This is a genomic window from Vibrio sp. 99K-1, from assembly GCF_013114585.1.
GTDB classification, from domain to species: Bacteria; Pseudomonadota; Gammaproteobacteria; order Enterobacterales; family Vibrionaceae; genus Vibrio; species Vibrio chagasii_B.
In genome coordinates this window covers 1-57,671 of record NZ_VTXF01000024.1, presented here as the reverse complement: position 1 = coordinate 57,671, position 57,671 = coordinate 1, and the positions used below count along the sequence as shown (strand labels likewise).

Annotated in this window: 45 protein-coding genes (1 of these 45 running past the window's edge); 28 read left to right on the top strand and 17 right to left on the bottom strand. The window is 44.3% G+C overall.

What is annotated here, in order from left to right; translation table 11 throughout:
• Window positions 1-7: the 3' end of a hypothetical protein gene (locus F0228_RS18410; protein WP_081090389.1), read on the top strand. Its footprint begins 179 nt before the window's first position; the window shows 7 of its 186 coding nt (coding positions 180-186); the start codon falls outside the window, past its left edge; it ends in the stop codon at window positions 5-7.
• An 88-nt stretch (window positions 8-95) separates the two neighbouring features.
• Here the strand turns inward: F0228_RS18410 and F0228_RS18405 are convergent, their stop codons facing one another.
• From F0228_RS18405 to F0228_RS18380, 6 genes are all read right to left on the bottom strand, one after another.
• Window positions 96-1,637: an alanine/glycine:cation symporter family protein gene (locus F0228_RS18405; protein WP_171762611.1), complete on the bottom strand. Its 1,542-nt coding sequence runs from the start codon at window positions 1,635-1,637 to the stop codon at window positions 96-98.
• A gap of 486 nt (window positions 1,638-2,123) precedes the next feature.
• Entirely contained in the window at window positions 2,124-3,293 is a 1,170-nt protein-coding gene (locus F0228_RS18400) for an ABC transporter permease (protein ID WP_171762610.1), read from the bottom strand.
• The gene (locus tag F0228_RS18395; protein ID WP_061033498.1) at window positions 3,290-4,498 is read right to left on the bottom strand and encodes an ABC transporter permease; all 1,209 of its coding nucleotides are present in this window, start codon (window positions 4,496-4,498) and stop codon (window positions 3,290-3,292) included. Before F0228_RS18395 ends, F0228_RS18400 begins: the two co-directional genes overlap by 4 nt.
• Before the next feature lie 7 nt (window positions 4,499-4,505).
• Window positions 4,506-5,480, bottom strand: a complete 975-nt coding sequence (locus F0228_RS18390; protein WP_061033497.1) for an efflux RND transporter periplasmic adaptor subunit — start codon at window positions 5,478-5,480, stop codon at window positions 4,506-4,508.
• 3 nt (window positions 5,481-5,483) lie between these two features.
• Window positions 5,484-6,932: a TolC family protein gene (locus F0228_RS18385; protein WP_171762609.1), complete on the bottom strand. Its 1,449-nt coding sequence runs from the start codon at window positions 6,930-6,932 to the stop codon at window positions 5,484-5,486.
• Between the two features lie 215 nt (window positions 6,933-7,147).
• The gene (locus tag F0228_RS18380; RefSeq protein WP_061033495.1) at window positions 7,148-7,375 is read right to left on the bottom strand and encodes a hypothetical protein; all 228 of its coding nucleotides are present in this window, start codon (window positions 7,373-7,375) and stop codon (window positions 7,148-7,150) included.
• A gap of 661 nt (window positions 7,376-8,036) precedes the next feature.
• On the opposite strand from F0228_RS18380, the gene F0228_RS18375 reads away from it, so the two are divergent.
• From F0228_RS18375 to gnd, 5 genes are all read left to right on the top strand, one after another.
• Window positions 8,037-9,644 (top strand): sensor histidine kinase, encoded by a 1,608-nt coding sequence (locus F0228_RS18375; RefSeq protein ID WP_171762619.1) that lies wholly within the window; start codon window positions 8,037-8,039, stop codon window positions 9,642-9,644.
• A 62-nt stretch (window positions 9,645-9,706) separates the two neighbouring features.
• A complete protein-coding gene (locus F0228_RS18370) occupies window positions 9,707-10,402 on the top strand; it encodes a response regulator (RefSeq protein WP_171762608.1) in 696 nt (231 codons plus the stop codon).
• A 425-nt stretch (window positions 10,403-10,827) separates the two neighbouring features.
• A complete protein-coding gene (gene zwf, locus F0228_RS18365; RefSeq protein WP_061033492.1) occupies window positions 10,828-12,330 on the top strand; it encodes a glucose-6-phosphate dehydrogenase in 1,503 nt (500 codons plus the stop codon).
• The gene (gene pgl, locus F0228_RS18360; RefSeq protein ID WP_171731759.1) at window positions 12,327-13,043 is read left to right on the top strand and encodes a 6-phosphogluconolactonase; all 717 of its coding nucleotides are present in this window, start codon (window positions 12,327-12,329) and stop codon (window positions 13,041-13,043) included. The genes zwf and pgl overlap by 4 nt, the downstream gene beginning before the upstream one ends.
• 29 nt (window positions 13,044-13,072) lie before the next feature.
• A complete protein-coding gene (gnd, locus tag F0228_RS18355) occupies window positions 13,073-14,521 on the top strand; it encodes a decarboxylating NADP(+)-dependent phosphogluconate dehydrogenase (protein ID WP_017069357.1) in 1,449 nt (482 codons plus the stop codon).
• Between the two features lie 423 nt (window positions 14,522-14,944).
• Here gnd and F0228_RS18350 read toward each other — a convergent pair whose 3' ends face one another.
• Window positions 14,945-16,093 carry an HD domain-containing phosphohydrolase gene (locus F0228_RS18350; RefSeq protein ID WP_239961626.1) on the bottom strand — a complete coding sequence of 383 codons (1,149 nt, stop codon included), beginning with the start codon at window positions 16,091-16,093 and terminating at the stop codon, window positions 14,945-14,947.
• Window positions 16,094-16,493: 400 nt separating this feature from the next.
• Here F0228_RS18350 and F0228_RS18345 point away from each other — a divergent pair, with 400 nt between their 5' ends.
• On the top strand, window positions 16,494-16,907 hold the full coding sequence (locus tag F0228_RS18345) for a VF530 family DNA-binding protein (protein ID WP_061033489.1): 414 nt from the start codon (window positions 16,494-16,496) through the stop codon (window positions 16,905-16,907).
• Window positions 16,908-17,059: 152 nt separating this feature from the next.
• On the opposite strand, the gene F0228_RS18340 is transcribed toward F0228_RS18345, so the two are convergent.
• The 5 genes from F0228_RS18340 to F0228_RS18320 form a co-directional block, all read right to left on the bottom strand.
• Entirely contained in the window at window positions 17,060-17,251 is a 192-nt protein-coding gene (locus F0228_RS18340; RefSeq protein WP_061033488.1) for a hypothetical protein, read from the bottom strand.
• A 223-nt stretch (window positions 17,252-17,474) separates the two neighbouring features.
• Window positions 17,475-18,233 carry a sulfite exporter TauE/SafE family protein gene (locus tag F0228_RS18335; RefSeq protein WP_171762606.1) on the bottom strand — a complete coding sequence of 253 codons (759 nt, stop codon included), beginning with the start codon at window positions 18,231-18,233 and terminating at the stop codon, window positions 17,475-17,477.
• A 191-nt stretch (window positions 18,234-18,424) separates the two neighbouring features.
• Entirely contained in the window at window positions 18,425-19,945 is a 1,521-nt protein-coding gene (locus tag F0228_RS18330; protein ID WP_061033486.1) for a tripartite tricarboxylate transporter permease, read from the bottom strand.
• A gap of 10 nt (window positions 19,946-19,955) precedes the next feature.
• Complete coding sequence (locus F0228_RS18325) at window positions 19,956-20,456, bottom strand: tripartite tricarboxylate transporter TctB family protein (RefSeq protein WP_065677028.1); 501 nt, start codon at window positions 20,454-20,456, stop codon at window positions 19,956-19,958.
• Window positions 20,457-20,697: 241 nt separating this feature from the next.
• Entirely contained in the window at window positions 20,698-21,669 is a 972-nt protein-coding gene (locus F0228_RS18320; RefSeq protein WP_171731752.1) for a tripartite tricarboxylate transporter substrate binding protein, read from the bottom strand.
• Window positions 21,670-22,168: 499 nt separating this feature from the next.
• Between F0228_RS18320 and F0228_RS18315 the strand changes: the two genes are divergently transcribed.
• The 18 genes from F0228_RS18315 (at window position 22,169) to F0228_RS18230 (ending at window position 49,041) form a co-directional block, all read left to right on the top strand.
• Window positions 22,169-25,339 (top strand): HD domain-containing phosphohydrolase, encoded by a 3,171-nt coding sequence (locus F0228_RS18315; protein WP_171762605.1) that lies wholly within the window; start codon window positions 22,169-22,171, stop codon window positions 25,337-25,339.
• Between the two features lie 395 nt (window positions 25,340-25,734).
• Window positions 25,735-27,981 carry an inverse autotransporter beta domain-containing protein gene (locus tag F0228_RS18310; RefSeq protein WP_171762604.1) on the top strand — a complete coding sequence of 749 codons (2,247 nt, stop codon included), beginning with the start codon at window positions 25,735-25,737 and terminating at the stop codon, window positions 27,979-27,981.
• Window positions 27,982-28,031: 50 nt separating this feature from the next.
• Complete coding sequence (locus F0228_RS18305) at window positions 28,032-28,763, top strand: hypothetical protein (protein ID WP_171762603.1); 732 nt, start codon at window positions 28,032-28,034, stop codon at window positions 28,761-28,763.
• 73 nt (window positions 28,764-28,836) lie between these two features.
• Window positions 28,837-29,763, top strand: a complete 927-nt coding sequence (locus tag F0228_RS18300) for a hypothetical protein (RefSeq protein WP_105057206.1) — start codon at window positions 28,837-28,839, stop codon at window positions 29,761-29,763.
• 294 nt (window positions 29,764-30,057) lie between these two features.
• On the top strand, window positions 30,058-30,723 hold the full coding sequence (locus F0228_RS18295; protein WP_253820312.1) for a hypothetical protein: 666 nt from the start codon (window positions 30,058-30,060) through the stop codon (window positions 30,721-30,723).
• 342 nt (window positions 30,724-31,065) lie between these two features.
• On the top strand, window positions 31,066-33,663 hold the full coding sequence (locus tag F0228_RS18290) for a hypothetical protein (protein ID WP_105057205.1): 2,598 nt from the start codon (window positions 31,066-31,068) through the stop codon (window positions 33,661-33,663).
• A gap of 90 nt (window positions 33,664-33,753) precedes the next feature.
• Complete coding sequence (locus F0228_RS18285) at window positions 33,754-35,388, top strand: carboxylesterase family protein (protein WP_171731748.1); 1,635 nt, start codon at window positions 33,754-33,756, stop codon at window positions 35,386-35,388.
• A gap of 334 nt (window positions 35,389-35,722) precedes the next feature.
• Window positions 35,723-36,502 carry a winged helix-turn-helix domain-containing protein gene (locus F0228_RS18280; protein ID WP_171731747.1) on the top strand — a complete coding sequence of 260 codons (780 nt, stop codon included), beginning with the start codon at window positions 35,723-35,725 and terminating at the stop codon, window positions 36,500-36,502.
• Between the two features lie 187 nt (window positions 36,503-36,689).
• The gene (locus F0228_RS18275) at window positions 36,690-37,010 is read left to right on the top strand and encodes a hypothetical protein (RefSeq protein ID WP_239936268.1); all 321 of its coding nucleotides are present in this window, start codon (window positions 36,690-36,692) and stop codon (window positions 37,008-37,010) included.
• A 290-nt stretch (window positions 37,011-37,300) separates the two neighbouring features.
• A complete protein-coding gene (locus F0228_RS18270) occupies window positions 37,301-38,020 on the top strand; it encodes a GntR family transcriptional regulator (protein ID WP_105057204.1) in 720 nt (239 codons plus the stop codon).
• A 37-nt stretch (window positions 38,021-38,057) separates the two neighbouring features.
• Entirely contained in the window at window positions 38,058-38,954 is an 897-nt protein-coding gene (gene prpB / locus F0228_RS18265) for a methylisocitrate lyase (RefSeq protein ID WP_116872006.1), read from the top strand.
• A gap of 159 nt (window positions 38,955-39,113) precedes the next feature.
• On the top strand, window positions 39,114-40,304 hold the full coding sequence (gene prpC, locus F0228_RS18260) for a 2-methylcitrate synthase (protein WP_116872007.1): 1,191 nt from the start codon (window positions 39,114-39,116) through the stop codon (window positions 40,302-40,304).
• A 78-nt stretch (window positions 40,305-40,382) separates the two neighbouring features.
• A complete protein-coding gene (gene acnD, locus F0228_RS18255; protein WP_171762602.1) occupies window positions 40,383-43,037 on the top strand; it encodes a Fe/S-dependent 2-methylisocitrate dehydratase AcnD in 2,655 nt (884 codons plus the stop codon).
• Window positions 43,038-43,046: 9 nt separating this feature from the next.
• Window positions 43,047-44,219: a 2-methylaconitate cis-trans isomerase PrpF gene (gene prpF, locus F0228_RS18250; RefSeq protein WP_116872009.1), complete on the top strand. Its 1,173-nt coding sequence runs from the start codon at window positions 43,047-43,049 to the stop codon at window positions 44,217-44,219.
• A gap of 116 nt (window positions 44,220-44,335) precedes the next feature.
• Complete coding sequence (locus F0228_RS18245) at window positions 44,336-46,240, top strand: propionyl-CoA synthetase (RefSeq protein WP_171762601.1); 1,905 nt, start codon at window positions 44,336-44,338, stop codon at window positions 46,238-46,240.
• Between the two features lie 224 nt (window positions 46,241-46,464).
• Window positions 46,465-46,875: a glycine zipper domain-containing protein gene (locus tag F0228_RS18240; RefSeq protein ID WP_061033471.1), complete on the top strand. Its 411-nt coding sequence runs from the start codon at window positions 46,465-46,467 to the stop codon at window positions 46,873-46,875.
• A 190-nt stretch (window positions 46,876-47,065) separates the two neighbouring features.
• Window positions 47,066-47,545, top strand: coding sequence for a GNAT family N-acetyltransferase (locus tag F0228_RS18235; protein WP_171762600.1), 480 nt, complete (start codon window positions 47,066-47,068; stop codon window positions 47,543-47,545).
• An 83-nt stretch (window positions 47,546-47,628) separates the two neighbouring features.
• A complete protein-coding gene (locus F0228_RS18230) occupies window positions 47,629-49,041 on the top strand; it encodes a phosphatase PAP2 family protein (RefSeq protein WP_171762599.1) in 1,413 nt (470 codons plus the stop codon).
• 76 nt (window positions 49,042-49,117) lie between these two features.
• Here the strand turns inward: F0228_RS18230 and F0228_RS18225 are convergent, their stop codons facing one another.
• Complete coding sequence (locus tag F0228_RS18225; protein WP_171762598.1) at window positions 49,118-49,927, bottom strand: Cof-type HAD-IIB family hydrolase; 810 nt, start codon at window positions 49,925-49,927, stop codon at window positions 49,118-49,120.
• Window positions 49,928-50,111: 184 nt separating this feature from the next.
• Here F0228_RS18225 and queE point away from each other — a divergent pair, with 184 nt between their 5' ends.
• Window positions 50,112-50,780, top strand: coding sequence for a 7-carboxy-7-deazaguanine synthase QueE (queE, locus tag F0228_RS18220; RefSeq protein WP_308507424.1), 669 nt, complete (start codon window positions 50,112-50,114; stop codon window positions 50,778-50,780).
• Between the two features lie 63 nt (window positions 50,781-50,843).
• Window positions 50,844-51,539 carry a 7-cyano-7-deazaguanine synthase QueC gene (gene queC, locus F0228_RS18215; RefSeq protein ID WP_171762597.1) on the top strand — a complete coding sequence of 232 codons (696 nt, stop codon included), beginning with the start codon at window positions 50,844-50,846 and terminating at the stop codon, window positions 51,537-51,539.
• Here queC and F0228_RS18210 read toward each other — a convergent pair.
• From F0228_RS18210 to F0228_RS18195, 4 genes are all read right to left on the bottom strand, one after another.
• The gene (locus F0228_RS18210) at window positions 51,499-53,532 is read right to left on the bottom strand and encodes a diguanylate cyclase (RefSeq protein ID WP_171762596.1); all 2,034 of its coding nucleotides are present in this window, start codon (window positions 53,530-53,532) and stop codon (window positions 51,499-51,501) included. The genes queC and F0228_RS18210 overlap by 41 nt on opposite strands.
• 162 nt (window positions 53,533-53,694) lie before the next feature.
• Window positions 53,695-54,045, bottom strand: coding sequence for a DUF2750 domain-containing protein (locus F0228_RS18205; RefSeq protein ID WP_004738289.1), 351 nt, complete (start codon window positions 54,043-54,045; stop codon window positions 53,695-53,697).
• A gap of 134 nt (window positions 54,046-54,179) precedes the next feature.
• Complete coding sequence (locus tag F0228_RS18200; RefSeq protein ID WP_061033465.1) at window positions 54,180-54,797, bottom strand: OmpA family protein; 618 nt, start codon at window positions 54,795-54,797, stop codon at window positions 54,180-54,182.
• Window positions 54,797-56,062, bottom strand: a complete 1,266-nt coding sequence (locus F0228_RS18195; RefSeq protein ID WP_061033501.1) for a TolC family outer membrane protein — start codon at window positions 56,060-56,062, stop codon at window positions 54,797-54,799. The genes F0228_RS18200 and F0228_RS18195 overlap by 1 nt, the downstream gene beginning before the upstream one ends.
• Before the next feature lie 443 nt (window positions 56,063-56,505).
• On the opposite strand from F0228_RS18195, the gene F0228_RS18190 reads away from it, so the two are divergent.
• Window positions 56,506-57,671, top strand: a 1,166-nt coding sequence (locus F0228_RS18190; protein WP_171762595.1) for a tandem-95 repeat protein, incomplete at its 3' end; no start/stop codon positions are given.

Sequence of the window (57,671 nt, the reverse complement as noted above, 5' to 3'; positions counted from 1 at the left end):
CTGGTAGGGATTTTGACTAAGCCATTGTTCTGTTCTCGCTTTCTCAAGCAAAGGGTATCGCCAAGACTTTTAGAACAGTGTTAATTAGCGAGTGATTACTTTTCGTAGGTTTTGATTTCACCTGATTTCACACGAGCAACGAATGATTGCAGCTCTTTCTTAACAACAGGCATCAAGAAGTATAGACCTAGGATGTTAAAGATAGACATCGCAAAGATAGCGGCATCAGAGAAGTCGATTACCGCACCAAATTGGATTGTTGCACCAATCACAACGAACACACAGAACATCACTTTGAAAACCAGTTCCGTAGCCTTTCCTTCACCGAATAGGTAAGTCCATGCTTTAAGACCGTAGTACGACCAAGAAATCATAGTAGAAAATGCAAACATGATAACGGCTAGTGCTAAGGTGTATTTGAAGAAACCTGCAGTTTCAGTAAACGACGCCGCAGTTAGAGTTACACCTGTTAAACCTGAACCATCGAATGGACCTGTGTTTAGGCCAGCGATAGTGATAACCAATGCTGTCATCGTACAAATGATTACGGTATCAACGAACGGTTCTAGTAGTGACACTAGGCCTTCAGTAATTGGCTCTTTTGTTTTTACTGCTGAGTGAGCAATTGCCGCAGAACCAACACCTGCCTCGTTCGAGAAGGTTGCACGCTTCAAGCCTTGAATTAACGCACCAATGAATCCACCAACAACACCTTCGCCAGTAAATGCACCTGTAAAGATTGCGCTGAAAGCAGGGCCAACTTGATCAAGGTTAGAACCGATAACAACTACAGCCATACCGATATATAGCGCAGCCATCCAAGGAACCACTTTTTCTGTTACCGATGCAATAGAAGGCATACCACCAACAATCACAGAGAAAACTAAAGCAGCTAGTACAAGGCCAGTGATAACACCGTACTCACTTGGGATATCAAAGGCATACGTTAGCATTGCATGAGCTTGGTTAGCTTGGAACATGTTACCGCCACCAAGTGAACCCAAGATACACATCAGTGCAAAGCCGATCGCAAGTGCTTTACCCAGTCCACCCAATCCGCGCTCACCTAGGCCTTGGCTCAGGTAGTACATTGGACCACCCGAAACCACACCTGACGGTAAGATAGTTCGGTATTTCACACCCAACGTACACTCACAGAATTTTGAAGCCATACCAAGAAGGCCACACAAAATCATCCAGAATGTTGCACCAGGGCCACCAATGGCGAGTGCAGCACCTACACCTGCGATGTTACCAAGACCGACGGTTCCAGAAAGGGCAGTAGCTAAAGCTTGAAAATGGGAAACTTCGCCGTCTTCTTTTGAGTTAGGGTCTGTGTACTTGCCTCTAATGATATCTACAGCCATACCGACTCGCTTAAATTGAACGAAGCCAAAGTAAACAGTAAAGATCAACGCAGCGAGTAATAACCAGCCAACAATAATAGGGAAGTTGGCTTCGCCAACCGGTACACTTTTAAATATGAGTCCAACGAACCATCCTGTGTAGTCGTTGAAAAATCCATCAACACTTTTGCTTAAGTTACTGATAGCTTGATTAAATGATCCTTCTTCTGCAAATGCACTGGAACTAAACAATAATATAAACCCAAAAAATAATTCTCTTATGTTTTTCATGGTTTTCCCTGTCTTTTTATTAATTTATGTTTGCTTATGTTGTGTTTGTCTTATATTTCAATAGCTTATTTATTTCTTCGATAGCGACAAAATGCTCTGTAGCCAAGTCGAAATGCGAGATAAATATCACTACTAATCACGTTTTATATGGAGATCCTTTTGGCACGTGAACCAATAAGACTATGATATTCGGCTTACCACGTCTTATTGATAACCCTATACATAAAATTAATGTCGTCAAAGAAATTTTTACAATAAATTTACAATAATTCGTGTTTTGTCGTCTTTTGGGTATAAGTCGATGATTTTTGAGTTTGAAAAGGCATATAGATTGGCGGTTAAATTGATAGCTAAAATAGATGAGCTTTGATGTAACGCTTGTTTTTTGGGAGGCTTTGAAAAGTCTCTTACAAGGGAAGGAGCAAGTCGGAGGTATTAAAAAAGCCCTTTATCAGAGCTTTTTATGTTTGCGATGAGCTAAACCACTCAAAGGCTATTATCGGTAGTGCGGTTAACGATGCTTTTGCTCGACTTGTGGTAGAGCTTCAGTGCAAGCAACGAACCCCAAAGTACAACTTGTCCCCATAACAGTGTCCATTGAGATGCGACCTCTTGCCACGAAGCGCCCATCTGATTCAGCGCTAAGAAACCTTGGATAGCAGGTGTGCTTGGAAACAGTTGTGATAACAGTACCAACCATTCAGGCATCATTTCAATCGGCCAGATAAAACCTGAAGAGAAGATCAGTGGCATTGAACTGATTAACACCACAACCGTGACTAACTCTCTTCGTGGCACTAACTCACCGATAAAAATGCCAACCAAACAGCTGGCCAATAAGAAGGGCAGTAACAAGGTTAAAATCTGTGAGATTGAGGCGAGTAGGTTAATCCCGTACATCGAAAAGCTGGCGCCGAAGTAGTACATCGATAATAAGTAGTAGATGCCTACTAAGGTGCAACAGCGAGCAAGGATTAGTTTGGTTGGATGAACTCTGCTCCAATAGCCGAATGTGGATTGAGCATTTTGCGTTGCACCAACCAACCCTGATGCCATGGCTAGGGTTTGCTGAAGGATCAATACAAAGACAGCGGGAACCACGTAATCGATGTATCCCATTCGACTATTGAAAGTAGGTTTTAAATTTAAGCTAAATGCGCTGTAGCCTTTGGCTGCGGATTCTAAAGGTACACCTTCAACTAACAAGTGACTCACCTTAACTTGTGCGGCTAACGTGCCGCCTGCCTTTGCAAGTCCCTCAACTATGGTGCCATACACTAGGAAGTAAGATGCATCACCCGCATAAGAGAGTCTTGGGCTTTTCCCAAGAAGTAGATCTTTATAGAAGTTTTCAGGAATGACGATGAACCCACCAATTTCTTGATTGAGTACAGCCTGTTTAGCGTCTGCGATAGTGGAGTCACGGCGAACCAAATCAATTTGAGAGGTCGCATCGACCATTCGCTCTAAATGGTAGCTGCTTTGGCTCTTGTCTAGGTTTACAACGGATGCTTTCAATTGTTGGGGTACTTGATTGGCGTAAGGCAAAGGGTACAAGAATGAGTAAAAGACCACACCACCAAACACGGTCAGTAATACTACTGGGTTACGCAGAACCGCTAGGAGTTCTTGCTTCAGCAATTGAGTAAAGCTCATTGATTTACTCCTTTATGCTCTGCTTGTGTTGACTGTGCTGCTTGCGCTAAGTGCTTTTTAATCAATAAGATCACTACAAAAGCAGGAATAACATACCAAAACATTGAAGTGAGGTTCATCAGCGATTGCGCAGCGCTCACGCCGTAACTGGACTGAGCCGTTTGTATTTCGATGTAATGACTAACAGGCAATAGACTTCTCCAAACTTGGGCTGCCGTGTTCATGTCTGTGACAGGGAAGGTGATCCCCATAAACGCAAAACTTGGCGCTGTGAAAGCACCTGCAAAGCTCATTGCTCTTGCAGGATCAAGCGTCAAAAAGAAGAACAAGCAACCCATAATGATACAACTAATAACCGTTAGTAACTGTGCAATGGTTAATGCCATAAAGCTGCCGTTAAATGGCCACTCTAAAAGTCGATAGAACCAAAAGCTAAACGCAATACCGAACGCTAAAAACAGAACAACATAAGGGGTGAGTGTTAATGCTAGGGACTTAACCGGAGAATGCGATAACCACGCTTTTAGCCCACGAGCTCGCACATTTGCAGTGAGTACTAAAATCGTTCCTACCACTATCATGATTTGCCACAAAGCAGGAATAACGGCAGATACCAAGAATTGAGCATAGCTAGTGTTCTTGTTGAACAGCGGAGTGATCTGGCTTTGAACGGTGACAGCTTGCCCCAAGGCGGATTTTACCGTGGTATCTCCGTGGGAAAGCTGTTTAATCACTTCAAGTTGGGCGTTGAACGTGCCTTGAGCTTGCAACAGAGCCGAGTTCACCAGTTTACCAATCAATATAAATTGGCTGTTGTAGAACACGGAAACCTGCGGGTTTAGCCCAAGATAAAGGTCTCGGTCAAAGTGTCTAGGTATAACAACGTAGCCGTAGATATCACGCTCTATCATGGCTTTTGCTGCTTCACTTGCGGAGCTGTATTTCTGAGTGACCTGCAGGGTAGGTGAGGCATCGACTAAGCGAGTAAACTGCTGCGAAATTTGGCTGTGTTCTAGGTCAACCACTGCAACAGGCAAATCACGAGCGATACCTTGTGAAAAGATCAGCCAGATACTTGCAGCAAGTAGCAAAGGTATCCAAGTTAAGCACGACAACAACCACTTGTCTTTACGGACTATCGCCCACTGTCGAAGTAAGCTGTTTATCGTTTTGTGATGTTCTGGTAAGTGAGAATTAGCAGACATATGTCACCTAAAGCTCAACCACAAGGCTCATACCCATACGCAGTGTTTCGTTTGTATCAACTGGGCGTGCTTCTACTTCAAATGTACGTAAGTCAAAGCCTTGTGCTGCATCTGTTGAACGCCAAGTTGCGAAATCACCCATCACCGCAATGTGCGTCACTTGGAAAGTCAGCGACTTATCTAAAGCGGGCAGGTAAGCTTCAAACTGTGAGCCTTTCTCAAAGTGCTTGAGCATGTCTTCACGTACATTGAGTATCGCCCATGCATCTTTCGTATCGATCACGGTCACGACTGGGAAACCTTGTGGTGCCAGTTCTCCGCTACTAAGCAGCACTTGAGAAACCTCACCGCTGAACCAGCTGTGGATTTGTGTGTCTTTGGCGTAGGCTTCGACTTCAGCTACCGCGCCAGCGGCCATTAATGCTTTTTGAGCAGCAGCCACTTTGGTTTCATCGCGAGCCCCTTCCTGTGCTAGCTGGTACATTTGGAAGGCCGCGCTTTCAGTGTATTTAGCAGCTTGCCACTGTGTTTTGGCTTCATCACGTTTTTGTTCTGCAACGACGCCATCATTATAAAGGTTGTTTACTCGCTGGTAGGTTTTTTCCATTAAATCAGCGGCTGCTTTGGCTTTCAGCCATTGGTCTTTGGCCGCTTGGATTTGCTGAGTACGTGCGCCATTTTCTGCTTCTTGAGCCAGAGCTCCTGCCGCTTTTTCACCAGCTTTAGCTTGTTCTAACTTTGCATCAATTTCCGGGCTCAGAAGAGAAAAGATCAACTCACCTTTCTCAACAGAGTCGCCTTTGCGCACAAATACCTCGTCAATACGGCCGGGTACTTTCGAAGAGATGCTGTATTGCTGTGCATCAATTTGACCTTGAAGCTTAACTGGTTGAGGTTGGTACGCTTGGTAAAAACTGTATCCGACCCAGCCAACAATGCCGATACCAACTATAGATAGAAGAAGAGGCTTAATAGGTTTCATGAATTATCCTTTTGACTGGCTAGCGGTGTCTGTTTTTGAGTCGAAATCAGACGTAACAGAAGAAGTTAAGTAACTCGAGTAAGCGTTCATTTCGCTGGTTAGCGCTAATAGCTTGTTGAGAGAGATAAGGTATTTGAATCGCGCAGCAGATTGCTGTGTTTTGATGCTCGCAAGGTATAACTCTGCATCAACCACTTCTAACGAGTTAGAAAGCCCTTGAGTGAACGCTTTTTTACGAAGTAGTAGATTTTCTTGAGCTAATGACAAGCTAGAATTAAGGCCTTGAACCTCTTCAATCGCTTGGTTTGCTTCGAGGTAGGTCTTTTGTACTAATACGGTTAAGTCTTGTTTGGCTTGTGACTTTAGGAATTTAACTTGAGATACCGCGCTGTGCGCAGCAGCCACTTTGTCTGAACGACCAGAGGTGTCGAGTAGCGGTACGTTGACACCAATGCCGACTAACCAGTCTGGCTTCATTTCACTGGCGAGTGAGTCGTCTTCATAGAGACTGTAATCTCCGTAAAGATAAACCTCTGGGTAATATTTGCCTTTTTCAGCTTTGATTAAACTGCTTGCTTGTTTCTCTTTCGCATCCAGAATCTTAAGACCAGGGTAGGTCATGAGTGTTTGATCAATGAACACATCCATATGGGGCAGGTTCTTGTTGATAAACAGTTGCTCTGAAGGTTCAACGCTTTGGCTTTGACCTAGAATTTGGGTAAGAGCTAATTGAGCAATTTTAAGATCATTCTCAGCTTTAGTGCGTTCAACTACTGCCTTATCCAGAGAGGCGTCCGCTTGCAGGCGTTCTACTCGTGCAATTTGCCCTTGCTGCTCAAGCTTAATGGCAAAATCACGATGTTGAGTTAGGCCTGCTTCTACGGCTTGGCGAGTTTTCACCACGTCTTCCGCTAAGATCACTGAGAAGTAATATTTGCTTAAGTCTTCGTAACGAGCCTGTTTTTCCATTAGCAGTTGGCTTTGCGCTTCTTCGCTTTTACCTTCAGCTGCGGTTTGTGCTGCGGTAATTCGACCACCTGTAAAAATTGGCCACACTGCACGAATGGAAGAGCTGAAGATATCTTGCTCAGTAATCGTTGAGGTAATGCCACCAAGCGCACTGATAATTTGAGGAGGAACAGGAAGACCAATGGATGGTACACCACTTAAGCTATCGGCAAACTGCTCACCATTGATAGTGACATCGTTGTCAAGGTGAGTGTAGTTAGCACCTAGCGTCACTGAAGGCAGGTTGAGGCTTCCTGTTGCATTTTGGAGATGTTGATAACGCTCAACGTTAGCTTGTTGAGCCGCAAGAGAGTTGTTGTTCTCTTGGAGTATTTGCCACGCTTCAGAAAAAGTGAGTGGAGCTGCATAGCCTGGCGAAGCCATAGTGCTGAGAAGCATACTGGCGAGTGCAAGGTATCTGAATTTTGGTTTGGTCATCTGCATTAATTACCAAATTAGAGTATTAGCTCTAATGTTAACAGGGGGATCATCATTTGTCTTGAACAGATTACCTCATATGAGCAAATAGCATAATCATTCGTTAACATTATGTGAATGCTATTAAGGATTTAGCGGTTATAGACAAAGAAACGAAAAGAGCACGACAAATCGTGCTCTTTAAGTTCAGTATAGAAGAAGTTACTACAAATGGACTGGTACTATTTAAAGCTTGGGCAATGGTGATCGGCACGCCACACCAATTGTTTTGAACCTTGCATGGTTTGTAATAAATCTCTACCTGACATTTGCGGGAAAGCTAACAACACTTTTAGGTCGAGCGGGGATGTCTCGTTCTTCTCATATGCTCTGACATGAGTAAAAGTAGATTGTAAGTTTTTGAACAGCATAGCCTTTGTGAGGCAGATTCCAAAAGTATCGCGTTTCATTGCCTGGTTTCCTTTTCAACAATGTTAATACGTTATGTTTTTTATCCTGTTTCTGTCGGACGTTGCCACTGATCGAAACTTCCTGCTCATCAATGCTTTATTCTTGGGTGCTGCTTTTGTCAGTCACCTCTTTGTTGTCTGGCCTGCCGAGTGTGAAATAGCGAGATGAATAGGGGAGAATACTTAATCCGTTTGTTCATCATTTGTAACGGCGAGCACGCAACTTTTATTTATCGATACGTCCAGTGGGTGAAGAGTTGTTGCCTTTCTGTTAACCAAAATTCCGGTTTAAAGCGTTGTCTTAAAATTGCAACGTATAGCTAGGCAACGATAAACTTCTTCATATGCAACCATTATAATTGTATTTATTTTAAACAACCTAAAAAACACCTAAAAGCTTAGTGATCTAGCTCAATATTCATTCGATTTTTTTGGGTTTATTAACTAATCCGTTCTAAAAGTGAACGATTTATCGAGGCGAGCAACGTAAAGGAATATCAATTAATAATCTGGTTAATTATTTAGTTGAGCAATAGTCACAAATTCGTATAGGCGGAAAGGTGCTCTGGTTAACTTAGTGTTAACATTGTCTGCTGAGCACTAGGGACGGGTTTATATGAGATGGAGTAGTATCAGCTTCCGAAAACGGTTGCTGATTATCATGACGGTAACTGGCCTTGTTGAACTGTTGATCCTTTCAGCGGCGGGGTTTGCTTATATCAAACAATCTCAAGAGCAAGAAATGGGGTTGAAAGCGCTGGGTGTGGCTGAGTTTCTTTCGGAATCTCCCCTTGTAGTGCGCATTATTGAAGAAAAAGGAACCCTGAATCCCGAAGGCGTCCCACATACACTTCCTGAAGAAACCCAAGCCAAATTCCGAAACCTCACTCAATTGATTGGCGCGGCGTTTATTGTTGTTGGTGACGAAAAAGGTGTTCGTTTGATTCACCCATACGACGACAGGCTCGGTAAACCAATGCGCGGCGGAGACAATCAAAAAGCATTGGTGTTCGGGGAATCTTATGTTTCAACCGCGAAAGGCTCATTAGGTTTTTCGGTTCGTGGTAAATCGGCCGTTAAGGACGCTGATGGGACGATAATTGGCGTCGTGTCAGTTGGTTACCTATTGGATTCTTTGCAAGATCGAATCGAACCTTACTTAGCCTTTTTGATTGTGATGGCGTTGCTGGTGGTTGCGGTAAATGCTTTGATTTCGAGTTATGTATCTCGTCGTTTTCAGCGCGCTATTTTAGGCTTTGAGCCTGAAGAGATAGGCCGACTGTATGTTGAGTTAGATGTCACCATGAGCACTGTTAAAGAGGGCATTTTAAGTATTGATAAGAACGGTATCTTACGCTCAATAAACAAAAGTGCTTGCGATATTTTATCTATCGATAGAGATAAAGTACTCAATCAACAGCGCCTTTCTGATGTGTTAGCAGGAAGTGATTTAGAACTGCTGTTATCAACAGGCGACATCGACCACGATGTTGAGTTGTATTTAAACAATAAGCGGATCATTGCCAACCGCAGTCCGATTATTGTTGCTGGTGAAGTGGTTGGGGCGGTGTCGAGTTTCCGACTCCGCGATGAGATTAACGACTTAACGGATCAGCTTTCGCAAACCAAAGAGTATGCGGATTTGTTGCGCTCGCAAACACATGAACACCAGAACAAGTTGAATACTATCAGTGGCTTGATTCAAATGGGTGAGTTGGATTCAGTACAGCAACTGATCGGTCAAGAAACCGCACATTATCAGAGCCTTATCGAGTTCTTGAGAGAAACGGTTAAAGACCCATTGATCGCTGGCATGTTGTTAGGCAAAACCGAACGCGCACGTGAAATAGGCTTAGAGCTAAGAGTTGAGGAGGGGTCTAGGCTAGAAACACTACCAAGTTGGTTGAATGCCGATGACGTTGTCACCATTCTTGGCAACCTGATTGATAATGCGTTTGATGCGACGATGTCGGCGATTAAGCAAGAGGGCCAAATAGCCTCAGCGCGCCGTGTGATTGAAGTGTCTATCAGTGATTTTGGCAATGAGATTATCGTTGAAGTGGAAGATAAAGGATGTGGTTTACCTAAGCACTTGGCAACCGATGCGCTGACTGAAAAAGGCATATCGAGTAAAGCGAAACAAAACCGCGGTGTTGGCTTATATCTGATTAAGCAACTTACCGACCGTTATCAAGGGCAGCTAGAAATGGTCGATAACAACGATTTTGGTTCACGTATGACAGTGTACTTACCAAAAGAAGAACAATAGAGCACGAGTGATCATATGAAGATCGCCTTGATGGAAAAACAATGGTTAAAGGAAGAACATAAATGAACGCAATCACGAGAGTCATGGTTATTGAAGATGATATTGCGATTGCAGAGCTTCACCATCGCTATTTAGAACAGATGGGAGGCTTTGACGTGGTTGGCATTGCCACCACACAGTCTGAAGCCCTTATGCAATTGGATATCTTAAAACCAGATTTGGTGCTTTTAGATGTGTATCTCCCAGATGGTAGTGGGATCGATATTCTTAATCACGTTCGAGGTAACAACCAAGGGTGTGATGTGATTTTGATTACTGCAGCGCGTGATGTAGACACCTTACAGACAGCGATGCGTGGCGGCGTGGTGGATTACCTATTAAAACCAGTCATGTTTCCTCGCTTGGAAGCCGCGCTGAAGAAGTATCAGTCACAGTTACAAGAATTCGAAAGCGTGTCTGATTTGAACCAAGGTTTGGTTGATAAGATGCTGCAAGCCAATGCCAAAGCGGATTCAGGAAAACTATCAACCTTGCCCAAAGGAATCGATGGCGTAACGTTGGATAAGATCAGAGCTATTTTTCAACAAGCTGATGCCGTTAATATTACCGCCGATGAAGCTGGCGAACGTATTGGTGCAAGCCGTACAACTGCTAGACGTTATTTAGAGTTCCTGATCACTACCGGTGAACTAACAGCAGATTTGAACTACGGTACGGTTGGGCGCCCTGAACGCTGTTATAACAAAGCCAAAAGATAAGGCAGTGCTAACAACGTCCTTTCTATTAAAGTAAAATGTAAAACCAGTTGAATAATCTGGTTTTACGCAGCTCACGCTTTATTACACTACACTCCGCAGACCAGATGCCATTCTTTCTAGACTACAATGTTCGAGAATGCCGATTTGCTTCTTTTTCAGTCTTCGTGAAACCAATGGTCGATTATATTTTGTTCGAAATGAGTCAATATTTAATCGATTGCCTTCACAGTGGTTGATGTAAATCAAATACTCATAGACAATACTGTCCCGAATAGAGGTGATAGTATTCACCCTCGTTTACCAAACGCATTCTCAAGTGTAATAGGCACTCGCTATTGATGTAATAGCCAAGGCCTATTATCTATTTTCGTATGTCGCTGATACCTTTAGCGAATACTAAAAACCTTGTTTTTATAGGAAAGATGATGGTAATACCTGAAAACAGCAGCATCGTTATTTTTGGTGCGTCGGGAGATCTAACTTACCGTAAGTTAATTCCTGCTTTGTACCACCTGTATGCTAGCAATCAACTACCAGAATCCTTTGCGATTCTTGGAGTGAGCCGTACTGAGTACAGCGATGAGTCTTACCGTGAGAAGCTGAAGAAGTCTCTTCAGGAAATGGAACAAACTGAACCAGAGACGCTGAATGCATTTATTGAACATTTGCATTACCAAGCGATCAACACTTCAGATGTAGACGATTACGCTCGTTTAGCACAACGTCTAGACAAACTTGAGCAAGACTACCAATTCGAAAACCACAATACTCTGTTCTACTTGGCAACGCCGCCAAGCTTGTACGGTGTTATCCCAGCAAACCTTGCTGCGCATGGCCTAAACGATGAAACAAACGGCTGGCGTCGTCTGATCATCGAAAAGCCATTTGGTTACGACTTAGCTTCTGCTCAAGCGTTAGATGAAGAGATCCATCATCACTTCCAAGAACACCAGATCTACCGTATCGACCATTACCTTGGTAAAGAAACGGTTCAAAACCTTCTAGTACTTCGTTTCTCAAACGCTATGTTTGAACCACTGTGGAACCGCAACTTCATTGATTACGTTGAAATCACAGGTGCTGAGTTCCTTGGTGTTGAAGAACGTGGCGGATACTACGACGGTTCTGGCGCAGTTCGTGACATGTTCCAAAACCACTTGCTACAAGTGCTAGCAATGGTGGGTATGGAGCCACCTGCACAAATTAACGCTGATTCTATTCGTGATGAAGTGGTTAAAGTGCTTCAGTGTCTTAAGCCATTAGAAGAAGATGATCTGCGTAAAGACTTAGTATTAGGTCAGTACACAGCATCAGATGTTCGAGGTCAGCACCTACTAGGTTACCGTGAAGAGCATGGTGTAGCGGATGATTCTCGTACTGAGACTTACATCGGTTTGAAAGCTCACATCAATAACTGGCGTTGGAATGGGGTTCCATTCTACGTGCGTACCGGTAAACGCTTACCTACACGTGTGACTGAAATCGTGATTCACTTTAAGAACACGCCACACCCAGTATTTGGTCAAGACGCACCAGAGAACAAGCTGATTATCCGTATCCAACCGGATGAAGGTATTCAGATGAGCTTTGGCTTGAAAGAGCCAGGTGCAGGCTTCAAAGCAAAAGAAGTGAAAATGAACTTCTCTTACTCTGACTTGCCTGAAACTCAGATGCTGACGGCTTACGAGCGTCTTCTTCTTGATGCACTGAACGGTGATGCGACTCTGTTTGCACGTACCGATGCGGTAGAAGCATGTTGGAAGTACGTTCAACCAATCTTAGACTTCAAGCAAGATCCTCAAGCACTGTTTGGCTATGCTTGTGGTACTTGGGGCCCACAGGAAGCAGATGAACTTCTGCAACGTGATGGCCGCGCATGGCGTTTCCCATGCAAAAACTTAACAGACACGGATTACTGCGAACTATGATCAACCACAAGATCTTTGAAACGCCAGAGCTAGTTGTTGAAAACCTAGCAAACGAAATGAAAGCGTACAGCGAGCAGGGTAAACCTGTTCACATTTCACTGTCTGGCGGTAGCACACCAAAAATGCTTTTCAAACTGCTGGCACAAGCGCCATACGCAGAAGGCATTCAGTGGAACAACCTTCACTTCTGGTGGGGTGATGAGCGTTGTGTTGCGCCGGATGATGCAGAAAGCAACTTCGGCGAAGCGAACGCATTACTTTTCTCAAACGTGAATCTTCCAGCAGAGAACATCCACCGTATTCGTGGTGAAGATGAGCCAAAAGCTGAAGCTGAGCGTTTCGCTAAAGAGATGGCTGATGTGATCCCTTCTGAAAACGGCACGCCTGTTTTTGATTGGATTCTGTTAGGTGTTGGCGCAGATGGCCACACAGCATCACTGTTCCCGGGTGTTACTAACTACCAAGATGAGAACCTGTCTGTACTGGCTTCTCACCCTGAGTCGGGGCAAATCCGTGTTTCTAAAACAGCAAAAGTTTTAGAAGCAGCAAAACGAATCAGCTACCTAGTACTGGGTGCAGGTAAAGTTGAGATCGTTAAAGAAATTCATACTACTCCTGCTTCAGAGTTGCCTTACCCGGCAGCGAAAATCCAGTCTAAAACTGGCGAGACAGAGTGGTTCCTAGATTCAAATGCAGCAAGTGCTATCGCATAAGTGCGACTAGCCGCAAGGAGATATAAATAATGAAAGGTGATATCGGTGTAATTGGCCTAGCAGTAATGGGTCAGAACCTTATCCTAAACATGAACGACCACGGCTTCAAAGTTGTGGCTCATAACCGTACTGCTGCGAAAGTAGACGAGTTCCTAGAAGGCCCAGCTAAAGGTACTAACATTGTTGGTGCTTACTCTCTAGAAGAGCTAGTTGAGAAGTTAGAAGCACCACGTAAAGTGATGCTTATGGTTCGTGCTGGTGACGTTGTAGACACGTTCATCGAAAACCTAATCCCACTTCTAGACGAAGGCGACATCATCATTGATGGTGGTAACACTAACTACCCAGACACTAACCGTCGTGTAGCGCATTGTCGTGAGAAAGGTATCCACTTCATCGGTACTGGTGTATCTGGTGGTGAAGAAGGTGCTCGTTTCGGTCCTTCAATCATGCCAGGCGGCGCGGCTGAAGCTTGGGAAGCGGTTAAACCAATCTTCCAAGGCATCTCTGCAAAAACTGACGCTGGCGAGCCTTGTTGTGACTGGGTTGGTAACGACGGTGCTGGTCACTTCGTTAAGATGGTACACAACGGCATCGAATACGGTGACATGCAGCTTATTACTGAAGCTTACCAGTTCATGAAAGATGGCCTAGGTATGTCTGCTGACGAGATGCAAGCAGTATTCGCTGACTGGAACAAGACTGAGCTAGACAGCTACCTAGTTGAAATCACTGCAGACATCCTTGGCTACAAAGATGAAGACGGTGAAGCTCTAGTTGAAAAGATCCTAGACACTGCAGGCCAAAAAGGTACGGGTAAGTGGACAGGTATCAACGCACTAGACCTAGGTATTCCTCTAACTCTTATCTCTGAGTCTGTATTCTCTCGTTGTCTATCTGCACTGAAAGATCAACGTGTTGAAGCTGAAACTCTATTCGGTAAGACAATCACTCCAGTTGAAGGCGACAAGCAAGAGTGGGTTGATGCACTACGTCAAGCTCTACTAGCTTCTAAGATCATCTCTTACGCTCAAGGCTTCATGCTAATGCGCGAAGCGTCTAACGAGAACGGTTGGGATCTAAACTACGGTAACGTAGCACTAATGTGGCGTGGTGGTTGTATCATCCGTTCTGCATTCCTAGGCAACATCCGTGATGCGTACGAAGCAAACCCAGACATCGCGTTCCTAGGTTCTGACGAGTACTTCAAAAACATCCTACAAAGCAGCCTAGCGGCATGGCGTAAAGTAGCAGCGAAATCTCTAGAGTCTGGTATTCCAATGCCATGTACGATTTCTGCGCTATCTTTCCTAGACGGCTACACAACTGCACGTCTACCAGCTAACCTGCTTCAAGCTCAACGTGACTACTTCGGTGCTCACACTTACGAGCGTACTGACCGTCCACGTGGTGAATTCTTCCACACAAACTGGACTGGTACAGGCGGCGACACTGCTTCTACAACTTACGACGTATAATCGTAGTGAGAAGCTGTTAAGAGTTCCGACGCTCTTAAAGGTGAAAGCAAAAAATCAAAAGGATGCCAATTGGCATCCTTTTTTGTTGGCTGTAGTTTAGTTAACGCTTGATATTAGATTGAGATCTTGCAGGTTAAGTACTAGGGCGTGTTGATCTTTCGTGGTTAAATTTTGTTCGGGATAAAAGCGTTTTAATCGCGGCGAGGGGGAAGTAGCCTAGTCATTCTAAGCAAATCTCCCTCAACAAAGAGTAACACGCTTTTTGCGGGGGCGCCCAGCTCGAACCCTTCGGCAGCGTTTGCTGGTCATTTCTACTGCGTTATCGGCTTCTCATGTAGGCTAGCTACACGTCAAAGCCTCTGCCTTGTATAAATACCCAGTAACTCGCTGCAAAAACCAGCTCGAAAGAACAACACGCCCTAACTAAGCTGTCATGGCTTGCGGTTGAATGTCGTCGTTATATTGCTTTCTAATTGACAGGAAGTAATCGAGATTTTGCTTCAGAGCTTTGACGCATTGCGGGTCAAACATCGAGCCATTATTTGATTCAATATAATCCATCACTTCACTGATTGACCAAGCCCGCTTATAAGCTCTTTTGCTCATTAGCGCATCGAACACATCCGCTAAGGTTACGATTCTCGCTTCTAGTGGTATGGACTGCTCACTTAAGGCATCCGGTAAGCCTGTACCGTCAAACCTTTCATGGTGATGACGCACGATATTCTTAAGGAATTGTATTTCGTCAGAACACATCGAATTATAATGGGAGAGTGAGACTACATCATTGATCATTTCTTCACCATACAAAGTGTGATTGTTCATTATCGCTCTTTGCTTATCAGTGAATCGCTCTGTACTAAATAGAATTTTATCGGGAATCCTGTATTTGCCGATGTCGTGGAATGGTGCGTAAAGCCGAATACGATGAATGAACTGATTAGTGATGTCAGCGTTACTGTGTGACAAGGTACGAGCCAACTGTTCGCTGTATTTACCCATTCGAATCAAATGTTCTTTGGTCTCAGGATCACGAGCATGTCCAATATTGAGTGCGATGGCCAACGAAGATTGAAAATGTCGCTGTCGTTCAAACAGTTGAATGAACAAACTCGAAATAACTTGAGCGAGATAGGCGGCATCGCTTTGAACTAATGTTTCATCAAAGAAGTTGGTTGATGATGCGTTAATAAATACAAAGCCAAGGCTGTGTTCTTGGTATTGAATGGGCGTGGTATAGCTGCTTCGATGTCCAAGTTTAATGAGGTTGGAAACCTGTCTGGTTTGGTGAACCGAAGTTAGATCGTTGATGATTCGAATATCGAGGGATTCAGCTAATCGAGAAAGTGCCGATTCTGGTTTGATTTCCTGCTCGATGTGTCGATGCTCAGCCTCTTTACTAAGGGCGTCTGCGACAAAGTAATCGGAAGCCTTATTGTCACTGCAAAGTATGACCGAAAGCCGAGATAATATGGGGTAATGTTCGCGAGCTAGCCGAAAAAGGTCATTAACAATGGCGATAATGTCCTTATCTTGAGCCGCTACTCTGTTGATCTGGGAGTAGTCAAACATGTTACAAGCCAACCTTTAATTATAGTTATATCATTGTTTCTTATTAGTATTTTTGTTTCATTAGTCTCGAATAAACCATAGCACTGCGTGCGGATAAAAGATAATAACAATAGTAAATAAATGGTTATTTCAGTGTGTTCTCATTAATTCTGTTAACTTGCACATAGGTGGTGTTACAACCAATTAATGACCAACTATGAGGTTATGCCTAGGATGGTTGATGAAGGTTTTTAAATTAAATGAAAAGATAAATAGGATAACTGACATGCTTTATGCCATCATAAAGGCATAAAGAAAGGCAATGGACATAATGCCTAAGTGATTGAGCTAGAAGCGGTCATTGATGATGGTGTTCTAGCGTATATTCAAGGTGGCGAGCTGCCTTGAAAAAGGTAATGTTATGACTGAAGAAGAAAGAATTGAACTGCAACAAAATAACCCGCTACACGGCTTAAAGCTTGAAACCATGATCACTGAGCTAGTGGATCACTATGGTTGGGAAATTTTGGATGCAGCAATGCGCATGAACTGCTTTAACACTAAGCCAACTATCGCAAGTGCTGTTAAATACCTTAAGAAGACTGAGTGGGCTCGTGAAAAGGTTGAAAACTTCTACCTTTACCGTTTTAAGCGTATGCCCAAAGCGTCAGACATTGAATACCAGATGCCACCTCGCTCAAGAACGTTCCGACATGGTTTAGAGCCTCGTGAACCAATGGAGTTAACGGTAGAGTCGATTCAAGCTTCACAAGCTAAAGCAGCTTCTGCTTTTAAAGCTCGTCGTGGCGGCAACGGTCGTAACTTTCGTCGTTAATAAAAACGACGCCGTTAAATAAAGCGAAGCCAATAATGACTCGTTAAAAAGCCTATCGCTGGATAGAGCAGCTAACTAAAGTGATTATTACAAAATACAAAAGGAGCCTAAGCGCTCCTTTTTTCGTGTGTTCAGGTTAGTGCTATTGAGCCTTAAGCTTCGCGATTTCTCTTTTGGTTCTTCCAAAGATCGGCGACATAAACGATAGCGCTGACCAGTAAGAAGAGCGCTGACACAGAAAACAGAGCGGGCATTTTTAGGATCCACGCGAATGTGGCAGCAAGAAAAGCGACAAAGCAAATGAGTCGACTTGATGACATGACATGACCGAGTTTAATGTTCATAACGCCTCCTAATGAAGTCTCATTTTCGACAGGAGAATTATCCCACTTTGTTCATAATAAAGGCTAAAAAATAGCCTAAATTAATATCAAATTTACTAATTCGATGACGGTATTCACACATTCCAATCTGGCTATTATATAAGCAATAGAATAGCGGTCTGGCTAGTTCGAGAGTAACGTTGTGTAGATAGTCACTCTTGCGTGAGTAACAAAAATTCCGCGTTTAACTGGCGTAAAAGAAGTAGGCAGTGATTAGAAAACTCGCAATGATCACTGTGTTTCGAACATATTGTTGTGGAATGCGGCGAGAGATCTTCGCTGAGTAATAGCCACCAACCAATGTCCCCATTAAAACCGCCATGCCAGAGGGCCAATCAATCGACCCATTGACGTTAAAAAACACAATTGCTGCAAGCGAGGCACAAGCTGAAACCAGCAGTTTGATCCCATTCATTACATTGATATTGGTGTAACCAGCAAGAGCTAAATAGCTTAATGTCACTATGCCTAATCCTGCGTTGAAATAGCCGCCGTAGATACACACAACGAGTAGTAATAGTGCTGAAAAAAAAGCCCCAGCGCTGGTGGCGTGTTTGTGTTTTTCTGTGGCGCGCTTAAGCCATTTGTTTAGTGTTCCGCCAAAAGTGAAAAGCAACGCTGCAAAAAGCAGTAACCAAGGTACGGACTGAGTAAATAAAGCTTCGGGTGTGTGTAATAACAAGAAAGCACCAAGACCACCACCTAGTACGCACAAAGCGATGGTAAGCTTTAGCTGCTTGGTACCCGATTGGATCTCATGACGCAGTGCATAAGCGCCACTGATGTAGCCTGCACATGATGCAAAGGTATTGGTCGCGTTTGCGGCTATTGGTGGAACACCAGCAAATAATAAGGCAGGGAAGGTGATAAAGCTTCCGCCTCCTGCAATAGAGTTAAGCACACCGCCAATCACGCCTGAGAGAAATAGAATCAACCAATCCATAGTTTTGAGTCCAATGCGTTAAATGACTGGTTACCTTACTTTATTTTGTTAAAAATATCAGAGCTGAGCGTGTTGAAGGTGCTAGTTTGTGAGTTTGCTACCATCTTTAACTGCTGGTTCGTATTGAAAGTCGAAATGAAAAAAGGAGCCAATGGCTCCTTTCGTTGAGGTTTAATTGACTTGGTAGAGCTTTAAACTTCCACTGGTTTTGCTCTAAAGCTTTTAAATAGTTTCACTAGAATCGGGCTAGATAGAACCAATACCGCAAGGATAGTGAATGTCATCGTGATAGGGCGCTCCCACAGGAAGCTTAGTTCACCATCGCTGATCATCAGCGCACGTCTTAGATTTTCTTCCATCAAACCACCTAAGATAAAGCCAAGCAGTAGCGGCGCTAGAGGGAAGTTAGCCAACCTCAACGCAATGGCAGCCATCGCAATAATCAACATTACAAATACATCCATGGTGTTGAAAGAGACCAAGTAAACACCTGTGATTGAGAAGAACAAAATCATTGGTAGTAATACGGTTCTCGGTACAGCCAGCAGTTTAGAGATGTACGGGATAAGCGGTAGGTTCAAGATAACCAGTACGATGTTACCGAAGTACATAGAGATGATTACCGACCAGAATACATCCGGGTGCTCGACAAATAGACGAGGGCCAGGTTGAATTCCATAAGCGATTAATGCACCTAGCATGATAGCGGTGGTACCAGAGCCCGGGATACCCAGCGTCAGTAGAGGAACGAATGAACCACTTGATGCTGCGTTGTTTGCCGATTCTGGAGCAACAAGACCACGAATGCTGCCTTTACCAAACTCTTTCTGTTTGTCTTTTGGTGCAAGGCTACGTTCCATACCATAGCTAAGGAAAGCGGCGATGGTCGCGCCAGCACCCGGAAGTACGCCAGTAAAAAAGCCAAGGATTGAAGAGCGAATTGAAACTGGAGCCACTTCTTTGATCTCTTCTTTGGTCACTTTCATGCTGCCGATATCAGACATCTTTTGGCTTTCTTCAGCACTGGTGTCTTTTTCTGGTTTAAGAATGCCCATTAAGGTTTCGCCCAGAGCAAAGGTTGCCATCGCCAGTAGTAGGAAGCTAAAACCGTCCATTAAGTCTGTTAGGCCAAATGTGAAACGCTCGACACCAACACCCTTGTCGATACCTACGGTTGATAGCATCAAGCCTAAGATAGTCATCATCCAGGCTTTGATAACCTGACCCGGGCCAGCAAACGCTGCTACAGCAGAGAGACCCAATAGCATCAGTGCAAAGTAGTCTGAAGACTGGAAGCTCAGTGACACGCTTGCTAGCGCCGGAGCTGCAATCAAAAGCATGATCGCTGAAAGCGTACCGCCAGTAAAAGAAGAGTATGCAGCAAGGGCTAGTGCTTTACCTGCTTGACCTTTTTGCGCCATTGGGTAGCCATCGAAAGCGGTTACAACCGTAGAAGAACAGCCCGGTGCATTGATTAGGATTGATGATGTCGAGCCGCCAAATACCGCGCCGTAGTAAACACCTGCCATCAAGATTAGGCCAGAAGAAGGGTCTAGGCCGTATGTAATAGGGATCATCAACGCGATTGCTGAAATTGGACCTAACCCCGGAAGCATACCGATGAAGGTGCCAACGAAACACCCCACAATTACCATCATGATGTTCATTGGCATCACAGCGGTCGAAAGTCCTTGTAAAATTCCGTCTAACATAATGTTATCCCTACCAAAGAGTGAAGATTAAACCAGGCTCTAGGTAGATATCTAAGCCTTGAGTTAATAAAAGAAAGAACGCGATAACGAAAGGGAACGACGCGCCAAATAAAACCGCTTTACGACGCTCACCCAACAGGTAAAAGCCTGCAAGTAAGAAGAAGCTGGTTGCTAAAACAAAGCCAAGATAAGTCAGCCCAACACCGTACAGTGCCATTAACACCAAGAAGCCAATCAGCAGTTTCCAGTTCAGCGGCGTTGCGTCGCATGTGACTTTCTTATCCGGTTGTCCTGTTATTAGCAGGATCAATGAAAGGCCAATGCCGATAAACGTCAACAGGGTAGGTAAGGTTCTTGCTGTGAAGGGTTCGTACTCGTCACCGGGAAACAAAGGAATCAGCGTGGTTTGGTAGCCGTAGCACAAGCACGCCAGCATAAAGATCATGGCTCCGATGCGATCCTTCGAAAGCAAAGATTCCTTACTCAGAAATTTGGTTGGTAAGTCCGACATATCCAACTCCATTTGGGGTGTATAGAAAGTAAAAAAGCCGTACATGAGCGAGTTAATGAAGAATGTCTGGGATCACTAACCAAAAGTGAGCGAATTACAGTGCTGCTTTAGCCACTTGCGTCTACAACGAATCGGCAAGCTTTGGTAATACGTTACGAATAAACAAAGGAGTTTTAGTAAACTCATGTACGGCGAAACAAGGAAAGAGTAAGAGGGCACTATGACCCTCTATCGTTATTGGTTACTTCAAGAACCCTAGCTCACGCATTAGGTCGCCCATCTGTTTTTCTTGATCTTCTAAGAAGGCGTAGAAGTCTTGGTCTGCTTTGTAGTTGTCGATCCAACCGTTACGGTCGCGAACCACTTGCCACTCATCGGTCTTGTACATTTTGCCTAACGCTTCGTTCCACTCATCGATTTTCGCTTGGCTTGTGTTTGGAGCCGCGAAGAAGCCACGCCAGTTGGCAAATACAGTTTCGTTGCCGTACTCAGTTAGTGTTGGGATATTAGGCGCTGCTTCAAGACGTTTCGGAGCTGTTACTGCCAGTACTTTTACTTGTCCAGATTTAGACATCTCTAGCACTTCACCAAGGCCGGTTGATAGCAGTTGCGTTTCACCTGAAAGTAGTGCTGCCATCGCTTTACCACCAGCATCATAGGCGATGTAACGAACTTTCTTAGCATCAAACCCTTCGCCTTTAAATGCCGCTGCAACTACTAGGTGATCCATGCTGCCTCGCGCAGAGCCACCAGCGATTTTTACTTTACGAGGGTTACTTTCGAACTCTTTTACTACGTCTTCCCAAGTGTTGTATTTAGAATCCGCAGACGCAACGATCGCACCATAGTCAGCAATCGTTGCAGCAACCGGTGTTAGGTCGCGGAAAGATTGAGGGAAGATACCTGTTAGTGAGCGAACAACGATAGGGGTAGAGTTCACCATTAATGTGTCTTCTTGACGTTGTGCCGTTTCAATTAGGTGAGCAATTGCTTTACCGCCGCCACCACCAGATAGGTTTTGGAAAGAGACATTTTCTACGATGTCTGATTTCACTAGTACATCACCAGTACCACGCGCAGTCATATCCCAACCGCCACCAGCGCCGCCAGGGATTAGGAAGTGGATTTTTTCTACGTCTGCAGCAAAAGTGTTGAAAGAAAAGGTTGCTGCGATAATAGAAGCCGCAAGAGTAGGTTTCAGTGCCTTGAACATGGTTCACGTTCCTTATGTAGGGGATCTCTTCAATGGAGAGAAACTTATGTTTTATATCTAGCTGCTAAACATCACTTTTGGGTGTTGCTAAGCAGATGAAGTTAAAGTTAACGGTGTGTTAACAAAATGTCTTCAATGCGGCGATATTGAGGATAAAGAACATTGGGTGAATAAAGTTCATAAAGTTCACGGTGACGTGTTTTTGTCCATTTACTGTTGAATGATATCTGGATTCTAAAATCGTAGTTATTGTCTCAGAATGATTGAATTCATTGACAAAGGTTGGATTTAACTAGCGTTTTCTACTCGAGTGCATTGGTTGTTGGTCTATATTGTTAGATGTGACTACGATAACTATTTCTGCAAAAGAGTCAGGTGTATAGAGGTGTTAGATTTTAGATGTGGAATAATGAGTTACTATAGTTGATATGCAACTTAATTGGTATTGATTGCGCTAGGCTGTTAACTTTTTAGTTGGCGATTATTCAAGGATGAAATAATGGCATTAAAAAAAATTTCGTTACGCTTTACCGTTGGAACAATGTTCATACTCGCGACTGTGCTAACGGCTGTGGTTGCGGTCTCTCTTCAATACTACTTCAGTAAAAAAATGGCGACGGAGAATACTCTGTCAAAGTTGACGATGGTATCTCATGACCTGAGTGATTATATCGGCGCGATTGACTCTGACGCAGCCAACACCGCGCGTTTACTTGCTACAGTGATACGATCTATCAGTAACAAAATATCGAAAGAAGAGTCGCGTAGTATTCTTTCTGAAGCCATTAAAGATAACCCTATCTTTTATAGTATTTACATTGGCTCATCCGATGAAAATTTCTTCCAAATTATTAACCTAGAATCTGCCCCTGTCGTTAGAGAGAAAATCGGTGCACAACAAACGGACCGTTGGGTTGTGGTTGAGATTCATAATAGAGGGGAGGAGCGCGTCCGTACGACGAAATATTTTGACCAGGAGTTTACGCTAAGAGACTCAACTACGGAGCAGAGCAACTACTTTCCAACGACCAGGCCTTGGTATGTTTCTGCCAATGTTCAGTCGGTCGAAAAAACTCAGCCATATCTTTTTCAGCATTTACAAATTACCGGGCAAACTTATTCTTTAGCGTTTGATGCGAAAATCGAATCTGAAGTTCAACATGTGATTGGTATTGATATTGTGTTGTCTTCTTTGGCTAGCAAACTCTCAGGTACGGCGCTTGGTTTAGCAGAAGACAGTAAGGTTGAGTCTTTCTTATATTCGAAATCGGGTAATATTATTGCGTCTAACCTCAAGGTTAACAATCAGGAATTGGAGTTTGATGTATCCACATTGATGCTATCGTCTGAACAACAAACCTTGGTTAACGATACCCCTCCGCTGTTAGTGTCTAATCAAAATGATTGGGGGCCGATGGACTTTTCAGTGGCGGGAAAGCCAAACGGCTATGCGATAGACCTTCTTAACATGATTGGTGAGATGACAGGGATCAGGTTTGAATTTGTTAATGGTTTCTCTTGGGGCGAGCTTGTCAGTAAGTTTCAAGAAGGAAGTATTGATGGCCTGCAATCGGTTCAAAATTATAAAAATAATGGCATAGATGGCCTATACACGACTCCAATTTATGAATTGCCATTTTCTGTCGTGACAAGGGGCGGTGCGAAGGTTGTCACTAATTATGCCGAGCTTGAGGGTAAAAAAGTTGCCATTTTATCTGGGTGGTCAATTATTCCTAAGTTAAGAGAGGACTTTCCGAACATTGATTTAGTTGAATTTGAAAACCTAGAGTCTGCATTTAATTCAATTGAAAGCGAAGAGAACTTTGCTTTCTTAGAAGCTGAACCCGTACTCTCGTTTGCATTAGATAGGTTTTTCCAGCCAGGCCTTGTTGTCAATGGGACTCTAGAAGATCTAAAACAGAACTACTCAAATCAATTCCATTTGGTGCTGCAGAGCAAGCATAAACAATTGCTTCCAATTATTGATCAAGCTATCAGCAAGTTAAGTGGTGAACAACTTGATGCCTTAGCAAAAAAGTGGCTGCATGATACCGGCTTTAATACGAATACGACTGTTCCTTATACTGAACTTTATGATTTGACTAAGGAAGCAACGGTTGAAGGCAGTATGGTAAGGGTAGAGTTGAATGGTGAGATTAAGCATCTCTATTTAAAGAAAATAGACACGGGCGAACACTACTCTGAATATTTTGCGGTATTGATTCCCGAATCTGAAATCTTTAGTACAGTCAATAAACGTCTAGCAACCTCTGTTGGTATAACGATGTTACTGATGAGTTTGACGTTGCCTATTGCTTGGGGTTTTGGTGCACCGATAGTGCGTCCTATTCGTCAATTAGAGGAGGAGACTCATAAGATCAAGATGCGTGATTATGATAGTGTCGAGCTTGTTGACACTCGAATCAAAGAAGTATGGGAGCTGTCTGTGGCAGTGAAAGGCATGGCGGCAGAGATTAAGCAGCATGAACAGACACAAGAGGCGTTTGTGGAGTCGTTTATCAAGCTTATCGCCCAAGCTATCGATGATAAATCCGCTTATACGGCAGGGCACTGTAATCGTGTACCAGAACTCGGCTTGATGTTGGCTGATGCAGCTGAGAAATCACAGTCCGATCATTTCAAAGATTTTGAGTTTGAAAATGATGATGAACGTCGTGAATTCAGAATTGCGGCTTGGTTGCATGACTGCGGAAAAATAACAACGCCGGAACACATCGTCGATAAAGGTACGAAGCTTGAGGCCAACTACAACCGAATTCACGAGGTGAGAACTCGATTTGAGGTATTGTGGCGTGATGCTGAAATAATAGCATTAACGAAACAGCTTGAAGGCAAGCTAGCGAACAAACAAATCCAAACAGAGTTGGCTGAAGCGCAACAGAAGCTACAAGATGATTTTGAGTTTATCGCGACGTCTAATGTTGGTGGTGAATTCATGAGTGATGACAAAGTTGCTCGTATTCGCTTGATAGCTGAAACGACTTGGACGCGTAACTTTGATGATCAATTGGGTTTATCGCCAATAGAGGCGATGAATCGGGTTCCTAGCTCAAGCTTACCCGTTATAGAGCAGCTTTTAAGTGATAGACCAGAACACATAGTCAAACGAGACCGACCATTAGAGTTTGATCCAAAGCATCAGATAAAAATGGATGTACCTGAACATCTATATAATCTCGGTGAGGTCTACAACCTGTGTATTGCTCGTGGCACTTTAACGGCCGAAGATCGATTCAAAATCAATGAGCATATGATAGGTACCATCAAAATGCTTGAAAGCCTGCCATTCCCGAAAGAACTTAGACGAGTGCCGCGCTATGCGTCGACTCACCATGAAACGCTAAAAGGTACAGGCTATCCAAGAAAGCTGACTGCCGAAGACCTTTCTATTCCAGAGCGTATCCTAGTTATATCGGACATTTTTGAGGCGCTGACCGCTGCTGATAGACCTTATAAGAAAGCGAAGCCAATCAGCGTTGCCATCGACATCATGCACAAAATGGCTTTGGATGAACATATCGACATAGAACTGTTTAGGCTGTTCCTAACGAGTGGGACCCACATTCGATACGCTGAAACGTACTTGAAGCCAGAGCAAATAGACAGCGTCGACGTATCGAAATATCTCCAGAAAAGTGCAGCGGCTTAATACATCTAAGTTAAAAGGTGCTTCACTACTCGATGCAAATTAGGTGAATACGCGGTTAACCTTTAACTTGGCAGGGTTCAAAAGCGCACTCAATTGGTGCGCTTTTTCTATGCAATATCACTATGTGTCAAGAAGTTCGCAGAAAAACAAGATGAAAAAAAATCTCATTTTTTGAAGTAACAATTTATCGCTTGGTAACCCAGATTAATAAGGAGCTCACTTGGTAATTTCATCAATAAAAAACTAAAAAACTTCTAAATTACACGCCTTTTAGTCCTCATTTCACCTTCCAACTTATTGAATTTAAGCACTTTTCATCTTTCACGGTGAATTACGCGGTAATTCGAGTTTTCTTGATTAAGATTCTGAAAAATTTTTGAAGAATCCATTTTGTCATGTTTAAGCCAAGAACCATTAATGCTGTGTTCTTACTGCCATGTAGTTTGGCTGTGAGCCTAGCATGTTATGCAAACCCATTAGAGGGGAACCAACTAAAACCCGTAGAGGTAGCTTCAACCGTACAAGCTAACAACGTGCAAGTTAGCAATGAGCAAGCGACGGTAAAAAATACCTTTGTTACGTTTTCAGCTTATCAAGTCGATGAAGCGCTGCTAAATATCATTACTAGCATGAGCACCTATTGTCGTGAGGTTGAGCTAGGGAAGGACGAGCTTCAGTGTGGTCCATACAGTGATGCGGAGTGGAAAACGGTAGAGCCACTTATTGCTGAATTGACCGATCACCAATATCAGGCCCGCAAGGGGCTAGATAGTGCTTCGTTGCCAAACCTAGCGTTGGACGAGAACAAGCTTAACGAAGTTAGCTCTTATGTTGCTCCCATGACTTCTGAAATCGTGACTGTTGCTCAACAGCAGTCTGAACAGGGCAACATTCGCGCCTACCAAGAGCAAGTACCATCTCGTTTAGTGGCTGCTGGTGTGAGTGAAACAGAAGACTGGTTATCTGAAGCTTTTGGTGGCGCGCAGTTTGATTTAGGCGTCTCTTTAGCGAAAGGCAGCAAATGGCAAGTTGATCAGGTTGAAAGCCTGTTCCCTTTTTGGCAAGCCGACAATAAATCTTTGTGGTTTATTCAAGCGGGTGCGGTGTTTAACCAAGACGACTTCCATGGCCGAGACTTTTCGCACATTGGTACGGGTTATCGTCAACTCGCTGAAGATGAGTACTACGGGGTAAACACCTTTATAGATTATGACCACCAGCGCTATCACCGAAGAATGAGCTTAGGTGTTGAGTACGGGGTGGGTTACGGAAACATGAGCTCCAACTTCTACTTTCCTCTGTCGAATTGGAAAGATTCGCCGGACGAGTATGAAGGGATGAACAGCCTTGTTGAAAAGCCTGCGAAGGGTTGGGATCTCACGCTAGAAAGCTATCTGCCGATGGATACACGCTGGAAGTTGAGTGGTACAGCGGGTCAATACCTTGGTCGATACGTAGAACATCGCGATGGCAGTAACCCGACCAAAAACCCGTTGCGTTTCGAGTTAAATACCGAGTTTAAACCGACCAAAGAGCTGGCGTTCTCGTTGGGATACCAAAACGAGGAAGGGGCAAGTGAACAGTGGATAGCTGGTGTTAACTATACCTTGTCTCTTGGCGGTTTTTACGAGCCTGAGCGCCGTGAAGTTTTCCAAAGCTCATTACCAAAACAAGACCGTTTAACGGACTTTGTTGAACGTGACCATAACATTGTTTTGGAATACAAACAGAAATACGCAGAGATCAGTATTCGTCTGCCTGAATCGGTGGTGGTTGCAGAAAACTCTCAGCAGTCATTAGCGGAGTGGATGGAGGTGAAAGGGGGGCCTGACATCGTCTCTTACACCTGGTTAGGTACTGCTAATTCGTATCTGGACAGTCAGAGTGCTTCGGTACCTTTATTTACCGCGCCAAGCTACAGCTATGACGGCAACAATACACTGTCGCTCAAGGTTCGATACAAGCTAAAAAGCGGCCAAGTTAAAGAGTCTAACACCATGTCGATTACGGTCACTGACAGTAAGTTTCTTGAGTCAATTTCGTTTGAACCAGAAACCGCGACCGCGGGTGAAAGCATCGTTGCGAGTGCCTTATTGAGCAAAGCCGTTGCCGATATCCCGGTGACCTATCAAATCACCGCTGAAGACTTAACATCTTTGACGTTGGATGGTGAGACGTTAGAGCTAGAACCGAACCAAGCGAACTTCGTTTACCAAACCGTCACCAATGAAGAAGGCATTGCTGAGCTGGTTTTACTGAGTCATGTGGCGCAATCCGTTACGGTAACAGCAATTTACGATCAGAACGAACAAGACGCAAAGCAAGGCAATATCGAGTGGTTAAAGGGCAGTGTCTATCGTGTTGACCTGTTTCATGAAGGGCACCATCTAGATGAAGACCTATTCACGACAGAAGCCATCACGGCTTATGTGTTCGAAGATGAAGCGGCGGTCTTAGACCTTTCTCAATACTCGTTCCAATGGTTCCGAAGAGAGCATGATACTCAAAACGAATTCACCAAGGTGGCGAACGCCAATCAGCAAAAGTATGTGTTGAAAGGCGAAGACCAAGGGTTCCAGTTCAAAGTCCAAGTGACAAAGAAAAAAACGTCGGATTCAAAGTCGGCGACAAACAACAAGTAATTCATAACTAACAATAAAACATGAACGTTTTCGTTCAGAAAGGAAAGACAATGAAAAAATCAATGATCACTATCGGCCTACTTATGGGTGGTTTTACAGCAACAGCAGCTTGGGCTATCGACAGCGTTGCCACTGCACCTGTACAAGGCCACAAACCAACAGTAACGGCTCCTGCGGTGACGACAACTGATATTTTATGGACACCTGCGGATATTGAAGTCGAATTCGATGCCCCGACTCTTGAAGACCAAGACGAAGATGACATCACGAATGTGACGTACTGGCTAGAAGATGCGAGTGGCAAAAAATACGCAAAAGTTGATAAAGCTGAGATCAGTAAATTGAACAGCGGCGTTCTAACATTCGAAAATTACAATGAACTCAAAAACAAAGAATTAAACCTAGTGTGGCAAGTTCATACTCAATACGGCTACCCATCAACAACGCTTGTGTCTAATGAAATGACTTCGAACAGCTTCACGGTTGGTGCGAAGACGGCTCTTACCATCAGCGGTACAGCTGAAGTGGGTCAAACTCTGACGGTACACGCGGATGACGGTGCGGTTGTTGACCTGGCTAAAGCAGATGTGACGTTCACACTGACAGAAAATGAAACAGACACAGCTGGCCTTTACCCGAAAGGCGATGCTGAAGCTGCGATTCAAGCGGCGCTGGTTGACGCCGGTAATGACCTAACATTCGTATTACCGAAAGAGGCACAAGGTTACACGATCACTGCGTCTATGAACGAAGAACCAATTACGCGTGCTTCACTACGTTAATCCTTTGAGATTGCTTTAACCACTAACCAAGCGGGCTGTTTTCAGCCCGCTTTCTCTCGATAGGGGTACAACCATGATACGTCAATCCATCATCACTATTTTGGCTTTATGCTGTTCTTGGTCAGCGATGGCAGAATGCCCTGAAAACCAAGTTTGCTCTAACCACACGCCAGCCATTTCAGGCCACGGTTACCCAACTGATATGCCTGAATGGAATGTCGCACCGAGTGAGAACAACACCATCGGCACTGGCCCTATTTCCGTTCGTCCTATTCAAGATCTCGATCCCGATGGCGATGAGGTCATTGCTGATTCAAAAACCTACCAGTGGTGTAATGATCAGGGAGAGTGTTTTGCGAGTTCGCCAACTCTGACCATCAACCCATCGGACATTGATAAGGTGTTTGATAAAGGCGTGGGCTTTAAGCCTCTGACCGTGACATACAGCGGCAAGGTTGACAAGGGCTACCCAGAAGCAACGCGCACTTTTGAAAGTGAACCGTTACCTGTGGCACTCGAGTACCCACCAGATGGCACCAAAGGCATCTGTTACGAAGCACAAACTGTCGATTTTATGAACCTTGCGTACGACAATATTGATTTAAATCTATCCGGAAGCAGGCAATATCGGTTGAGCTTTCCGACGCTGGCGTTTGATTTTTTGCCAGGGGTGGTAGAAAAGGAAGAATTGGTAAGTGAGGCAACCGTCAAGTTCAGCCCATCGACTCCAAAATTTCAAGACAAAAAGCTCCCCGAAACGCTGGTTGTTAACTTCTCATACGATGGTAATAACCCGATACCGATTACGCTGACCAAGCAACCGATTCCCCCTAGTTTTGGGCTAGTGATATATCAAACGACAGACAGCAACTTGGCTTTGCCTTATCCCGAGGCAAACCCTGAAATCACCATCAGTAACCTTCAATTCCAATTTACGATGGCGGGCAGTGACCAAGACAGAAGAAAGAGTATGGTCAATTGCCAACAGTTTGATCGCTAACCATCGAGACATAACCCAATCAGTTGGTGATGCTTTTTCAACTAACGAGCACTGAGGGCAAATAGATGCTTGCCTTCAGTGACTACCACCAGCTGTTTTTATACCAATCAGCTGTGGATATTACTCTAGTGTGGGATGGCAGGTTTGTTCTCGCCTTTATATTCCACTGCCTCAGTACCTATAAAATCACGATTCAACGCGCTAGCTTCTATAGCTCCTAGAGCAGGCCGACTTGTGCCTTTTAACCTTTTTACCTTTTTACCTTTTTATTTAACCACCAAGAGACCAACAACCATGAAATTTTCTCCTATTTACGCGGCATTGCTCACCAGCTTAGCCAGCATTTCAGCAGCTAATGCTGCTCAACACTCTCAAAACATTGCGGAAGGCTATGGCGCAGCCAATATTGACCCTCACCGTCAGTGTTTAGATTTCAACCCACATGGTGCCAGTCAATTCTGTGTGGCTAATTTTAAACCGGAAGGGCTTACTCTAGAGCCAAATCAAAAGGTATTGATTACCACGCCGGTATCGTTCCCGCAGGGTGAGTGGTACCAAGAGCAAGCCCCATCAAAGGTGGTGATTATTGGCTCTGATGCTCACAATTCCACTTGTTCGAGCTTAGGCAACAACCAGTGGTCTTGTGTGCTTCCTGAGTCTGATTTCTACAGCACGGGTATGGAAGTTGAGATGTGGGTGGCCGATGGCGTGCGCAGAATGTGGGGCGGTGAACTGACCGTCGATGATTTAGTGGAGCCGGTACCTATGGAGGCGTGTATTGACCGTGCAATTGCCTCGATTGAATTATGGAAACATCAGGGGTTTGATAGCTACCGTTATACCGCAGAAAAGCTGCACTTAGCGCTGGAAGGGCTACCGACCATCCCTTACCAAGACACCATCGATGAAAATGCTCTGATTCTGGACATTTTACACACCTGCGCGTTGCAAAGTGACTAGGTGCCTGCGCTTCTTAAGCCATAACACTGGCGATTCTTTCACTGAGTGAGCCCGCTTTCTACGAAGCGGGCTCACTTCTGCTAACTCATTGAATTAACAAGCTCTAAAAAAAACTCATAAAACCTAAACTAACGGTAATTCACTGTATTTCACGCCAAATCAAGCACAAGCTTGGCCTGTCTTTAAAGGTTGCTTGCTTTTGGCTGTGACTTCCAACAACGGCCATTTGGCTGACCGTATTCAATGGCATTCGTTGCTAACGAGCTCGAAGCGGTTGAGGTTTTAAAGGCCTTTATCTCCATTTAAATACTGTTATTTTCAAACGAAGAGACTGAAATCTTAATGAAATTTTCTCCTATTTATGCGGCGCTGCTAACCAGCTTAGCCAGCATTTCAGTAGCCCATGCTGCTCAACACTCTCAGAACATTGCTAACGAATATGGCGCGGACAATATTGACCCTCACCTGAAGTGTTTAGATTTCAACCCACATGGTGCCAGTCCATATTGTGTGGCTAATTTTAAACCGGAAGGGCTTACTCTAGAGCCAAATCAAAAGGTCTTACTCACCACGCCGGTATCGTTCCCGCAGGGTGAGTGGTACCAAGAGCAAGCCCCATCTAAGGTGGTGATTCATGGTTCTGATAATCACAATTCTACTTGTTCGAGCTTAGGCAACAACCAGTGGTCTTGTTTGCTTCCTGAGTCTGGTTACCACAGCACCGGTGTTCAGATAGAACTGTGGGTGGCCGATGGCGTGCGCAGAATGTGGGGCGGCGACCTTATCATGGACGATTTGATCCCTGATGCGCCTGAAATTGAAAACGCATCCGCGACATTTGCACCGGCAAAAGGTGAAAACCTGACCCGAGACGGCAAAATGTGGCTAGCGACCCAAACGCCAATCAATGTCACGTTAGACTTTGATTTAGTTAATGGCAGCACAAACAGTTTTGCTAACCAACCTATTCGAGTGCTGCTGGAAAAAACGGTCGGTACTGGCGAAGACAACACCACAACAGAGTGGGTAACGCTATCAGGCCAAAGCCAAAGCATCAACAGTGGTCACAACACCATCACGGGTCAGGTTATTCCTTCGCAAGGTTGGGATTCAGCGGCGTTCTACAGTGTATCGCTGGGTTATAAGCTGAACGACAATGACACACCGGTTTCTTTTGTTGATCCGCAAGGCCGCACCACAATGACAGGCCAAGGCGCTTACTTGAGTGCATCGCCAATGCGTATTGTCGATTCTAACAACCCAGACAGTACCTGTGTGTTGACACAAAACACCCCGGAGTCGTGTGACTTTATTGCCAACGGTAGCGGTGTAAAACTGACGGGTCTTAATGTATGGCAAGATGATGACAATCGACAAAGCATCCAAGCGGGCACCCAAACTAAAACGTTACAAGGTGGCCACGTAACAAACGACGTCGCGTTCGATCTTCAAACCACAGGCAAACAGACGTTTACTTGGAACAACGTTTCTACGGTTGTGACGTACAACACTGATGCCAGCCAAATTGTGCTTGCCGATGCAGATGCAACGAACGATGTGTTTTACGGCAACGCATACATTAATGGCGCGGTAACAAATATTACCAACAAAGGCAGCCGTAATGGCAGCCGAGAAATCCGTGATACGGGGATTCAATTGTCATTGGATACACTGGATCACAGTGCCATTTCAGGTTTGGAAAGTGTAACTTGGACAGCCGAATACCCGTTAGTTGAGCTTGTGAAGGTGTATGTACCTGAACTACCTAGCTTAGCTGAAGAAGCATTGAAACTGGTCGAGCAGACAATCAATAGCACTATTTTGGCGAATGCTTCTGAGTTCTCTGAAGAGGGCCAATTCTACCTTGATGTTGCGACACTCAATGATTCTATCGCAGATGCTGCTGCGAATTTAGGCGGCGAATACGCAAAATATCTTCCTCGCTTTGCTAACGTAGTATTACCACTGGATCTCGTCGCACATTACCGTGTACAAGGGGTTGGTAAGGTGAAGTCAAAACGCTTCAATATTGCTATCGGTGATCGAGGTAAGCGTATTCTCAATTTCTCTAGCGACGGAAGCGTTCAATGTCTGACAAATACGTATGGTCAATTTTCTTTCAAAGACTGTGATACTTCTATGCCAGTTGGCGAAGATACCGATGGAAACGTACTGTTTAAGTTTCTGCCTGCTGCATTAGGTACCATAAACCACCCAACGAATGTTTTTCAAATTCGCTCGATGGATCCTATTGCAGCCCCTGATGATTGCTTAACAGTGAGAGGTAACAAAGTTACTAGTGAACGATGCAGTGTCGATAGTGGTAAATCTCAGTTGTTTTCTTTCCAAGCGCAATCTGATCAACACCTAGAAGAATCCATCATTGCTTCGGGAAATACGTCTGAGATGACGATTACTTCGGTTGAAGATGGACGTATTTTTGACCGAAGTGGTGGCGGTGTTGATTGGACAGTTAAAGATGAGCTTATCATCTATCCAAAAAATGGTGACAAAGGCACACCAAATCAATACATGTTTGTTTCTCGTTTCGGTATTCAGAATGAAGCGAACCGACCACAAACTGTGCCAGTAGATTTAACCATGAGATGCCAAACGGGTGGTTCATTTTTTAATTACTGGAGCCGTATCCAGCTGACGGCGACCAACAACTCAGATTACGACGCGTATGTTCGTGTTAACTGGAATGAGCGTTGGGAACTGGTTCGCGCGGGCACAACCAGAATGGTCGATAACCGCTTAATGAATATGCCGGTCGCTTTCGACCAAGTGTATCGTTTCTTCCCAGAGTTTAACCCACACAATGCATTCTTCTCTTTGCCAGCGAATGAAACGAAGTGTGAAGCGGGAATGGGCCGACCAAATCTTGATTTCACTGAGACGAAGAAAGGTTACAACGCTTGGACAGTCGCTCCTGAATAATAGTTTGTAAGCATATGGAGCAAGGTGACAAACCTTGCTCCTTTTTTGATTTTTACGAATAACACTGATTCTCTATTTTTGAGTAAACCGATGAAAAATACATTATCAATCTCGATTGCAAGCGCCGTTCTAGCGTTAAGCAACCAAGCCATTGCAGCACCAAGCGTGGATATTGAAGGGGCGACACTACAAGGCCTAGCGCATTCGCCGGTGGGCTATTCATCACAAGTCGATGCGTTTATGGGCGTAAAATATGCTTCAGCAGAACGCTTTCAGGCCCCCAAGCTTAGTCACTTTGAAGCTGGCGTTCATTATGATGTGACTTCTGCAGGGGATATCTGCCCGCAAATACCTCACACAATGGAAGCGAACGGCGTAGTACAAGAAACACAAAGTGAAGACTGTTTAAATGCGAACGTTTGGCGCCCATCTGGGGTTGAGCTAGGTGAAAAGCTTCCCGTTTATGTGTTCATTCATGGCGGTGCATTTGAGCTAGGCTCTAGTACAGTTAAGCAGTTTGATGGCGCGAAGCTTGTTGCTAAAAATGCAGATGAGGGCAACCCCTTTATTCTAGTTAGCATGAATTACCGTTTGGGTATTCTTGGTAGCTACTACAGTGAACAACACTCTGGTAACTACGGTATCCAAGACCAGAAGGCGGCGTTGCAGTGGATTCATGCCAATATTGATAGTTTTGGTGGCGATGCCGACAACATTACTTTGTTTGGTGAAAGTGCAGGTGCGATGTCGATTGGCATCCAATTAATGGATGAGCAACAAAACTCTCACCTGTACCAACGTGCCATCATGGAAAGTAATCCATATGGCGTTAAGTACAAAGATGCCGAGTCAGCGAAATGGGTAGCGGGTATTGTTCAAGATAAGCTTGGAAAGGACAAAGACATTACTAGCGTGCCTTTTGAAGAGATCGTGGATGTTCAAGTTCAAATGAAAGCTGTAGCAACGCAGCTGAACAGCTTGACCAGTATTACCCCTAAAACGGCCGGTCTGTTATCTTGGGCACCTTATGTCGATGGAGAGATTATCCCGTATCAGCCGAGTGAACTAAAATCGGTAAATGGTGTTGATGTGACGCTGGGTTTCAACCAAGATGAGTCGAATATCTTTGTTGCGCCGTTTGATGCGCTTCTTGATTTACCAGGCAGTTATAATTCACTGATCGATCTGTTTTTCGGTGCAGATAAGGGTTCTATGCTACGTGAGATTCCAGAGTTCAAATTAAGCTTCTGGAATAGTACCGCAGCAAAGCGTAAAGCCAATGCCCGCAAACTAATGAATCAAGTGCTGTTTGCTTGTTCATCTCAACAGGTTGCGCAAAACTTGGCTGCAGGTGGTTCGAATGCGGCGCTATACCAGTTCAACTATCAACCTGACTTTAGCCTGTGGCCCGACTACTACGTACAGAGCTTTGCCAAAACGTGTAAGCCATCTGAGAGCTCATGTCATGGTGCAGAGCTTTCTTTTATTTTCGGTAATGAGGTGAATGCAGTATCTGGACCTGCTGAATTTTCTAATAAGGATAAGTCTGTTAAAGATGATCTTATGTCACAGTGGTTACAAACCTCGACATTCACACCATACGTTTTAGAAAAAGACAATGTGACGGTCTTTAACACTAACGGTGAGTTTGTTACGGAAAATGATTGGGACAACACGCTTAATGCCAGCTTATGTGAACAAGTAAACCAAGTGATGGCTTTGTAACCTTAATACACAAGCATAAACCAGAACCCTGACCACTATTATTCTAAATTATTTGTTAGTTAAATGGTTAGGTATCAATCAAAAAGCCACAGTTTATGTATAAAACTGTGGCTTTTTTATTTTCTTAGTAAATCAAATAAATTTCAGGTCAAATAGTAAACGTTTTTCCTCTATTTTTGCGTAGTGATATGGGGTAATTAAATCCTTTCTAGGATTCATTTCAATTCTGATTGGGCGACTGTGTTTATCAAGTTGCTTACTAGGTATAATTGATCTGTGATTACAATCGATGTGATTTTATGAATCTAGATGCTTTAATGAGGTTTTTCTATCAATGAATGTAGAATTTGATAGTGGGAAAAATAAAATAACTTATCGAGAAAAGGAATTACTGCTCAATAATAACGAGTTTAAATTAGCTATTCTTTTATTGGAAAAGCAAGGAGAAATGGTCGAAAAGTCGACCATATTAGATACAGTTTGGAAGAACAAGGTGGTGACTGAGGGGTCGATAAAACGAAGTATTTCGCTTTTGAGAAAGGCCTTTTATGATCTAGAGGCGAACGTTGAAATTACGGCATTCCGTGGTGTTGGTTACAGCATAAGCACTAAACTGAATGTGTTTATCGATAACGCACTGATAAGCCTGGACTCAGAAGAGCCAGAAATTGAAAAGAGCGAGCCCTTATATCAGGAGATTACAAGCAAGATATCAACCAAGGCAAAACCTATTTTAACGCTCTTTATTAGCTTAAATCTTGCTGTTGGTGGTTATTTTTTGTACCAGGATTATGCTTACTCAGGTTTATCCCAGATCTCACCATATATGAAAGATTCGTTTATATCATCAGATTACCATTTAAAGGTCTTGGAGAGTCGGGCTGGTAATAATATCAACCTGATCACTTTAAGGGATCATACTGCGCCTAAGCTATTATTGAACCTTATTAGTCAACTGAATACCGATATGACGCTATTTTATCAAGTTGAAGGTAAGAAGGTTTACTTCGCCTATGCGTTAGAAGATGTATCGCAAAACTCTTATGCCAATAACTATATAATCTCAGTTCACTCTCAAAATGAAAAAATTAAAAATATCCTTGAAAAATTTTAATAAGTATCACTTTTTCTTTCTGTTAAGTTTAGTTTTTATGCTTTTTTCTTTTATTAGGCATTATACGCATCAGAATCGTCACAACTTAAGCTTTGTCTACAACTATAAACAGTACGTTGAAAGAAAGAACGGGCTCAAACTCAAGACATTAAGCTCGACCAACTTTACTGATGAGCACTTTTCCATCATGTCTTACTCTTTTTCGAATAGCGGCGATGGGGTGTTATTTACTTCTGAAGCGCAAGTGGTCGAGAGACACAAAAATGTTTTCGAGTACTGTTTATATGATTCTGAGGTAGAGGACTTTACCGAACATAAAACCGACCCTCATTTTGAAGAGCTGTTTTTCACGGCATCTGACATCGTAATGAAAACGCGAACCCGAGATGTGAGTCGTAGTGCCGTGAATTACTTTAGCCAACACATCGTACTTATCAAAGGGGGAATATTTGAGTTCCCAACGTTGGTATCGCGTTCTCGCAGTCAACAATACGTGCCAATAACCTGATGAAACAATAGCTGCCCGTTAATGCCTGTAATCAAAGCACGAGTAAAACAGTAAATGTCCAAGATGTGCTGTTTCGTATCAACCACCTCACTTACCTCGTAATACGCGATTAAGCTCTGCTAACGACTATTCACCAATCCTACACCACCTTGTTGAGCTTTTTAGTGTCATACCTTAGTCTAAATTGTCGACAATCTTCTTGATTGTCGACAGTTTGATCGTGTATTTTATATTCATGTTATGAGATTGTTGACAATTAAGGTCGGCAATAAGAAGTGGGCAGCGTGAATATGAATACCGCGATCAAAGATCTTACCTTAAGTGCCAACACCAAAACGCGAGTTGGAGACAAAGAAAATACCAAGTCAGAAAGCCTGACGGAGTATTTGGTTGAAGCGATAGTCAACGGTGAGTTAGCTCCGGGTAGCAAGATCTCGGAACCAGAGTTAGCTAAACGCTTTGAGGTCAGTCGTGGTCCTTTGCGTGAAGCGATTATGCGTGTCGAAGGGCTCGGGCTCATCGAGCGAATTCCACATGTTGGCGCCCGAGTGATTACTTTTTCTGCTGACAAGTTACTTGAGCTTTACGCGGTTCGAGAGGCTCTAGAAGGCATGGCTGCAAGGCTAGCAGCAAGACACATTACACAAGATGAGCTTATCGGGCTTGAAGGATTATTGTCGACACATTCCCAACATATCGATGAAGTCGAGGGTTCTTCCTACTTTCATCAACACGGCGATTTCGACTTCCATTATCGAATCATTAAAGCCAGCCGTAACAGCAAACTCATTTCTTTATTGTGTGATGAGCTTTACCACTTACTGCGAATGTATCGCTATCAATCGCCACGAGCACAGTCTCGGCCAAAAGAGGCGCTTGATGAACATAAATATATCCTACAAGCAATTCGTAACCGTGATGAAGAGCTAGCAGAAATGCTGATGCGACGACATATCTCTGGTAGCCGACTGCTTATCGAGCAACAAATTCAATCCAAAGATATGGATTAAAAAACTGACAAATAAACATTTAACAGGGAGCGTCATTATGAAGTTATCAGCAGGAGCGAAGTTCCGCCAAGCTGTGCAAGACAATGATCCACTGCAGATCGTCGGTACGGTGAATCCGTATTGCGCAATGATGGCAAAGAACTTGGGTCATCAGGCTATCTACTTGTCTGGTGGAGGTATCGCCAATGCGTCTTACGGTTTACCTGATCTGGGTATTACCACATTGAACGATGTGTTGGTGGATGTGGAACGCATTACCAACGCGTGTGATTTACCTTTGCTGGTGGATATCGATACGGGATTTGGTGGAGCGTTCAATATCGCACGAACTATTCGAGCGATGGAAAAAGCGGGCGCTGCTGCTATTCATATGGAAGATCAAGTGGCACAGAAACGCTGTGGTCATCGACCAAACAAAGCGATTGTTAGCCAACAGGAAATGGTCGATCGAGTAAAAGCGGCAACCGATGCAAGAACTGATGAGAGCTTTGTGATCATGGCTCGAACCGATGCTCTGGCGGTTGAAGGGATAGATAGTGCAATTGAACGTGCGATTGCGTGTGTCGAAGGGGGTGCGGACATGATTTTTCCCGAAGCGATGAATCAGCTCGACCAATACGTGAAGTTCTCGGCGGCGCTGAAATCGGCAACAGGTAAGCATGTGCCAATCTTGGCTAACATTACCGAGTTTGGACAAACCCCACTCTACAACTGCAAGGAACTGGCGCAATCTCATGTCGACATGGTGCTTTATCCACTCAGTGCATTCCGCGCGATGAACAAAGCGGCAGAGAATGTTTACAAACACTTGTTAGTTGAAGGCAATCAAGAAGCGCTGTTGGATTCAATGCAAACCCGTAAAGAGCTTTACGAACACCTCAATTACCACGACTACGAGAACAAGCTGGATCAATTGTTTTCGAGTGAAGAATAAAACCAGTTTCAAATATTAAAACATCAACTTAATCCAATAACGTGAATGGTTAGTCAGCCACATCGGGTCCGTGAAATCTAGTGAGATAGTCGCGGTCACTGAATATAAATAGTCAGCACCAAAGAGTGCAGGGCGGCTAACCCAGAGAAGGAGTTCATCATGTCTGTATCTTTGAGTGATAAAGCAACTGTCGATAATGTTTCAGCGGTAAACCAACAAGCAAGTGCAGCACCAGCGATTGGTGGTGCTGGCCTACGAGGACAAAGCGCGGGCTCGACGGCGCTATGTACGGTTGGCAAATCAGGAACGGGTTTAACTTACCGTGGCTATGACATAACCGACCTTGCGAATCATGCTCAATTTGAAGAAGTAGCACACCTACTATTAAGAGGTCATTTACCCAGCGAAAAAGAGTTAGATGACTACAAAACATTGTTGATTGGTTTACGTGGCTTGCCTCAACCGTTGAAAGACGCTTTAGAGCTTATTCCTGCTGACGCTCACCCTATGGATGTAATGAGAACAGGCTGCTCAATGTTGGGTAACTTAGAGCAAGAATCTGACTTTTCGGAGCAACTATCAGCAACAGAGCGTATGCTTGCGCTTTTCCCTGCCATTATCTGCTATTGGTATCGCTTCAGTCATGATGGAGTGCGTATTGATACACAGGACCAAAGCGAAGCATGCTTGGGTGGTTACTTCTTGAAGATGCTAACGGACAAAGCGCCGAGTGAACTGCATAAGAAGGTGATGCACTGTTCGCTAACGCTTTATGCAGAGCATGAGTTTAATGCCTCTACTTTTGCGGCTCGGGTTTGTGCATCAACACTGTCGGATATCCATTCGTGTGTGACAGCAGCAATTGGTACACTAAGAGGCCCTCTCCATGGTGGTGCGAATGAAGCGGCAATGGAAATGATCCAAGATTGGAAAACCGCCGATGAAGCTGAAGCGAACATCATGAAGATGCTTGCTAATAAAGACAAAATCATGGGCTTCGGTCACGCCATTTATCGCGAGAGCGACCCACGTAACGCGCTAATTAAACTTTGGTCAAAAGAGCTAGCGCAAGAAGTTGGCGACGAGCAGCTTTATGCTGTATCTGAGCGCGTTGAAGCGGTTATGAAGCGTGAGAAAGGCTTGTTCTGTAATGCTGACTTCTTCCATGCTTCTGCCTATCACTTCATGGATATCCCTACCAAACTGTTTACGCCTATCTTTGTGATGAGTCGCCTTACCGGTTGGACGGCACATATATTCGAGCAAAGAGAGAATAACCGCATCATTCGTCCAAGTGCAGACTACACCGGGCCAGAGCATCAAGACTGGTTACCTATTCATTTACGTTAATCCTTCTGTCTCAAGGCGGCTCATATATCGAGTCGTCCTTGAGAACCAATGAATAGAATTTTAGATAATGGTGGATGTATGTCTGATGTGAAAATTGAGAAAACCCCGAGCCTTGATCAAAATATAGGCGTTGAAAATAGCCAATACAGAAAGGCTCTACCGGGAACTGGCTTGGAATATTTCGACGCCCGTGAAGCGGTAGACGCGATATCTCCGGGCAGCTATAAAACCTTGCCTTACACGTCCCGAGTGTTGGCGGAGCAATTGGTAAGACGCTGCGATCCTGAAACCCTAGAAGACAGCTTAAAACAGATCATAGAACGTAAGAGCGACTTAGACTTTCCTTGGTATCCAGCGCGTGTCGTGTGTCATGACATTCTGGGTCAGACCGCTTTGGTTGATTTAGCGGGCTTACGAGATGCGATTGCTGACCAAGGTGGGGATCCAGCCAAAGTAAATCCAGTGGTCGAAACTCAACTGATTGTGGATCACTCTTTAGCTGTAGAACATGCAGGGTTTGACAGCGAAGCGTTTGATAAAAACCGCGCAATTGAAGAGCGTCGCAACGAAGACCGATTTCATTTCATTGAATGGTGTAAAACGGCGTTTAAAAACGTCAGTGTGATTCCTGCAGGTAATGGAATTATGCACCAGATTAACTTGGAGAAAATGTCTCCGGTTATTCAATCTAAACAAGGTATTGCGTTCCCAGATACCTGTGTTGGTACCGATAGTCACACTCCTCACGTTGATGCGCTGGGCGTTATTGCGATTGGTGTCGGTGGTTTGGAAGCCGAGACGGTAATGCTTGGTCGCCCTTCGATGATGCGTTTGCCAGATATCGTGGGCGTAAAACTGACTGGTCAGCGACAAGAAGGCATTACCGCAACCGATATTGTGCTCGCAATTACCGAGTTTCTTCGCAATGAAAGGGTGGTTTCAAGCTACTTAGAATTCTTCGGTGAAGGTGCTCGTGCACTGACCATTGGTGATCGTGCGACTATCTCAAACATGACGCCTGAATACGGTGCGACGGCAGGCATGTTCTACATTGATGAGCAGACCATTCAATACCTTAAATTGACAGGTCGTGATCCTGAACAGGTTGAGTTAGTCGAACTTTACGCAAAGCAAACCGGACTGTGGGCGGATGACCTCGATTCGGCTCAATATGAGCGTGTACTGGAGTTTGATTTATCGAAAGTTGAGCGAAACCTCGCAGGACCTTCGAACCCACATCGCCGTTTACCAACCAGTGAGCTTGCTCAGCAAGGTATCAGCCAAGCTTCTTGGAAAGCGCAACACGCGGAGCAATATAGCGACGAGCAAATGCCAGATGGCGCGGTAATTATCGCCGCGATTACCTCTTGCACTAATACCAGTAACCCAAGAAACGTGGTAGCAGCAGGACTAGTGGCAAAAAAAGCCAATCAACTTGGTCTGGTTCGTAAGCCTTGGGTGAAAACGTCATTTGCTCCAGGATCTAAGGTTGCCAAGCTCTATTTAGAGTCAGCAGGTTTACTTCCAGAACTGGAACAGTTGGGGTTTGGCATTGTCGGTTATGCGTGTACGACTTGTAACGGTATGAGTGGAGCGTTGGATCCTCAAATTCAACAAGAGATCATTGAGCGCGATCTCTATTCCACTGCGGTGTTATCGGGCAATCGAAATTTTGATGGTCGAATCCATCCTTATGCAAAACAAGCCTTTCTAGCCTCACCGCCATTGGTGGTTGCTTATGCCTTAGCGGGTACGATTCGCTTTGATATCGAGAAAGACAGCTTAGGCACTGACAACAATGGTAAACCAATCTATTTAAGTGACTTGTGGCCGAGTGATGCGGAGATCGATGCGGTTGTGGGGGAGCATGTTAAGCCTCAGCAATTCCAACAAATCTACGTGAAAATGTTCCAGCCGGATGGGGAACAGGTAACGACTGAACCGCTTTATGACTGGCGACCTCAAAGTACCTATATTCGTAGACCGCCTTATTGGGAAGGGGCTCTCGCAGGTGAACGAAGCCTATCTGGCATGAGGCCTTTAGCCATTTTAGGTGACAACATCACTACGGATCACCTATCGCCATCAAATGCGATTCTTGCATCAAGTGCGGCAGGTGAGTATCTCGCAAAAATGGACGTTCCAGAAGAAGACTTTAACTCTTACGCGACACATCGTGGCGATCATTTAACCGCGCAACGAGCAACATTCGCCAACCCAAAACTGTTTAACGAAATGGTGAAGGACGCTGGAGAAGTCGTGCAAGGTTCATTAGCCCGAGTTGAGCCCGAAGGGCAGGTTACCCGAATGTGGGAAGCGATAGAAACCTACATGAACCGTAAACAACCTTTGATTGTTGTGGCTGGCGCAGACTATGGACAAGGTTCATCACGCGACTGGGCGGCTAAAGGCGTCCGATTAGCGGGTGTTGAAGTGATTGTTGCTGAAGGTTTTGAGCGAATCCACAGAACCAATTTAGTGGGTATGGGCGTTTTACCTCTGCAATTCAAAGATGGGACGGACCGCAACACCTTACAACTTGATGGTACTGAACTTTACGATGTGTATGGCGACATCCAGGCGGGTTCTGATTTGGCTTTAGTGATCACTCGTAAAAGCGGAGAAAAACTTGATGTGCCAGTGACCTGTAGATTGGATACGGCAGACGAAGTAAGTGTGTATAGCGCTGGTGGCGTATTACAACGCTTTGCCAAAGACTTTCTCGCGCAATAGGAGCCTGTGATGAACATTAAACAGATAAAAGTCCCAGCAACTTATATGCGTGGAGGAACCAGCAAAGGTGTTTTCTTCTGCTTGAATGACTTACCCGAAGCGGTGCAAGTTGCGGGGCCTGCGAGAGACGAGTTTCTTCTACGTGTGATTGGCAGCCCAGATCCTTATGGTAAGCAAACTGATGGTATGGGAGGCGCGACCTCCAGTACCAGTAAAACCGTCATCGTGTCGAAGAGTGATAAAACCGATCACGATGTTGACTACCTCTTTGGTCAAGTAGCAATAGACAAGCCATTTGTCGATTGGAGCGGTAACTGCGGTAATTTGTCTGCGGCGATTGGTCCATTCGCCATTCATACTGGATTAGTTGATTCAAGCCGTATTCCTGAAAACGGTGTGGTCGAAGTGCGAGTATGGCAAGTTAATATCGAGAAAACCATTATTGTTCATGTGCCTATCGTGGACGGTGAAGTTCAAGAGTTGGGGGATTTTGAACTTGATGGTGTCACTTTCCCCGCCGCAGAAATTCAGGTCGATTTTCTAGATCCAGCTGACGCGAGTGGGTCGATGTTTCCGACAGGGAATGTTGTCGATTTTTTAGATGTTCCGGAGTTAGGTTGCATTAAAGCGACTTATATTAATGCAGGAATTCCAACGATTTTTGTTGATGCTGAATCGGTCGGATATCTAGGAACAGAGCTTCAATCCGATATCAACAGCGATCCAAAAGCCTTGGCACTGTTCGAGTCTATACGAGCACATGGTGCAGTTGCGATGGGACTTATTGATTCGCTAGAACAAGCTGAATCGCGCCAGCACACGCCAAAGGTCGCCTTTGTTGCCAAGCCTCAAGCGTATCAAGCTTCAAGTGGCAAGTCAGTTGCTGTGGATGATACTGACCTGCTGGTACGTGCTCTGTCTATGGGGCAGTTGCATCACGCCATGATGGGCACAGCCGCGGTTGCGATTGCTTCAGCTGCGAGTGTTCCGGGCACGCTAGTGAATTTAGCGGCGGGAGGAGGCTCTCGTGACTTTGTGACTTTTGGGCACCCATCAGGAACATTGAAGGTAGGTGCTAAAGCGCTAGAGACAGAAAGTGGATGGAAAATTGAGAGGGCGATTATGAGTCGTAGTGCCCGAGTGATCATGGAAGGTGCCATTCGTGTGCCTTTTCCCAAGTAAAGCGATTGTTGTGTTCGGTTAAATGTTCCGAATACAACGCTGAGAAAAGAGCGCAATCAAGTGCTACTGCCAAAGGGCAGGCGCTTGGAAAATGGATGAATCATGGAGGTGGCACTATGTCTGCTACAAATCGAATGAATAGAGAAACGGATTACATCACCGAGTATCAATGGGCGAAGGAAGATCCCAATTCGTTCTGGGAAACGCAAGCACAAGCAATAGATTGGTTTGAAACACCAAAAACGATATTACAAGCTGACGATAATGGTATTGAACGCTGGTTTCCGGATGGGGTGATGAATACTTGTTGGCTGGCTTTGGATTATCATTGTGAAAATGGCCGAGGTGACAATACCGCGCTGATTTACGACTCTCCGGTTACCGGATCTCAATCCTCGTACACTTACAATCAATTGCGTAACCAAGTGGCTAAAGTCGCTGGGATGTTAGCCACGCAAGGCGTTACCAAAGGTGATCGTGTGGTGATCTACATGCCAATGATTCCTGAAGCGGCAATGGCAATGTTGGCTTGCGCTCGACTAGGAGCGGTTCACTCGGTTGTGTTTGGCGGATTTGCTCCTCATGAGCTTGCCGTTCGAATTGAGGATGCCGAGCCAAAGGTGTTGATTACTGCATCTTGTGGTGTTGAGATTAACAAGGTGCTGCCATATAAACCGATGGTCGATCGCGCAATCATGGACAGCCGCTGGAAGCCTGAAAAAGTGGTGGTATTCCAAAGAGAGCAGTCACTAGCCGAATTGAACAACGAACGCGATGTACTTTGGCAACAAGCCGTTGAGGATGCCTTGCCAAATGTGTGTGTGCCTGTTCTAGCAACAGACCCACTATATATCCTGTATACCTCTGGCACGACAGGCAAACCAAAAGGGGTTGTACGTGATAATGGTGGTCATGCGGTTGCGTTGAAATACTCGATGAGCACTATCTACGATATGCCGCAAGATGGTGTGTTTTGGGCAGCTTCTGATGTCGGTTGGGTCGTTGGGCATTCCTATATTGTGTATGCGCCATTGATTCATGGTTGTACGACCATTTTGTTTGAAGGCAAGCCAGTACGAACGCCAGATCCCGGCGCATTTTGGCGCGTGTGTGAAGAATACAAAGTCGATGTATTGTTTTCTGCGCCAACCGCATTTCGAGCGATAAAGAAAGAAGATCCCGCAGGTGAGTTACTTAGCAAGTATGACTTATCATCACTCAAGTCGATTTTCATGGCAGGAGAGCGTTTAGACCCACCAACGTTGGACTGGGTTGAATCTCAGACGAATAAACCAGTTATCGACCATTGGTGGCAAACTGAGACTGGTTGGGCTATCTCAGCTAATCCTACAGGACTTGAGTCTTTGCCTGTGAAGGCGGGTTCTTCAACTAAACCTGTGCCGGGTTATCAAGTGGAGATCCTCAATGAGTTGGGTGAGCCTGCACAAGCTAATCAACAAGGTTTTGTCGCACTTAAACGACCACTTCCACCTGGTTGCTTACCGACGGTATGGCGCAACCACGATAGGTTTGAGTCGGGTTATTTAAGCCAATTCCCAGGCTATTACGTCTCGGGGGATGGCGGTTACCTTGATGAAGACGGCTATCTATTTATCATGGGCCGTATCGACGATGTGATAAATGTGGCGGGGCACCGTTTGTCTACGGGTGAAATGGAAGAAATTGTTGGCGGTCACCCAGCCATTGCTGAATGTGCTGTGGTTGGGATTCACGATGAGCTTAAAGGTCAGCTACCGCTCGGGCTAGTTGTGTTAAAAGACGGTGTGAAGGTGGATGGCGATGACCTTCAAGCGGAGCTCGTCGGTAAGGTTCGAAATGAGATTGGTGCGGTTGCATGTTTCAAGCAAGCTTTAGTAGTCGAGCGATTGCCTAAGACGCGTTCTGGTAAGATCTTGCGAAGAACCATACGTCAAATTGCAGAAGGTGAACAATACGTAGTACCTTCGACGATTGATGACCCAACAAGCTTAACTGAGATTGCACAAAAGCTCGGAAAATAGGGCTGAGGTTCATTTGATACAGGTTAATAGGCGATCTGATGGGATCGCCTTTTTTGTGTCTGGGGAGAGAACCCTGGCTCACAAAGCACTTAGTGTTTCGTTATGTATAAATTTGGTTATACATAGCCGGTCATTATGTTTCATCTAAACTCGCGTTTATTTATCTTGTTCGTTCGTCTGCCTAATATGGCGTCAATCCAAACGAAGAACGAAGCGAGACTCCTATGACATTCACTAAACCTTTTCTTTTAGCGACACTGATTGTGACTCTTTCTGGCTGTGCATCACCGGCAATGGATAACGAAAATGAGAATGCTGCACGAAATCGTGGTGCGGTAGGCGGTGCGTTACTAGGAGCGACAGCGGGTGCACTGACTGGAGATGCAAGCTTGGCCGTTAAAGGTGCTGCGTTGGGTGGTGTTACTGGTGGTGTCGCGGGGTCAATGAAGGATACGGATGATGCGAGAAATGCTCAGCGAACTCAAGTGACTGCTGATGGCTTGTCGCAAGATAACCGCACTGAGGCGGAGAAGCGAGTCGCTGAAGTTGAAGCGGAAATTAAGTTAATTGAGCTGGAGCAGCAGCTTGCTGAGCTCAAGGAAGGCAAAGACGAGAAAAAAGGCGACGGTGCATAACGCTCGACTCTTGCCCAATAGGTTTAACAACCATCCCATCTCAACGCGAATGACCACAACAACGTGGTCATTTTTGTATCTAAAATACACGGTTCAAACAACGAATTAATTCAATCACTTGTATAGCTAGTGATGGCAAGTAAACTAGACTCTGTTTAGATAATTAATTGGGCTGAGAACCGTACTCATAATGAACGTCACACTAAGAGCTGCAAAGCACACCGATCTAGAGCAACTTAATGAGTTGATGTTTGATCTTCACCATCACCATCATATTGCTTGTCCTGAGCACTTTAAGACGGCTGAAGAGATCGAGCAGGAAAAGAGTATTGCAAGGTACTTAGATGATCCAGAGTGCCTAGTGTATGTGGCGCTCAAAGGGCAGCTAATTGTCGGGTTCATTTCAGGACACTTTTGTGAGCTTATCTCCACAGTGAGTAAGCCGGTTCAGATGGGGAGTGTCGATGAGCTTTTTGTTTTACCGGAATACCGAAAAGCGGATGTTGCACAGGCGTTGTTTAAGTGTATCGAATCCACTTTCGAAGACTATGGTGTAACGCAAGTGTTCGTCGAGGTTTGGGACTTTAACTCTTCTGCCAAGGACTTCTATCAAAAAATGGGGTTCACACCTCACATTCAATGGATGAGAAAGGCTTTGCACAAAACATAGACAGCGATTCTTTGCGTGTTTCATTACAATAGTTCAACTGCGATAGCAGTCTCCATTTCTTCTATTCTTTGTAGGTAAATTCGTTGGCTATTCGATATCTATTGATTTTTATTATTTCTCTGTTGAGTACTACTCCCGCTTTGGCAAACAACACCTTGCCTGATCATATTGCGGGCGCCTTGTGTGTAGTACGTGCTGACAATCAAATTGTGCTAGTTGATGAGCTGATCACGGGGCAATTGTCTCTCCCAGGAGGCACCGTAGTCGCCGGTGAATCACCTGCTATCGCAGCGCAGCGCGAAACCTGGGAAGAAGCGGGGCTATCCGTAACGGTTGGTAATGTACTTGGTTACACAGACAGCGCTGTTATTTATGATTGTATCTCAGATTCTGAGGTGATCAGTTATCAAGCTCGAAACGAGATAGGTGGCTTTGAATTACCTATTTGGTTTGCTCCGCATTATGGCGTCGAAGTGAGCAGGGCGATGTTGCTTCCTCCTACTTCGCTACCAGCAAATGAATACCGCTACCCAGAACAGTGGTCTGAGATTAATGAGCTGTTTCTTTCGGCGACAAACCAGCCTGTGACTTATGTGACGGAGCTGGTGGGTGCAGCGCCAAAAGTTCATCAAGTTGAACTAGGTTGGATTGTCTCGCTGCAAAACATGTTCGATAACTTACCTAGTATCTTTTCTAATACGCTTCTATTGACCGATCTACTCGCAAAACCGTGGGCTTTCATTGTGATTTTGCCATTAATCGCTTGGCATTTTGGTCGCAACTTTGCGTTGAAGTTCGGTTTCACCTTGATATCAGTGACACTACTGACTTTGATAGCGCACCAAGGGTTTGGTTTCCCACGTCCACACGCTTATCTCCCAACATTGAAATTAGTGATGAGCAGTGGTTATAGTTTTCCAAGTTTGTTGGCAGCGCTTTGGGTGAGTTTAACTTTGTTGGTGCTGTGGAAACTAAAACGTCTTTTTGAGCAGAAGTCGATACTGATTGTACTTGCCGGGCTACTTTGGATTATGCTGTTTAAAGCTTATACGGGCAGTGCATTTTTCAGTGATGTGTTGATGGGCGGTTTGTTAGGTGCCTTAACGACTTGGCATATAGTGAGACTTGATAGTAAACCCGATGTTGATATTAGTGTGCTACTGAGCTCCAAAGGCGTGTGGTGGGGCTTATGCCTACTATCAATCGTACTTACAGTTATTTGGCCATTGCCAACGTTCTCATTCTGGGTCGCTATTTTAATGACCATTGCTTGCCTGGTGACGCTAACGGACTCTAAACCTTTAATCGGTCAATTCTCGTTTAAGGTTGTACTAGGCGTGATGGCGATGTTGCTTGCGGGAAATCTATTGATTAGCTGGGCTGGGAGCTTTGTTTCATTTAGTGGCATCGCTTCATTTGTTGTTGAGACATTACGCTTCCCAATTTTGATTTTGTTTGGTGTTGTGGCATTTCGTTTGCCTTGGGCAAGAAAATAGTCGAACGATACTTGTTAACTACAAAAAGGCTGTGCATTGCACAGCCTTTTTAATGTCTACGATACCAGTCGAATGATTACGAGTTAAAGATAAACTTTTCAATCGCAACGGCTACGCCATGATTGTCGTTGCTTGCTGTGATGTGATCTGCCAGTTTCTTGGTTTCTTCCATCGCGTTCTCCATTGCAATGCCCAGACCCGCGTATTCAAGCATATGGTGGTCATTTTCAGCGTCGCCCATACAGATTACTTCTTCGGCTGTAATGCCTAAGTGTTTTGCAATGGCTTCAATACCAACACCTTTGTTCGAGTTCGGATTTAGGAACTCTAAGAAAAAAGGTGCGCTCTGAACAATAGTAAACTGATTCTTAAGCTGTTGTGGCAATTTACTGATGATGTCTGTCAGTTTCGTTGGCTCAGCAACAATCATGGTTTTAATGATTTCGTGGTCGTCTTCCAACTGAGAAAAATCGAATTCGGTAATATCTAAGCCGTTAATGCGCGCCTCAATGCCGGTGTATTCGTTGTTCTCTGGTGTAATTAAACCATGAACTTTGCTGAACGCATGGACATAGCCACCAAGCTGTTCGGCAAGTGCAGCGATTTCTTTTGCTGCTTTACCATTACTGATCTCGCTATGAATGATCTCTTTTGTTGATACATTCTGAACCATAGAGCCATTGTAGAAGAGTACAAAGTCATCCTCGCCGTTAATTGAAAGCTCATCGAGTTTGCTTTGCATGCCTTCTAAAGGGCGGCCAGAAGCCAGAACGACTTTCACACCCGCAGCGCGAGCTTTAGCAATTGCATCTTTGTTCTCTTGAGAAATCACTTTGTCACTGTTGAGAAGTGTACCGTCCATATCAAGAGCAATCAGTTTGTACATGTTGTTCCTTACTAAAAATTAAAAGCTAACGAAATCTAATGGGCGAAAGGATAAGGGAACTTGAAACTTCAGGCTAGGGCTTTGATCAACTGATTTATCAGTACTCATTTGTTTGACCAAGAGGGGTAAGTGCTTTAAGGTCTGCGGTTGATTAATTTCATCAAATGATTGAGCTGAGGGAAAGTTGTACAAGATTAACGAAATGTTTGAAACCATCCAGGGTGAGGGCGTGTTTACCGGCGTTCCTGCTGTTTTTGTTCGTCTGCAAATTTGCCCTGTAGGCTGTTCTTGGTGTGATACCAAACAGACATGGGAAGCTTTGCCACAAGACGAGACTAGCCTTGGTGATATCATGGTTAAGACAGAGGATTCACCGACTTGGTCTTCTATTGATGCTCAAGGAATCGTCAATGAATATATCAAGCAAGGTTACACGGCTAAACACATTGTGATTACAGGTGGTGAGCCATGTATTTATGATCTTGTCCCTCTTACTGAAGCATTTGAGAAACACGGCTGTCGCTGCCAAATTGAGACTAGCGGTACATCCGAAGTCAAAGCGACACCTGACACCTGGGTTACGGTGTCACCTAAAGTGGCAATGAAAGCGAAGCTGGAAATCTTAGACAGCGCTCTACAGCGTGCTAACGAGATTAAGCACCCAGTAGGAACAAGTAAGGACATCGAGCAACTTGATGGTTTACTGGAACGAGCAGAAGTATCTGACGATACTGTGATTGCTCTACAACCAATTAGCCAAAAAGATCGTGCGACGAAGCTTTGTATTGATACCTGCATTGAGCGCAATTGGCGCTTATCAATTCAAACTCATAAGTACTTGAGCATCGCATAGTTTGTGACTTTGTAGAGTACTTAACCGTTGTAGAAAGCTCGTCAGTTTTAGGTAGGAATGGAAATGAAAAAAGCAGTTGTAGTATTTAGTGGTGGTCAAGACTCAACCACGTGTCTAGTTCAAGCATTAAAAGAGTATGACGAAGTTCATGCGATTACGTTTGACTACGGTCAGCGTCATAAACTCGAGATTGAAGTCGCTGAATCATTAGCTAAAGAGTTAGACGTGAAAGCGCACAAAGTGATGGATGTGACTCTATTAAATGAGCTAGCTATCAGCTCTTTAACTCGTGACGATATTCCTGTTTCTCATGAACTGCAAGAGAACGGTTTACCAAACTCGTTTGTTCCTGGTCGCAATATTCTTTTCTTAACACTGGCTGGCATTTACGCGTACCAAATTGGCGCTGAAACGGTGATTACCGGTGTGTGTGAAACAGACTTCTCTGGTTACCCTGATTGTCGCAATGACTTTGTAAAAGCGATGAACTCTGCGTTAGTTCAAGGTATGGATAAGCAGCTGGATATCAAAACACCACTAATGTGGCTAAACAAGGCTGAAACTTGGGCCTTAGCCGATCAATACTCAGCACTTGAGCTAGTGCGCAATAAAACCCTGACTTGTTACAACGGCATCATCGGTGATGGTTGTGGTGATTGTCCAGCGTGTGAATTACGTAAAGTCGGCCTCAATGATTACCTCGGTGACCGCGAAAGCATCATGGCTGAGTTGGTTCGCAAACAGGCTGAGAATAAATAACTTCTGGTAAATCAATAGGCTCGTTATAGGCATCGATGATGCAGTTTCGGCCGTTGCTCTTTGCTTGATACAACGCTTGATCAAGAACTGAATACAAGTCATCAAAGTCACTTAATGCGTTTGAGGTTGCTAAGTAAGCAAAACTCGCGGTTACATTAAGTGGCTTTTTACTTTCTGATAAGAAGACCGTGCTTGATATGGCGTAGTGCAACTCTTCAACACGCTCTCGTACTTCAGCAGGTTTTGTGTCGGTCAGCATGATCACAAACTCCTCACCACCTAAACGACCAAACAATTCACCATTCATTAAGTGTTTTCTTATTTGCTGGCTAACATGAACGAGTGCTCTGTCGCCAGTAGGGTGACCATGTTGGTCATTTATCTTTTTAAACTTATCTAGGTCAAGCAAAACAAGAACGTGTTGCTTGTCCTTGCCTTGACAGCGTTTTACTCGCTTAATTCTTCGTATTATTTCGGTGCGACCGTACGCCTTTGTCATTACGTCAATGGCTGCTTTTGCACGAACGGTTCTGTTTACCAATACTGTAAAGCTCGCTGCACATAACAATAGGATCACGGTGATGTTGTACATCCACCTTTGATGTTCCATCTTTTCAATTTGAATGCGGTCGAGTTTCGTCTGATGTGCCAGAAAGGAGTTTTCCAACTCTTGTTCATATTTAGCGTGAGTTAGGTCTAGTGCTTCAAAGGCTAACCGGTTATCAATATCTCGTGCTTCCATCTGTATGGACGAGTAACGTTGGTAAAAGTAAAACGCTTGCTGGTAATCGCCCAGTGATTGATGAATATCAGAAAGCTGAAGAAGGGATTCTGCGATGTACTTATGCCTTGTAACTTGTTCGGCTAGCGCTAGAGCTTGTTGGGCATAATTGAGTGCTTCTTTCATTAACTTCCGATCTTCGAACATATTGCTGATTGCTAAGTAAGCGTTGATTCGAATGACATTATTGTTGAGCTCGCTGGAAGCAGAAAGAGCGTCGACTAAATAGCTTCTTGCTAGATCATAGTCATTGGTTTGTGTGTACGCTTTACCCAAACCAAGATTGGTTAGAGCGATGCCGTAGTTATGATATGAGGTACTCAGTAGTACTTTAGCTTGCTTAAAATGGGTAATCGCTAAATCATTTTCCCCTTGATTCAGATATAGGTCAGCTAAGCTGTGGTGTACTTGAGCTTTCATTAAATCTGAAGCATCAGCTCTGAGTGCTAGCGCTTCTGTCAAGTACTGCGCCGATTTATCGTATTGCTTTAGTTCTTTGAGCAAATTACCCACATCATTGTAGATTCCAGAAATATCATGCCCTTGTGGAAATAAGTTAATCAATGCTAGATAGGTGTTTAGCGCTGCTTGATAGTCACTACGGAAATGGTGATTGTTGGCGATGACTCGATAAGTCCCAAATTTTGGCAATACAGGGTCGGCGATGTTATGCAGATCGGATTGAAGAGCTGAGCAGTAATAGTTTGCTTGATGGTACTTCGCTTGCTCGTTCAGGGATCGGCATAGTTGGTATTTCAGTAGCGCTCTTCCGGTTAAATCGCTGCGCGATTGCATCTTCGCTAACAGGGTCAAAAAGCCTTGCTGTGCCTCTTCATATTGACCTTTGCCGTCTTTCATCAGCGCAGAAAGAAACGCATTTTCAATTGCCTGGTATTCGCTGTCATTGGAAGCTATGCCATAGAAGGGTTGATCGCGATGACTCATGTATTGATAGAGGAGAGATGATAGGTAAAGCTTATCACCGTAAACAGTCGAGCTCGTATAGCGTGTTTGCAGCATGTTTAACGCACGTTCAGGAGAGTGCTTCAAAGTCGATAGGTAAAGTGCATTCCAATCAGCGTTTGGAGTGTTTATATCAGATGCGCTTGGCAAAGTGATAGGTGAGTCTAAAGAGAGACTTGGACTAACTGGTTGGCTGTGTGTAACAAAACTAACCAAAAATATAAAGCTAAAGAAAAGAGAACGTGTCACAAGAAGCTATCAAGTAGATAAAGAACGATATTCTATGATTAGTTTGATCTTGCTTCAATTTTTGAGGGGTGTTTGTGGCAGGGATTGCGAACGGGATCTCTAATTTATTTAGTTTTATCAGAGAGATATCGGCCGTACAATTTGCACGGCCGATACTTGAAATTAGATGTATAATTTCGCTAGGTCAGAAGGCTCAAGCTCTTTGCCTTCTAGAGATTCGTTCCAGTTAACACCGACTAGTACGCCATCTTCAGCAAGAGTTAGTAGCCAATCTTCGACAAAGATGTCTAGTGGAATTTCTAGTACTTCAAAGTCAGCCCACTCTTCAACGTTGTGAGTTTGAGCATCTTCTTTTGAAGACCAGAAAGGCATCACTTCGCTGTTTTCGAATTCACTTGAGTCACATGCTAGCCAACCTTCTTCGTTGCGAAGGCCCCATACCAGTTTAGTTTCTTGTGTTTCAGAAACGAAAAGTTCTAGATTTGCTTGAGTATCAGCTGTTAGTTTGCTCATGGATTAATTCTCTATGTTGATAACGTGGCAAGATTAACATTATAGACGGCTTAGGTATATGCTATTCAAGGAATTATAACCATACTGAAACGTGAACTTAAGATAACGTTTCAGTATGGTTAAAGTAGGGAGGGTTACTTCTTAATCTTAGTGAAAATATGCCATTCTTCTTTGATATTGCCTTTAAACCCGGCAACGGACGCAACGACTTTACGGTGAAGGGCATGGTTGATTTCAGTGTCATTGCTACTGAACTCAGAATCACCATGACCAACGATATTGACTCTAGAAGGTTGGATACCGTTACTGATAAGTGCGCGTCTAACGTTGGCAGCACGTTCTTTTGACAGCATTAGGTTGTGCTCGGCATTGCCTACCTTACTGGCGTAACCTTGCAATTCAATAGTGGTGCTTTCATAACGCTTCAAGAAGGCAGCCATTTGGCGTATCTGATTGAGGAAAGCAGGGTTAATTTCAGTTGAGTTATTGGCGAAGAGTATATGGAGCTCTTTCTTCTCCGATGACTCGAAATATGAACCACAACCGTCGTTATCTATTTCTGCACCAATCTGCGTATCGGCACACAAATCACGCGCATTGATTACGCCGTCGTTGTCGTCATCTTGTAGATCGTAAATTTGAGTGACAGGCGGAAGCGCACGATACTCAAATTCATCTTCATTGTTGTCAGCTAAAGCATGGGTAGATACAACCATGAAGCAAAGCGATAAAACTGTGTTTGTTAGCTTCATTAATATTCCACCTTTTCATTCCATTCTTCAGGGATCTCAACTCGTAAGCCAGTAAGTAGATTACCAGTTGCGTTCATAACGCGATATTTTGCGTATTGCTCGTCATACTTGGCATCTAAATAGCCTTTACGAGCTTCAAACAATTCATTCTCTGTATTGAGCAAGTCGAGTAGGGTTCGTTTACCGATGCGGTATTGTTTCTCATATGAAATAACCGTATCTGATGCCGAGTCTACGTGGTCAGATAGGAATTCTTTTTGCTGGACCGTCAAATCCAGAGCACTCCAGGAAAGGCGTAAACTCTCTTCAACATTGCGGTACGTGCTCTCACGAAGATCCTTGGCTTTGTTCAGTTGGTACGCGGCACTTTCAGCGCGGTCTTGATCTGAACCACCATTATAAAGATTGTATCTTAAGCGAACCATCGCGGAGAATTCATCACTACTCCCTTCTGTACCTCCGGCATCATCACGCCAGGTTTGCGCTGCTTCAAAAGACACTGTTGGGTAGTTGGTGCTTTTCGACTGCTTATACTGAAACTTTGCTGAATCAACGTCGGCTTGAGCTATCTTGATCACAGGGTGTTGATTGAAGGCTTTTGCTAGGGCGCCATCAACAGTGTATGGAATAGCACCAGCATCGGCGCGAGGAAAGGTTAGACCTAGCGGAGATTGTCCGACAAGTCGCTTAAATTGAGTGTGAGTGTCAAACAAGTTATTTTGAGCTGCGAGTAAGTTACCATGTGCTTTAGCAATACGAGCTTCTACTTGAGACATATCTGCTGTCGAGCCAATTCCTGACTCCACGCGCTTACGAATATCGCTGTATATCTCTTTGTGTGTCGCTAGGTTACTTTCAGAGAGAGAAAGAACTTCATAGGCCTTAACTGCATCAAGGTAGACTTTCGTTACTTCTAATGCGATGTCTTGCGCGTTAGACAGTAATTGATAGCGAACAGACTCAGCGTCTGCTGCAGTACGGTCGATATCATTTGATGTGTTTGAGCCATCCCATATCAATTGGGTTAACGTAATTGTCGCTTCTTTGCGAGTGAGGTCAGTTGTATCGGCGTTCGTGGCAAGGTCCGTGTGCTCATAACCAATACCTCCATCTAAATCGATACTTGGTCGGTAGGCTCCCCCTGATGCATCATTCAAGTAACGTTTACTAATATACTCGTTGTAAGCACTTTTGATTTCAGGGTTACTTTCTAAAGTAAATGCTACAGCCTGCTCTAAGGTTTGTGCGCCAGCCGGCAAACTCAGCGCTATCGCTAATCCTAATGTTGTTGCTTGAATGCAATTCAATTTCCATCTCCCCAAATGGACTGACACCGAAATATGAGCTTTACTTGATAAAGACACAAAATTTAGGTGAACCGCCAAAAAAATAACGTTCGCTCTAGAAGCTGCCGTAAATGGTTGTAAATTTGTTAACCGATCATCGTGCGTTTTATTTTGATTTTGAGCACTGAAATCTTTTATTTGTATTCGAATTATCTTTCGCTGACACAATAACTTATATTGATGTTTTAGGCACCTGAATTGTTACTTGTTGTGAGCATTGTCATTACCTTGCATCTAAGGTTGTTAAATAATGGAATCATAACTATGAATGATGTGTTTTTAGATGTTATATTCTAACTAATATTATAAAAAGATGTCACTATTTTGACGTTGATGACAAAAGATGGTTTTTAGGGGTTAATATGGACATGACGACTTTGAATTTGGCTGGCGCACTAGCACTGGGCCAGCGCATTGTTATTTCAACAGATGGCACGATTAAAGTCCTAGAAGAAGGCGAGCCACTTCAGGCGGGAGATGTCATCTTAGAATCTCTTAATGAATCAAATAGCCCTGAAGTTTCCGCGAAGCGATTCTCACCAGAAGATGGTGAGATTGAACTCGACCAAGATATTGCTGATATATTCGCAGCCTTAGAAGAAGGTCAAGACCCTGCAGAATTAGGCGAAGAGTTCGCAACCGCTGCTGGTCAAAATGGTTCTAGCTTAGGTACTAGTGGTACAATTGAGCGAGATGGCGAAGAAACGATCCCTGGTACTGATTTCGTCACTACAGGTTTCGAAGCGTTGGGTATGTCTCGTACACAAAGCTTGAGCCTGCTTGATGCTTATCGTTTTATCTCAGAATCTTCAACCCAATCAAATACAGCCCCTTTATTTGCAGATTCAAACAATGTAGCCATGGGTGACACGATATCTTTATCGACTGATGAAGATACCCCAGTCAGCGGTACATTGAGTGCTTTTGATGGCGATAATGACACTCTTTCTTTTGCTATTTCTAAACCGCCGGCAAACGGAACCATCACTTTAAACAGTGATGGTAGTTGGACATACACCCCAAATAATGATTTCAATGGTGACGATAGTTTCTCGGTCGTTGTATCCGATGGCCAAGGTGGTACTGATACGATCACTGTGAATGTTGGCGTTAACCCTGTCAACGATACCCCACTCATTACAGATGCAAATGGCAACCCACTTGGCGACAATATAGCCGTAACTACTGATGAAGACACACCAGTCAACGGTAGCATTTCAGCATCTGACACTGATGGTGATTCATTAAACTTCTCTAAAGGCACTGAACCATCCAACGGCACCGTTGTTGTAGATGAAGACGGCAACTGGACCTACACGCCAAACGAAAATTACAACGGCAATGATAGCTTCACTGTTGTTGTTAGCGATGGAAATGGCGGAACAGACACTATTACTGTTGAGGTTGGTGTGTTGCCTGTTGATGACGTGACCACAGTGAGCTTGTCAGCGGATGCGTCAGTCACCGAAGGCGAGAACATCACCTACACGGCGACACTGACGAATCCTGCGGATGGCGCGGTGACGGT

Excerpts from the sequence above, each read along its gene's own strand:
- F0228_RS18405 (WP_171762611.1), bottom strand. The coding sequence starts at position 1,637 with ATGAAAAACATAAGAGAATTATTTTTTGGGTTTATATTATTGTTTAGT.
- F0228_RS18400 (WP_171762610.1), bottom strand. The coding sequence starts at position 3,293 with ATGAGCTTTACTCAATTGCTGAAGCAAGAACTCCTAGCGGTTCTGCGT.
- F0228_RS18395 (WP_061033498.1), bottom strand. The coding sequence starts at position 4,498 with ATGTCTGCTAATTCTCACTTACCAGAACATCACAAAACGATAAACAGC.
- F0228_RS18390 (WP_061033497.1), bottom strand. The coding sequence starts at position 5,480 with ATGAAACCTATTAAGCCTCTTCTTCTATCTATAGTTGGTATCGGCATT.
- F0228_RS18385 (WP_171762609.1), bottom strand. The coding sequence starts at position 6,932 with ATGCAGATGACCAAACCAAAATTCAGATACCTTGCACTCGCCAGTATG.
- F0228_RS18380 (WP_061033495.1), bottom strand. The coding sequence starts at position 7,375 with ATGAAACGCGATACTTTTGGAATCTGCCTCACAAAGGCTATGCTGTTC.
- F0228_RS18375 (WP_171762619.1), top strand. The coding sequence starts at position 8,037 with ATGACGGTAACTGGCCTTGTTGAACTGTTGATCCTTTCAGCGGCGGGG.
- F0228_RS18370 (WP_171762608.1), top strand. The coding sequence starts at position 9,707 with ATGAACGCAATCACGAGAGTCATGGTTATTGAAGATGATATTGCGATT.
- zwf (WP_061033492.1), top strand. The coding sequence starts at position 10,828 with ATGGTAATACCTGAAAACAGCAGCATCGTTATTTTTGGTGCGTCGGGA.
- pgl (WP_171731759.1), top strand. The coding sequence starts at position 12,327 with ATGATCAACCACAAGATCTTTGAAACGCCAGAGCTAGTTGTTGAAAAC.
- gnd (WP_017069357.1), top strand. The coding sequence starts at position 13,073 with ATGAAAGGTGATATCGGTGTAATTGGCCTAGCAGTAATGGGTCAGAAC.
- F0228_RS18350 (WP_239961626.1), bottom strand. The coding sequence starts at position 16,093 with ATGTTTGACTACTCCCAGATCAACAGAGTAGCGGCTCAAGATAAGGAC.
- F0228_RS18345 (WP_061033489.1), top strand. The coding sequence starts at position 16,494 with ATGACTGAAGAAGAAAGAATTGAACTGCAACAAAATAACCCGCTACAC.
- F0228_RS18340 (WP_061033488.1), bottom strand. The coding sequence starts at position 17,251 with ATGAACATTAAACTCGGTCATGTCATGTCATCAAGTCGACTCATTTGC.
- F0228_RS18335 (WP_171762606.1), bottom strand. The coding sequence starts at position 18,233 with ATGGATTGGTTGATTCTATTTCTCTCAGGCGTGATTGGCGGTGTGCTT.
- F0228_RS18330 (WP_061033486.1), bottom strand. The coding sequence starts at position 19,945 with ATGTTAGACGGAATTTTACAAGGACTTTCGACCGCTGTGATGCCAATG.
- F0228_RS18325 (WP_065677028.1), bottom strand. The coding sequence starts at position 20,456 with ATGTCGGACTTACCAACCAAATTTCTGAGTAAGGAATCTTTGCTTTCG.
- F0228_RS18320 (WP_171731752.1), bottom strand. The coding sequence starts at position 21,669 with ATGTTCAAGGCACTGAAACCTACTCTTGCGGCTTCTATTATCGCAGCA.
- F0228_RS18315 (WP_171762605.1), top strand. The coding sequence starts at position 22,169 with ATGGCATTAAAAAAAATTTCGTTACGCTTTACCGTTGGAACAATGTTC.
- F0228_RS18310 (WP_171762604.1), top strand. The coding sequence starts at position 25,735 with ATGTTTAAGCCAAGAACCATTAATGCTGTGTTCTTACTGCCATGTAGT.
- F0228_RS18305 (WP_171762603.1), top strand. The coding sequence starts at position 28,032 with ATGAAAAAATCAATGATCACTATCGGCCTACTTATGGGTGGTTTTACA.
- F0228_RS18300 (WP_105057206.1), top strand. The coding sequence starts at position 28,837 with ATGATACGTCAATCCATCATCACTATTTTGGCTTTATGCTGTTCTTGG.
- F0228_RS18295 (WP_253820312.1), top strand. The coding sequence starts at position 30,058 with ATGAAATTTTCTCCTATTTACGCGGCATTGCTCACCAGCTTAGCCAGC.
- F0228_RS18290 (WP_105057205.1), top strand. The coding sequence starts at position 31,066 with ATGAAATTTTCTCCTATTTATGCGGCGCTGCTAACCAGCTTAGCCAGC.
- F0228_RS18285 (WP_171731748.1), top strand. The coding sequence starts at position 33,754 with ATGAAAAATACATTATCAATCTCGATTGCAAGCGCCGTTCTAGCGTTA.
- F0228_RS18280 (WP_171731747.1), top strand. The coding sequence starts at position 35,723 with ATGAATGTAGAATTTGATAGTGGGAAAAATAAAATAACTTATCGAGAA.
- F0228_RS18275 (WP_239936268.1), top strand. The coding sequence starts at position 36,690 with ATGTCTTACTCTTTTTCGAATAGCGGCGATGGGGTGTTATTTACTTCT.
- F0228_RS18270 (WP_105057204.1), top strand. The coding sequence starts at position 37,301 with ATGAATACCGCGATCAAAGATCTTACCTTAAGTGCCAACACCAAAACG.
- prpB (WP_116872006.1), top strand. The coding sequence starts at position 38,058 with ATGAAGTTATCAGCAGGAGCGAAGTTCCGCCAAGCTGTGCAAGACAAT.
- prpC (WP_116872007.1), top strand. The coding sequence starts at position 39,114 with ATGTCTGTATCTTTGAGTGATAAAGCAACTGTCGATAATGTTTCAGCG.
- acnD (WP_171762602.1), top strand. The coding sequence starts at position 40,383 with ATGTCTGATGTGAAAATTGAGAAAACCCCGAGCCTTGATCAAAATATA.
- prpF (WP_116872009.1), top strand. The coding sequence starts at position 43,047 with ATGAACATTAAACAGATAAAAGTCCCAGCAACTTATATGCGTGGAGGA.
- F0228_RS18245 (WP_171762601.1), top strand. The coding sequence starts at position 44,336 with ATGTCTGCTACAAATCGAATGAATAGAGAAACGGATTACATCACCGAG.
- F0228_RS18240 (WP_061033471.1), top strand. The coding sequence starts at position 46,465 with ATGACATTCACTAAACCTTTTCTTTTAGCGACACTGATTGTGACTCTT.
- F0228_RS18235 (WP_171762600.1), top strand. The coding sequence starts at position 47,066 with ATGAACGTCACACTAAGAGCTGCAAAGCACACCGATCTAGAGCAACTT.
- F0228_RS18225 (WP_171762598.1), bottom strand. The coding sequence starts at position 49,927 with ATGTACAAACTGATTGCTCTTGATATGGACGGTACACTTCTCAACAGT.
- queC (WP_171762597.1), top strand. The coding sequence starts at position 50,844 with ATGAAAAAAGCAGTTGTAGTATTTAGTGGTGGTCAAGACTCAACCACG.
- F0228_RS18205 (WP_004738289.1), bottom strand. The coding sequence starts at position 54,045 with ATGAGCAAACTAACAGCTGATACTCAAGCAAATCTAGAACTTTTCGTT.
- F0228_RS18200 (WP_061033465.1), bottom strand. The coding sequence starts at position 54,797 with ATGAAGCTAACAAACACAGTTTTATCGCTTTGCTTCATGGTTGTATCT.